The following is a 56523-nucleotide window of genomic DNA, read 5'->3' as shown; positions in this document are numbered from 1 at the left end:
CAACAGCGGTATTAATCGAGGGGCCTTCCGATATGTCCGGATTAATTCCAGACATCGTCAAGGCAAAAACAAGACCGCCGATTGCAATGATGGCTTATACCCAGGAACTTCCGGTTGAGTCGATCCTGTATCCATTGGCTGAATATTCGCCTGAATACCGGGCGATGCTATGGGGTGCAAACCACCGGGCCCACGTTGAATTTATTGATATACCAAGCAGTATTTCGATTAATTTCCGTGAAAAAAGAGCGGTAGGGTCCTCGGAAGCGCCTGTTAATATTTATGAAACCATCGCCAACCTCTCGGGTGAAGCTGATTATGAAACTTACTGGGAAAGAACCTTTGAACAAATTCGTTCTCTTGAGAGCTTTACTAAGGCCATGAATACCTTTGCCTATGAATTGCGGGAATTGGAGGAGGAAAATGATTCAGCACCTGAGCGGGAGTATCATTACCTGAGGGAAGCCTACATGAAGTTGCAAATTGACCGTATCATTCATGAGGGGCATAAGCCGGAAAAAGTGGTCGTGATTACGGGTGCCTATCATGTGCCGGCACTTTTGTCAGACGCGGAATTACGAGTAGATGTTGCTGCCCTGCCCAAAAGAGAGGTTGCATTTACGTTAATGCCCTATTCCAACTATAAATTGTCGTTCCAGTCGGGGTACGGGGCCGGAAACCATGCCCCAGCCTACTTCCACATGCTATGGGAATGTATGAAGGCGGGGGATATCGCCAAACTGCCTTCCTATTACCTTAGTAAAATCGTTTCCGATCTTCGTGAGTCGGGCACCAATCGGTCCACAGCAGAAGTAATCGAAGCGACAAGGCTTGCTGCCGCGCTTGCGTCATTTCGCCAGAGCTCGGCCACGTTGAGGGACCTGCGTGATGCGGCGACCGTTTGTCTTGGTCATGGCCATTTTTCTACACTTGCAGATTCATGCACAAGATCGGAAATTGGATCGGAGATTGGCGAGCTTCCGGATGGGGTTTCCCAAACTCCGATCCAAGATGATTTTCTTCGAAGATTAAAGACTTTGAAGCTAGAAAAATATCGGACCAATATCCAAAACCAGATTGTATTGGATTTGCGGGAAAATCGCCGTGTAAAAAGCAAGGAAGCGGCTTTTCTAGATTTGAATCGTTCGTTCTTTTTCCATCAGCTTGGAGTTCTCGGCATTCAGTTTGCTCTGCCAGTTCATTTTCGCCAGGAGCATGCTTCCTGGGCCGAGCATTGGAATGTGCGCTATCATCCTGAGGTTGAGATTCAACTGGTAGAGTCCACCCTGTTAGGGGAGACGATTGAGCTTGCTGCGGCTTATCAATTGAAGGAAAAACTGAACGCCTGCCAAAATGTTGCCGATGCGGCCCGCGTCGTTCGTCTCAGCCATGCATGCGGCATGATGGAAATGATGGAATCGGCACGGCAGACGGTCGCGATGCTCAGTACTGATGCCGCCGATATTGTCGAGACGGCCGAGGCGATTGGCGAGCTGAGCCGGATTATTCAATTTGGCGATGTCAAACGATTGGATACTACGATGTTAATTCCGCTTGTGGAGCGCCTGTTTTTGCGTGGAACGCTGTTGCTGATTCCTGCTTCCGGCTGTGATGATGAACGGGCTAAAGCAATCATGAAGGCGATTAGCCAAATGAATGAAACGGCCCAGGAGCTTTATGAGCATGTGGATGAAAAATTATGGTTTGAAACGTTGTCAGAACTATATCTGCGTGATGATTTGAACCCGCTGTTATCCGGCTATAGCTGCGGGCTGTTGCTTGAAAAAAGTAAAATCACTTCAGGCGCCCTAGAGGAAGAAGTGTCAAGAAGACTGTCTCCGGGTATTCCCGCAGATATAGGATCGGGCTGGTTTGAGGGGCTATGCATGAGTAATAAGTACGCTTTGCTATCGCGGAGCTATTTGTGGGAGAACATGGATCAATATCTCGTTACCTTGAGTGACGAAGAATTCCGACGCGCTCTCGTATTCCTGCGGCGTTCTTTCTACCATTTTACAGCTGCTGACCGTTCAAAGATAGCAGAAGTGCTGGGGAGTATTTGGGGCTTTGACGAGCTTGAAGTGAGTGAGTTTTTGAACGATGCCTTGACCGAGGCGGAGGAAACCGTCCTCAATGAATTGAATGAATTCGATTTTGGAGATTTCTAGCGATGGATATGAAGGAAAAAATGAAACGTTGGCGTTTGGTTCTTGGAACGGCGGCAGAAGTGCAATTTGCCGGTCGGAATGGTGGCGAATCGCTTTTGTCAGAAGAAGAACGGTTAATGGATGAAGCTCTTTCCGCCATTTACGATCAAGACAAAAGTGCGGGATTAGGGCAATCAGGCGGCTACCATTTAACAAAATGGCTTGGCGATGTGCGCAGCTTTTTTCCGGAGGATGTCGTTTCCGTTATCCAAGGAGATGCGATTGAAAAAAAAGGGCTTACCCAGCTATTGTTCGAACCTGAGACTTTAAGAAATGTCAAACCAAGTATTGAAATGGTGGCAACCCTGATGACATTAAAAGGAAAAATTCCCGAACGGACCAAGGATACTGCCCGTGAATTGGTCAGGGCTGTTATCGAGGAAATTAAACTGCGGCTTGAAAATCAGGTAGAGCAGGCGGTGCGCGGGGCGATTAATCGAAAGAAACGAACGATGCTGCCAAGCGGGGCAAAGAGCATTGATTGGAAATATACGATTCAGCGGAACCTGAAACATTATGATACGAAGCGAAAAATAATCATTCCCGAGCGGTTTTATTTTTTCGACCAAAAACGAAAAAATGGCCAGTGGAACATCATATTGGATATCGACCAAAGCGGCTCAATGGCGTCTTCGGTCATTTATGCTTCGATTATCGGATCCATCTTTGCTAGTATTCCGGCGCTGGAGACTCACGTCATCGCTTTTGATACAGAAGTGGTGGATTTATCGGAAAAATGCAAGGACGACCCGGTTGATATGCTGTTCGGGATCCAACTTGGCGGCGGCACAGATATTAATAAATCGCTTGCTTACTGCGAGCCGTTCATTACCGACCCGGCAAAAACCATCTTTATCTTGATTTCCGATTTATATGAGGGCGGCAATCAGGCAGGGATGCTACGCAGGATGAAAGAGATGCGCGAGTCAGGTGTCCAGGTCATCGCATTGCTGGCACTCTCGGATAAAGGGATCCCGAGTTATGACGAAAATAATGCAAGAAGGCTGGCAGGCATGGGCATTCCCTGCTTTGGCTGTACGCCGGAGCGATTGCCGGAGCTGCTAGAGGAAGCATTGTCGGGGAAAGACTTGAGCAAGTGGGCTAGCAAACAAAAATAATAAAATAACAAAGCAGAATTATGTTTGAATGATTCTGCTTTATTAATTTTAATTGCAAATGTACATCGGTATAAAGGCCCCCATATTTTGGATGCAATCGTGATGTGCACCAAGTTTTTAAAAGGGGATGAACATGATTCCACAAAGGCTTCAAAAATTGAAGATCTGACAATGCAGTTTGGTTTAATAAAATAATTTGCCTTACTTATTCAGCCCCGCCTCCATTAAAGGCGGGGTCAAGATTATGATATATTTCCTTTTTGGTAATACTCCGCTAAAATTTCTTTCGGCACCATACTGCCGCCGGTTGCCCAGACAATGTGTGTGCTGCAATCCATTTTATTCAGTAATTCAGACTTTTCAAGATACCCAGTTCCGTATTGTTTTAGATTTACAGGTCCCAACATCCCGGCTAATGCTGACGGTTCAAGATATATTCTCTCCGAATCTGCCAAATCCTTCAACAGCTTATACATTTGCTCGTCGCTAATGGTATAGATCCCTGATAACAACGGTTCCATGACTTTCCCTACAAATCCAGATGGCCGGCCGACCGCCAGACCATCTGCGTCGGTTACATTATCGATTCCGATATCCCCGACGGAGATTTGGTCGTGCAACCCCGTCATCATACCGAGCAGCATGCAAGGGGAGTGAGTCGGTTCGGCAAAGAAACAGTGTACATGAACCCCAAACACGAGTTTAAGGCCAAATGCCACACCTCCGGGACCGCCGCCGACTCCACAGGGAAGGTAAACGAATAACGGGTGATCTCCATCCACCAACATACCCGAAGACTCCAATTGCTTTTTTAAACGGAAAGCCGCTACCGCATAGCCTAAAAACAAGTCACGTGAATTTTCGTCGTCAACGAAATGACAGTTAGGGTCGGTCTCGGCCTGACGGCGTCCTTCTTCAACCGCTTTGCTATAATCGGCTGCATATTCAATAACGTTAACTCCCTTACTGCGTAGCAAATCCTTTTTCCATTGCTTGGCATCGGCAGACATATGGACCGTAACGTTAAACCCCAATTTTGCGCTGATGATGCCAATACTTAAGCCAAGATTACCCGTGGAACCAACAGCGATGGAATACTGCGAGAAAAAGGAACGAAACCTTTCGCTGTCAAGAATCGAATAATTGTCCTCAAGGGTAAGCATTCGATGCTGCAGCGCCAGTTGTTCCGCCTGCTTGAGAACTTCATAAATCCCGCCTCTCGCTTTAATCGAACCGGAGATTGGTAGATGAGAGTCACATTTTAGCAATAATTGACCCAAGATTTGCTGACCGTAATCCTTCTTCATTAACAACTTCATATTCTGTAGGTCCACTAACGGCGATTCAATCATACCGCCATCAGCAAGAGTTTCCGGAAAAACTTTCAAGATATAGGGAGCAAAGCGCTTTAACCGTTCCTCTGCAGCCTTCACATCAGCGTAAGTTAGCGGGGATTCAGCCATTCCCTCATTAGCATTTTTTATTTGGGAGTTAAACCAAAATACCTCTTGTAATGAGGTGAGTTTTTCTATTAAAGGGAATTGCTGGGTATGTATTTTCATTCCAAATCCTCCCGAACCCAAGTTAATATTCATTTTAACACACAAGGTTCGCAGACAGTTCATCCATGAAAAATAAAAACAGCCATGGTTTGAACCATGACTGTCCATTATGAAATTAAACCAAATCGCGGTTTATTATTTCATAATTTTTCCATTAATACCAATAGCCGCCCATGAAGCTAGCACCTACGATGATCAACAGAATAAATAGAACAACAATTAGAGCAAAACCTGCTCCAGCTCCGTATCCGCCACCGCCGCTCATTCATATCACCTCCATATCTTTATTACAAAATATGATTGGAGGTACAGCGACGTATAGACAAACATGTATTTTCAAGCTATTTTTTTAGTCAGTTAATTGTGATCGTGACTTTCGCTGAAGTGTTGGTCATGACTTTCACTGAAGTCTTCAAATTCAGGCCCAGGCGGCATAAAGCCAAACGGCCCCCGCGGAGCCATTTCCGAGCGATACAAGGCCACTATTTCTTCTTTTCGGATTAAAACCTTGACCGGACGATGAACAGCCCGATTTAATAATACGATGGCATCGGTGCCTACCTTAAGCAGCCTTCCCTCAAAATTCCCATGTGTTGTTACTACATTAACCTCTTCTTTTAAGTGTTCCTTTGCAAATTCATGAAAAATTGTTTCACCCATTTTCCATCCTCCTCTCAGGATAGTAAATGCATATTATAGGAAAATGAGATTGTTTTATTCATTTTTTTTTAACTGGTAAAGAGCTTTACTGAATTAGACCAAAAAGGCAATGTAGGTTCAAATGAATGAATAGTACAAAAAATCGTAACTTCCTGGTACATCATGAAATTGTTCAAAAAGTTTTCACCGCCTCAAATACCGGCATAGGTATATAATGAAGTTATAATTGATGTCATTTTAGATGAGGTGGAGAAATTGAAAAAAACATCAATGGTGTTGGCACTATTAATGCTCCTTATGGTGGGCGCTTGTGGAAACGCCGGATACAAAAATGTTTCCCAGGAAGAGGCAAAAAAATTGATCGATAAAAAAGAAGTTACTGTATTGGATGTTAGGACACCAGAGGAATTCCAACAAGGGCATATTCCTGGTGCTACGTTAATCCCAGTTCAAATTTTAGATGGTTCCCTAGATGAGTTAGATAAGGATACTGCCTATTTGGTGGTATGCCGCAGTGGCAACCGATCGGTTCAAGCCAGTGACATCTTAACTAACAATGGGTTTACCCAGGTCTATAACATGACCGGTGGAATGAATACGTGGACCTATGAATTGGAGCAATAAACATTTTTTCTGAGTTTTGCAATAGTGAATGACAAAATGTAAGAACCTTTACATTTTGTCATTTTTTTTTTGAGAAAAATACCCAGATTGTTCATAATTTGAGAATAAAATGCTTATACTAACAATTCCTATGATTTTACTTGGTAATAGTCGGTGTGTTTGATATAATTTATTTTGAGATAAAATATTGATAGATTATCGAATTGGAATAGTATTGACAGTATACCCTTATGGGTATAATATAAATCGTATCAGTACTGTTTTAAAGGAGGGCGGATGGATATATGGATTATAATGATCAAATAAAAAATAGAGTGAAGCGGATTGAGGGCCAGCTACGGGGAATCTTGAGAATGATGGAAGAGGACAAAGAATGTAAAGATGTCATTACCCAGCTCTCAGCAGCGAGAACTGCCATTGACCGGACGATCGGAGTAATCGTCAGTTCCAATTTGGTTAATTGCGTTCAAAAAGCAGAGGAAAAAGGCGAAAGCATGGAAGATTTAGTAAAAGAGGCCGTTAATTTATTAGTAAAAAGCCGATAAAAAAGGGGCCTGCTTAAGCCCCTTTTTTTTAGTTTTATTGCCCCACTTTTTCAGCTGCATAGTTGATAATATCCGCTGCTGCTTCTCCAAACGGATCGATTTGCTGTGCCTCGATAACTTCCCCTTTATTATCAAGAATTACGAAACCGCGCATTGATTTTGTAGGCTCTTCTGGATCTTTTAGGCCTGCTTTTTCAATCATTTGGAGCGATTCATCCGATAATACCGGAAAATCAAGATTTAATTCCTTTTTTAACTGCTTATGGTTTTCTAAAGTGTCAGCACTAATGGCATATATGTCACCAGGAAAACTTGAAAATAAGTTTGTATTTTTTTGCAGCTCGACCAGCTGTGATTTACAGTAGTCTCAGCCAATTCCAGTGAAGAAAAATAGTAATGTCGGCTGTTCCTTATTATCTAAGAGTACTGTTTTTCCATTTTCATCCTTTAGGGCATTTTCATTCTCATTAGAAGAACATCCGGTTCCTATAATAGAGATGACTATCATTGAAAATATAAGAATTAGAAATTTTCTTTTTAGCATGGGTGCACCTCCTTTCGGTATTTAATTCGTTTTAATTATACCCGATGGTGTATAGGTATTAAATTTGCAAATTTGAATAAAATTCAAACTTTCATGAATATAAGCGAATCTTAACAAGTTCTTGACATTTCCTAAAAAGATTCTGGAAATTCCCCCTGTAAATTAAAAGTGTAAGGTGAACTTACAAATTTTTAAAAGGAGTGGATTTATATGAAATGGAATTACGTTTTGGCGGCAGGTGCTTTTATCGGGTTTTTTTCTCTAGGTGCAATGTTTTCTCCGATTGAGAAAATGTCCGCAACTGAAAATGGTCAAAAGTTTTCCGTAGTCCAAACATCGAATGAGAACAAATCTCCTCAACAAGGACAAGCTGGATATTCTTGCCCGATGAATGGAGGGCAGATGGACCATGGTGCAGGTATGGGTATGATGGGTTCAATGAACGCTGAAATTGCTGAAGCACTTGGCATGACAACAGAAGAATTCCAAGCAGCCCGTCATGAAGGGAAATCTGTTGCAGATCTTGCAAAAGACAAAGAAATCAGCGTGGATCAGCTTTTAGCTGTTATGATTGAGACCAGAAAAGCAAATCTTGAAAAGCTTGTCAAAGATGGAAAGCTTACACAAGAACAAATGGACTCCATGCTGGAAAATATGACAGCCATGATGAAACAAGCAATTGAACGGAATACTACAGGACCAATGCACAGGAGCGGAAAAGGTATGGGCTATGGCGGTCATTGGAACCAACAAACCCAAACCAATAGTGGTTCGGAAATTTAATAGAAATTGTAAAAAAAGCTCTGAGCCAAGGCTTCAGAGTTTTTTCAAGTTTAGGATTTTTTGAAGATTTAACGAAGTCGTCATATTTTTATACCGGGATGAGGTGATTCTTCCACTATAATATGAGCAAGCTAGGAGGTTGAGAAAATGGATCAGATCATTGCTATTGTGGATGATGAAATAAAAATCCGGGATATGGTTAGAACCTTTTTGGAAAATGAAGGGTTCAAAACGGTTGAAGCAGCAGACGGAGTGGAAGCAGTCGATATAATGGACAACGATAAAGTGGATCTTATCCTATTGGATGTTATGATGCCTCGTAAAGACGGTCTTCAGGCATTAAGAGAAATTCGGTTAAAACATAAACATGTGCCTGTCATCATGCTAACGGCAAAAACAGAGGAAATAGACAAATTGCTGGGACTTGAAATGGGAGCGGATGATTATATCACCAAGCCATTCAGTTTGCGGGAGCTGGCCGCCAGAATAAGAGCGGTCTTGAGGAGGAGCAGCTCAAACGCTGATATCCTTGAAGCAGATGAACTTCTGCTAAGGGATGAAATTACAATCAACATATCTACTTATGAAGCAAGGCTAAATGATGAAATATTGAATCTGACTCCAACTGAATATAAAATCCTGGTCACGCTCGCGAGAAAACCAGGCCGCGTCTATAGCCGCCTTCAATTGATGAATAGCGCAATGGGGGAGGAATATGTAAACTATGAACGTTCAATTGATACCCACGTCAGCAATTTACGAAAAAAAATAGAAAAAGACCCGGCGCATCCGAAATACATTCATACGGTATATGGTATTGGATATCGTTTCGGTGATAAGAAATGAAATTGCAAACGAAGTTGATTGCTGCCTTTATTGTGATAATTTTGTTGATGGGGATAAGCCAGTCACTCTTTTTACAAACGAGCATCCGGTCGACGTTCCAAAACTATCTGGATCAGCACACAAACAATTTTATGCTCCGGATGGAACAATCCCTCGAAGCTTATTATGACGAATCAGGGTCTTGGGATGATGTGCAGGAGCTTTTCTTTGAATATAATTCCACAACTGGCCAAGGACATGGGATGATGATGCGAAGAATGATGATGAATATGTCCCTGTCGAGTGACGATCTGCTCCTTCTTGATCTGAATGGAAAGGTGATTGGCGACTCGTCAGGCACAAGAATCGGAACAGACGGAAATGACTTAACCGGTAAGAAAATTTCTTTAAACGTAAACCATGGTAAAATCGGGACTTTGGTCCTTCATCAACGGCAGCTTCAAAATCTAGAAAAAGAATTTATGCAATCATCCAATACGGCAATTTTTATCAGTGGCTTATTTGCAGCAATTGCGGCACTCCTGTCCAGTATTTTCATCGCAAAAAAGATCTCTAAACCATTAAAAGTCCTAATGGGTGGAATTAAACAGATTGGCGACGGACAAAAAGTTCATGAAATCAATATCTCAACCACAGGGGAGTTTTACGAACTTAGCGAAGCATTTAATGACATGATCAAGAAATTGAATCGAAATGAAGAGGTTAGACGGTCTTTAGTGGCAGATGTGGCCCATGAACTGAGGACACCATTGGCCATACTTCAGGGAAAACTGGAATCAATTCAAGAGGGGATCACCGCTCCAACGGAGGAAACTATCCTTGAACTGACTGATGAAGTATATCGATTAAGCCGATTGGTAAAGGATTTGCAACAGTTAAGTCTGGCGGAGGCTGGCAAACTTAAGTTAAATCTGGCACCTGTAAATATTAATGAGCTGATTGATAAAGTGTGCCACCATTTTAAGTGGCTGGCAGAAGAAAAGGGGATTATGCTTCGTCATGATCATATACCCAATAACTGTTCTCCTAGAATAGATACAGACAGAATGACCCAAGTCTTTGTGAATTTGATTGGCAATGCGCTCCGACACACACCATTAGGAGGAATAGTTGAGGTTTCTGCTCAGCAACAGGGAGATTTATTGTTAATTCGAGTTGCTGATACTGGAAAGGGCATACCCGCTGAGAAACTTCCACATATTTTTGACCGTTTTTATAAAGCGGATGCCTCTAGAACGCGGAGTGAAAGCGGCACAGGTCTGGGGTTATCCATTGCAAAGGGATTTATTGAAGCACATGGTGGTGTCATAACTGTTGAGAGTCAAGTAGGCAGGGGGACCTTATTTTTAATTACGATCCCCTGTTAAATAACGATATTCCAGCCTTAATATGTCATGAAATCGCCATAAAAATAAAACAGGTGCATGTTATAATATACTATATAGGGTATATGAAATGGCAGGAATGGAGGTGTTTTTACATTGAAACGTATTTTTGGATTGGTATGTGTTTTTATGCTATTTTCAAGTTCTCTCCATGCTGTTGCAGAAGAAAAGTCCGCTAAACAAAGCTATGACTACACCAATTCGGAATTTAAAGCGACAGTGGACATGCTTTATATGGATGGGCATAGTAATGACGATCTTGCAAGCTGCCAGGTAAAACAGGAATATTATCAAGATGTGGGCGGGATGTTTTTTGATAAAGGAATGTCGAAGGATGAAATCTTGGATTACTACAAAAATGAACTAGGCGTATTTGCGGTAAATGCGCCGCCTGGTAAAGGCTTTAATCTTGTTCTCTGGGTTCTCCCGTTTCTTTTAATCTTTATTATGTTTATCATTATCTATTATGTTGTAAAAAGATGGAAGCGAAATCAATTCGAGGCTCCAGTCGAGGAGCAAACCTACTCAAATGAGTTGGATGATGTTTACGCATCGATGATTGAAGAAGAACGAAAGAAATTTGTATAATTTCTAATCAGTATTCAGTTTCAATATATTGCCTGCTCTCTTGAAAAGCTTTAGAGAGCAGGAATTTTTCGCTTTACAATATACCCTGGTGGGTATATAATAATCACTATAGAAAAGATAAGTAAGAATGTTGAGGGAGGTCTAAACCATGGGTAAAGAATCAAGACAAGTCAAAGATCGCAGTACAACTGGTTCTTGAGGAATCAGCCGGCCAAAAGTTTCTGAGGATGGGAAGCGGGTAAAACAACCGATTCCAATATGACCAGGAACTCTAGTCTGGCTCCTGGGAGGAGCCATTTACCTGATTGTTAAAACATTTAATTAATTATAAAAAGGAGAGGGTTAAATGAATCAAATTACCGTGTATACAACAAATACATGTCCTTATTGTGTCATGATGAAAAACTTTCTAGCTCAACAAGGACTTCCATTTAAAGAAGTGAATGTTCAACAGGATCAGGCTGCCGCTGCTCGTTTAGTAAGAACAACCGGCCAGTTGGGAGTTCCCCAAACTGAAGTAAACGGTCAGTGGGTGTTGGGATATGACCCAGACAAGGTAATGGGATTAGTAAGGTAAAATTTTGTGCTAGAATTACAATTTATGTCCGTCACTTGAAAGGTGTGGCTTAGACTTAAGGCACACTTTTTTTGTGAGCAGAAAACGCGTGAAAAATACCTATATTGGTATAAGTGGACAAGGAGGATTACAATGGATTACTTAAATTATCTTATTATTGCTTTGTTTCTTTATTTTATCATCAAGCGATTATTGCCAACAAAGGGTGTTACTAACATAACAACAACGCAATTAAAATCTATTTTACAAGATAAAAATAAACAGTTTGTTGATGTTCGTACTCCTGCAGAATATAAAGGTAACCATATACGAGGTTTCAAGAACATTCCGCTCCACCAGCTAGAGCAAAAAGCTGAGAAGGAACTTTTAAAGCAAAAAGACGTAGTTGTGATCTGTCAAAGTGGAATGAGAAGCCAAAAAGCAAGTAAGGTATTGAAGAAATTAGGTTACAATGTGACGAACGTAAGAGGCGGTATGAGTGCTTGGAATTAGGGGGCTTTTAGCTCTCTTTTTTTATGAAAATTGAAGATTATGAAGAATTTGTGACAACTATACTATGTTACTTTACATTATCTACAGGTGTTTTATAATACCCATATAGGTATATAACCCATACGGGTATATCTAAAATAACAATGTTTATAAGTGAAATTTATATATAATAATGGAGGGATTGTCATGACTAAGAAAGTTATTATTATCGGTGGAGTAGCCGGTGGTGCAACTGCAGCAGCAAGATTGAGAAGAATCAGTGAAGACGTGGAAATTATCCTGGTCGAACGAGGGGAGCATATTTCATTTGCGAACTGCGGATTGCCTTATTATATCGGTGAAACAATTAAGGACCGCAGCAAATTATTGGTTCAAACCGTCAAGGGTATGTCGGAACGTTTTAATCTTGATATTCGCAACTTAAGTGAAGCAATGAGCATAATCCCAGAAACGAAAACTGTGATAATCAAGAATTTGCAAACAGGTGAAGTATACGAAGAATCCTATGATAAATTGTTGTTATCACCAGGGGCAAGGCCGATTGTCCCGCCAATCCCAGGATTAAATGAAAACCAGTCACTATTTACATTAAGAAATATTCCTGATACAGATAAAATTAAGAGCTATGTTGATTCTAAGCATCCTAAAAAAGCAGTAGTTGTTGGCGGCGGTTTTATCGGCATCGAAATGGCTGAAAACCTAGTTGATAGAGGGGTGGAAGTGACCATCGTTGAAATGGCCGACCAGATCATGGCGCCAATTGATTTCGAAATGGCCAGCATTCTGCATACTCATTTAAAGGAAAAAGGCGTGAAGCTTATTTTGGAAAACGGCGTCCAATCATTTACCGATCAAGGCAAAAAAGTAATCCTATCTGATGGTACGGAAATTGACACCGATATGACCATCCTTTCAATCGGTGTCAGACCTGAAAATGAATTGGCTAAAACAGCAGGATTGGAGTTAGGCGAGCGTGGTGGCATCATCGTCAACGAATACCTGCAGACTTCGAATGAAGATATCTATGCAGTTGGAGATGCCATTGAGGTTGTTGATTATATTAGCGGTTCAAAGGTAATGATTCCGCTGGCAGGACCGGCAAACCGTCAGGGCCGAATTGCTGCCAATAACATGATGGGTAAGCGTGAAAAGTATCAAGGAACATTGGGTACGTCCATTGCCAAAGTATTCGATTTGACTGTTGCGGCGACAGGCAACAACGAGAAAATTTTAAAGCGATTGGGTGTACCATATGAAGTTGTACACATCCACCCTAGTTCACACGCAGGGTACTACCCAGGTGCCGCACCTATCTCGTTAAAATTGATTTTTAATAAAGAAAGCGGAAAAATCTTCGGTGCCCAAGCGGTTGGTTCAGATGGCGCTGATAAGAGAATGGACGTCATTGCTACAGCAATCAAAGGTGGCTTAACCGTTGAAGACTTGACCAATCTGGAATTGTCTTATGCACCGCCATATTCTTCTGCAAAAGACCCAGTGAACATGGCTGGTTATGTTGCTACAAATATTATTGAAGGTGAACTGGAAGCCGTGCAATGGTATGAAATTGATGGAATCGTGGCTGATGGAGGACTTTTAATAGATGTCCGAGAACCTATGGAGCGTGAATTTGGCTTTATCGAAGGCTCAATCAATATTCCACTCAATGATTTGCGGAACATATTGTCAAAACTTCCAAAGGATCAAACCATTTATGTCAGCTGTCAGGTGGGCTTAAGGGGCTACTTGGCAAGCCGCATCTTGAAAAATAATGGCTTCAAAGTGAAAAACGTTGACGGTGGCTGGAAAACCTATTCATCTGTATTCGGCAGCAATATAAACAAAAATGTTGCTACGTCAACAAACGACCTTGGAGAAACGGTTGTAGAAAATACAAGTGAACTGAAGGTCGATTCAGTAGTGGATGTGACCGGATTAACTTGCCCAATGCCAATCATTAAATTAAAAAAAGGCCTTGAATCCTTGGATAGCGGCCAAGTATTAGAGCTGCATGTAACAGATAAGGGTGCATTAAATGACCTGCCGGCATGGTCATTTAATGCGGGTCACTCCATTCTAAATACAGAAGTAGACAAAAGCTTGATAAAATTTTGGATCGAGAAGAAATAAACAGAGCAAATGCTTAGAGCATGACTAAAATAAAAAGTCATGCTCTTCTCATCTTACGATTAGCTATGTCCATTCTGACCGTTAATTTTATGATACGTTGGTGCTTTCAATGTATGTTTCCAACGCAGGATGAAATTCTTTTTGATAATGATTGTCAGGGCAAGTTTTGATGATCGTTGCTTTGAAAAAATTTGAGTTATTTGTCTCCAAGACTTTATTGCAAATCGGACATTTATCAGTAAAAAGGCATTTTATCAGGCTCATTTCTCATGCTCCTTTTCAATAATCTAAAACCTTAAATTCTTATATATATACTAGGAATTATAAATGGATGTTTTATTTTTTTCAATAGAAGGTTACTCTTACATGTGGTTAGGTGTTTACCATAATTTATGAGCGGTATAAACGAGTGGTGAACAGTAGCTTACTTTTGTCGTTAATCTTAATAAAATTTTTATTGACAATATACCTATATGGGTATATTATATAACTTATCGATGACATTAGCTTTAGTTCAAGGAGGAACAAATGACCAGCTTAATGACCATTTTAATATTTTTATATGCAATATTAATATACAAACGTTATGTCCCCGTTTTGGGAATTCCTTTTATCAATTTGGATAATCTTGATTATGATAACAGGGTGATTATTGATCTTAGAGATTTTAACATATCCTACAAGGATCCTGTAAAAGGGGCGGTCAATATTCCGATTGCGTATTTAAACAGAAGCATTGCCGAGATTCCAAACCGTGAGATATATATTATTGCTTCAAGTTCACTTGAAAAAAACTTGGGGATCCGTTCGTTAAGAAAAAAAGGATTTCGTGTAGTTGGATACACTATTTACGATACTGATACCTCTATTAAAGTTAGTAAGTGTGCTTAAGTCAACAATAAAAAAGAGTTGACACCTACAACATTTGCTATTAACATTATACCCATGGGGGTAATAATGTTAAGTATATTTTTTTTTTTTTGGAATTAAAAATACCCATACACGTATTGGTTTAAATAAAACATACAATTCAGGAGGTAACAAAATGACAGAGAAAAAGAAAACAACGATTATCTTATTTAGCGGTGATTACGATAAAGCAATGGCAGCCTACATTATTGCAAACGGCGCTGCTGCTTATGATCATGAGGTCACGATTTTTCATACATTTTGGGGATTGAATGCCCTAAGAAAGGATGAAAATATTCCTGTTCAAAAAGGGTTTATGGAAAAAATGTTTGCAAAAATGATGCCAAAAGGCGCAGATAAAATGGGGCTGTCTAAGATGAATTTCGCTGGGATGGGGCCAAAAATGATTAAGGGTGTCATAAAGAAGCATAATGCGATGACTCTTCCTCAATTAATTGAAATGGCCCAAGAGCAGGACGTTAAATTAGTAGCATGTACCATGACAATGGATTTATTAGGCCTGCAAAAAGAAGAATTATTGGAAAATATTGAGTATGCAGGTGTTGCTGCTTATTTGGCGGATGCGCAAGATGGAAATGTTAACCTATTTATCTAATCACTGACAGGGGGAAGCCCCCTAAATATAAATGGCGGTGGTGATGCCGCCTGGTCATATTTTGAAGGAGGTAAAGTGAACAATGAGAGAAATAAGTGCAAAAGAAGTAGAAACATCATTGGCTGAAGGCAAAGAATTAAATATCATTGATGTGCGTGAAGTAGATGAGGTTAAAACCGGAAAAATTCCAGGTGCAAAGAATATCCGCTTGGGACTGTTAGAGTTCCTTATGCATGAACTGGATAAGGCGAAGGAATATATTATCGTTTGCCGTTCAGGCGCCCGAAGTGCCCGCGCAGTACAATTTCTTGAATATCATGGCTACAATGTCATAAATATGACTGGTGGCATGATGGCTTGGGAAGGTAATGTCGAGTAAAATATTATCAAAAAATATACCCGTATTGGTATATAATTGGAGGTTATACAATGGAAAACATAAAGGCAAATGTGATACTGGATGCAAAAGGGTTGGCATGTCCAATGCCCATTGTTAAAACAAAAAAGGCAATGAAGGATTTGGAAGCTGGTCTTGTGTTAGAGGTGCAAGCAACTGACAAAGGTTCAAAGGCCGATATGAAGGCATGGGCAGAAAGTACGGGGCATCAATATTTAGGCACCTTGGAGGAAGGTCAAGTTTTAAAGCACTATTTACGAAAGTCCTCCCAAAATGAGACATTGGAAAAAAAGCATCCACATGTCATTACTAATGATGAGCTTGAAGCCAAGCTAGAAGCCAATGAAAAGGTCGTTGTTCTTGATGTGAGAGAAGCTGCAGAATATGCGTTTAACCATATTCCAAATGCCATTTGCATTCCTTTGGGGGAATTGGAAAACCGCATGGAGGAATTAAATAACGAAGACAAAATTTTTGTCGTCTGTCGGACAGGGAACCGCAGTGATATGGCTGCACAAAAGTTAGTAGAGAAGGGTTTCGCCAATGTTGTGAATGTCGTCCCAGGTATGAGTGAATGGTCCGGAAAAACCACTGGTATTTAAAGAAATAGCATCTGGCATTCTATCGCTGTTATAATGAGACAAATTTTTTTGAAATAAAATATACTCTAGGGGGTAATTTTAAAAATGACTATGAAAGCTATGAGTTCAAAAGAAGTAACACAAAAGATATTTAATAAACAAGAATTATTTATCCTGGATGTCCGAAATGAAAGTGACTTTAAAGATTGGAAAATTGAAGGGGAAAACGTCGAACATCTGAATATCCCGTATTTTGAATTGCTTGATGGCGTAGATGAGATTCTTGAGAAAATTCCTTCCGATCAGGATGTTCTGGTTGTCTGTGCAAAGGAAGGGTCATCCGTCATGGTGGCGGAGATGCTTTCTGATGTTGGGTTAACCGTTTCCTACCTTGAAGGCGGCATGAAGGCTTGGAGTGAATACTTAGAACCAGTTAAGGTAGGGGATTTAACAGATGGCGGAGAGCTATACCAATTTGTCCGCATTGGTAAAGGATGTCTGTCCTACATGGTTGTTTCAAACGGAGAAGCGGCACTCATTGATGCTACTCGGATGACAGATGTATACTTTGAATTTGCTAACAAGATTGGTGCAAAAATTACCCATGTATTTGATACACATTTACATGCCGACCATATTTCTGGCGGCAGAAGTATTGCTGAAAAAACTGGCGCTGCTTATTGGCTCCCACCAAAGGATGCAACGGAAGTCACATTTTCCTATCAGCCTTTGGAAGATGGCAATGACGTGGAGATTGGTTCAGTGAAAATTAATATTCAAGCACTCTACTCTCCTGGTCATACAATTGGTTCCACTTCATTTATTGTGGATGAGAAGTACTTACTTTCAGGCGATATCCTATTCATTGACTCGATTGGAAGGCCGGATTTAGCTGGTTTGGCACAGGATTGGGTCGGTGATTTGCGCGAAAGTTTATATAAACGCTACAGAGAGCTATCTGAGGAACTGATTGTTCTTCCAGCACACTTTATGATTATTGAAGAGTTGAACGAAGATGGTAGTGTGTCTGAAAAGCTTGGTACACTGTTTACTAAAAACCATGGCTTAAATATTGAAGATGAAAATGAATTCCGTAAGCTTGTGACGGAAAATCTCCCGCCACAGCCAAATGCTTATCAAGAAATCCGTGAAACGAATATGGGGAAAATAAACCCTGATGAAGAAAAACAACGTGAAATGGAAATTGGACCAAATCGCTGTGCAGTTCGATAAATTTAACACTTTAGGAGGAGATTTAAATGGAAGCAAATAAATTCTTGGATGCAAAAGGATTGGCTTGCCCAATGCCAATCGTAAAAACAAGAAAAGCAATGAATGATTTGGAGTCGGGGCAAATACTGGAAATCCATGCAACAGATAAAGGAGCAAAAAACGATCTTACTGCCTGGGCGAAATCAGGCGGACACGAATTAGTGAAACATGAAGAAGAGAACGGCACACTTAAATTTTGGATTAAGAAAGGTTAAATAGTCATAAGGGGACCAAGTACGGTTCCCTTATTTTAAAGGGGTGAAACATCGTGGATTTTGGTTTTATCATTACGATTTTCTTAATTGGTTTTATTGGTTCCTATATTTCGGGAATGCTGGGAATTGGCGGTTCGATCATTAAATACCCAATGCTTTTATATATTCCGCCACTGTTGGGAGTAGCTGCGTTCTCTGCGCATGAGGTATCAGGGATAAGTGCCGTACAGGTGTTTTTCGCCACCATCGGCGGGGTTTGGGCCTATAGGAAAGGGGGTTATTTAAACAAAAGCTTAATTGGTTATATGGGCGCAAGTATCCTCATCGGAAGCTTTGTTGGAGGGTACGGTTCCAGATTAATGTCAGAAAGCAGCATAAATTTAGTTTATGGGATATTAGCCTTGATTGCCGCGGTCATGATGTTTATTCCGAAAAAAGGAATTGATGATATTCCACTTGATCAAGTGAAATTTAATAAATGGCTGGCTGCCTCACTTGCCTTGATTGTTGGGGTCGGTTCAGGTATCGTAGGTGCAGCTGGTGCTTTTTTATTGGTACCAATCATGCTGGTAGTATTAAAAATTCCAACCCGGATGACGATTGCATCATCTTTGGCGATCACATTCATTTCCTCAATCGGTGCAACGGTCGGTAAGATTACAACTGGTCAAGTAGATTTTGAGCCTGCATTGATTATGGTCATTGCCAGCTTAATTGCATCACCGCTGGGAGCGATGGCTGGAAAGAAAATAAACACAAAAATCCTCCAGGTAATCCTCGCTTTTTTGATTTTGGCAACAGCCATAAAAATCTGGATAGATATACTATAAGCAATGCTAATTGGGCCATTTCAAGGCCCTTTTTTATTTTAAGCAGATAAATTTTTATATAATACCTTTTATTTTATGATCTTCCTGCATGGGCTAAATCAGGCGGACACGAATTAGTGAAACATGAAGAAGATAATGGTATATTAAAGTTCTGGATTAAAAAAGGGATAATTGAATTAAGGGAGCCAATCGGGTTCCCTTATTTTAAGGAGTGGAACACCGTGGAATTAGGCTTTATCGTGACGATTTTCATCATTGGATTTATTGGTTCTTTTATTTCTGGGATGCTTGGAATAGGCGGGGCCATTATTAATTTCCCCATGCTTCTATATATACCTGCACTAGTTGGTGTCGCCCATTTTACAGCACATGAAGTTTCCGGTATAACGGCCATCCAAGTGTTCTTTTCAACTATCGGCGGTATTTGGGTGTACCGTAAAGGTGGTTTTTTAAACAAAACGCTCATTGTCTACATGGGTGGCGGCGTGTTGCTTGGTAGTTTTATCGGCGGATATAGCTCCACACATATGCCGGAGAGTGGCATTAATATTGTATATGGGGTATTAGCGTTAATTGCCGCAATTATGATGTTCGTGCCTAAAAAAGGATTGGATGATATCCCTTTGGATCAAGTGAAATTTAATAAATGGCTGGCTGCTACATTATCCTTCGTTGTCGGAATCGGAGCAGGGATTGTCGGGGCTGGCGGGGCATTTCTGTTAATACCGATCATGCTATCGGTGTTAAAAATACCGACAAGAATGACAATTGCCTCTTCCTTGGCCATTACCCTCATTTCATCTATTGGATCTATTAGCGGAAAAATCTCAACCGGCCAGATTCCCCTTCTGCCGTCCATTATTCTGGTTATTGTCAGTTTGATTGCTTCACCACTCGGTGCCTCCTCCGGAAAAAGAATAAATACAAAGCTGCTGCAAGTGGTAATGGGGATTTTAATCGTAACAGTTGCTATTAAGACGTGGCTGGAAATCTTATAAAAGGGGCTTTGTAGGCCCTTTTTTGTTTACAGTCATATCTTTTTTCTTGTTATACCCCTTATAGTATAATGAGAAGAATTAAAACTATTAAGGGGGCGTACATGCAATTCATTCAGATTGGTTCTTTGGCGGTATCGTTAAAATGGCTTTTGCTCGGGATTGCTCTAGTTTTAGGGCTACTTACGATTAAACTGTGGCTTAAACAAACTCAAGAAAACGAAATACATAAAAAGGTCCTTGATTTAATCGCAAATACATTATTTTTAGGGTTTTTTGTTTGGAAAGGGAGCTTGGTTATTCTAGAACCTTCACTGGTAATCAAAAGCCCAATGTCTTTATTATATTTTACCGGTGGAACTCACGGATTAATTATAGCCACTTTAAGTGCAAGTTTTTACTTCGTGTACAAATCACGAAGAATGAACCTCTCCAATTTGTTCATCCTGCAATCGGGAATCATGTTTATTTTTTCTGTCATCGGCGGATATTACTTCATGGCTTTTTGGTTATTTCCTGTTCAAAGCACATTTCACCTTGTTTTTAGCATATGTTCGATTCTTATCGTTGGATTTATTTTATTTAAGCATGATCCAAAGGAGGCAATTGAAGTGGTGAAAAAAATCTTGGCCATCACGGTTTTGGCTGGCCTGATCGGATGGTTGGCATATGATCGATTTGTGGCACCGACTGAAGCTGAGAAAACTGTACAGAAGAGTAATCCTGTTGATCAATCTGTGGAAATAGGCATTCAAGAGGGAAATCGTGCGCCTAATTTTCAATTGAAAAATTTAGAAGGTGATGAAGTAGCCTTAAACGATTTGAAAGGAAAGAAGGTAATTCTGAATCTGTGGGCTACTTGGTGTCCGCCATGTAAGGCTGAAATGCCACATATGCAGGAATTTTACCAGGAACAAAAAGGAAAAGATGTCGAAATCCTGGCTGTGAACTTAACGACTGCAGAGAAGAATCCAAACGGAGTCGGTCAGTTTGTGAAGGATTATGGTCTAACCTTTCCGGTTGTGCTGGATACGGCAGGTGCAGTTGGGGATGCCTATCAAGCGTTCACAATTCCCACGAGTTATTTCATTGATAGAAATGGTATCATCCAAAAACGAATTGTCGGGCCAATGGATAAGGGAATGATGACCGAATTAATCAATAGTATTGATTAATGATGAAAAACCTTCCTTGTTTACGTGAAACATTTTATTACAAACTAAAAAATAATCAGTGTTGGAAAGAGGGATCATTGTGGTTAAAGCAACACATGCAGCAATTTCGAAAATTACCGAAGAAGTACAAGATGTGATTAATGAAGGTAAGAAGCCATTCATCCGCCTCGAAATGGGAATTGGCTGAGGCGGTCCGCAGCTGCGTCTGACTCTGGAGGAGTCAGCTTTAGAAAATGATGAAATCACCGAAATAGAAGGCATTCAGTTTTTGGTGAATGAACGTGACCAAATATATTTTCAAGATGCAAAACTTGATTACGTCCGAAGTATAATGGGTGGGGGACAGTTTAAGGTCCTGCGAGTGTAATTTAGGGGCTGAAGGGCCTCTTTTTTTTGGCAAACTTTCACATACTAAGGGAAAGAGGTGAAAGTAATGACCCTAGTAAGACTCGGCTATGTAGCAATGAGCATGGAACTGAAAAATGCCTCGCCTTCCAAAACCATGACATTTGCCCAATTCCAAAAAATAGATGATCGTGAAGCCGCTCTCCGCAAATTGGAACGCATTGCACAACAAAATTTACATAATACTCTAAGAATCATGCGGCATAATGTCGCCTCGGAGATCCATTTTTACCGGTTGACCTCAAGGCTGATTCCACTGGCCAATCATGAGGAGCTCCTTGATTGGGATTACCTGAAACCGCTGAAACGGGATTTGCAGGAGCTAGGGGAGTACATTAACGAGCATCACGTAAGAGTTGATTTCCATCCGGACCATTTTGTTCTGATCAACTCTCCTCAGCCGGAGAACTTGAAAAATTCCATCCGTACCTTGAAGCTCCATTATAGGCTATTGAGGGGGATGGGCATTAATCCGATCCATCGATGTGTCATGCATGTGGGCGGTAACTACAAAGAAACCGAAACATCACTGGAGCGATTTGTGGAAAATTGGATGGATGTACCTAAAGGAATTCAAAAAATGATCATGCTCGAAAATGATGATACCTCTTTTACCTTGGACGACACCTTGTATTTATGCGAGAAGCTGGAGATTCCGCTGGTATTTGATTATCATCATCACCTGGCCCATCATCAAAACCCAAATTGGGAAGAAAACTGGGAGCGAGTTGTCGGAACATGGAAACACTCGCACCTTCCCATAAAGATGCATATTTCCAGTCCTAAAAGCGAAAAAGAGTTCCGGCACCATTCGGATTATGTGGACATAGACATGTTTTTCAAATTTCTCAGTGTCATTCAAGGAAGCGTCCCGCAAATTGACTGCATGATTGAAGCCAAGAAAAAAGATGAGGCTTTGTTTCATTTGATGGAGGAAATTAAAACGAGAAATGATGTCGAAATCATTGATGGCTCTTCCTTTCATCTAAAATCATAATTCCGGTTAAGAAAGCAAACAATAGAGAAGGATGGTTATTTTCCAATAAAAATGCGGGGGTATGAAGAATGGCAAACCGACAAGCAAACCGAAATCAGCAGCAAAAAGGGAAATACACGGATGGTTCGGGTACACAGTATCATAAAGAGCATGCCGGAAATGTTCCAGGTTATGGCAATAACCCTGCGGAACAAAATCAAAAGTCGTAAAAACAAAGACCGCACTCGGCGGTCTTTATTTTTTGGCTAATAAGAAATTATAAAATTGTCCCAAATTTTATAATTTCTTAACGCATAAATTCAACTACGCCTCTGTCTTCGTCCTTACGGACTCGCCAATCGACGAGTTTCATTAATAATTATAATATCGCAATGTCTCCACTTTCGATGTTGGGACTTCTTCAGTAATATTGCCTTTTTCGTCTTTGTAAACCTCGTATTCCTGATAGGTTTCCACAATATACCCATCCACTTTTTCCCGTTTGACAAGCTTTTCAATCAGTTCGGGCCCCTCATCCTTGGGTTCTACCGCCACAGGCTCCACCGCTACAGGTTGATCGGCGATAAAAACGAAGTCCGAATTTAAAAATGAGAAAGGAGATTCCAGATAAGCCAGTAATCCTAAGGTTAACAGCAGGCAAAACGCATATAATATATTTTTTGATTTCATGGGTCCGATAGCTCCTTTTTGGATGAATCCTCGTAACCCATTTTATGCATGTCCAAGCAACATATGACTTCCACGTTTAAAAGTTGGTTTGTTTTGCCTTGGCACGAAACCCAAGGAAGAGAACGAACGCGACCACGGTGAGCAGCACCCCGGAAATATAGGGAAGTCCAATCGTAATAGAAAATAGCCACCCGCCAAGCACCGGACCGATAATCCGGCCTAATGAATCAAACGATGATAAAAGACCTGTGGAACTGCCGTGTCCAGAGGTCGATATTTTGGTCAACAGTGACGAAACGCTCGGTCGAATGACGCCATTGCCAATCCCGAATATCGTTAGATAAATCGCCGCGGTCGTGAAATTGTTTACGAGTAAAATCAAGCCAAACCCAATTGCCGAAACAATCATGCCGCCTTGAATCACGGCGCTTTCGCCGTATTTCTTTGTCCAGCGGCCAACCAGGCCACCTTGGACCATCGCCCCTGCAAACCCCATAATCATGAAGATGTACCCTAACTGGGTTGACCCTAAACCGGCTCTCTCGGCAGCAAAATAAGCAAAGGTCGCTTCTAGTCCGGACAAGGATAAAGAGATAAACAATTGGACGAAAAAGAGCACGGACACATCAGGGGTGAACGCTTTCCATACGGATTGCCTTTCATCAGCAACTTCGCCCTTGCCCTGTTTTGATTCCTTCAAGAGGATCGCCACAAGAATCAACGTTATCAGCGAAGAAATACCCGCAAGATAAAATGGCAAACTTAAGCTGTTTTTTGAAAAAATCCCGCCGACTGCCGGCCCGAATACGAACCCCAATCCAACTGCAGCGCCGACAATGCCCATACCTTTGCCCCGATTTTCTTCGGTGGTGATGTCAGCAACATAGGCCATCGCAGTCGGCATATTGGCTGAAGACAGGATCCCGCCAATGATACGGGCCGCAAACAGCATCCATAGTTGGGTTGAAATGGCCTGGATAAAGAATGATAACGCCAGTCCGGTAATTCCGATCATCATGACCGGTTTACGGCCGATCCGATCGGACAACCGGCCCCACATCGGCGCGAAAATAAGCTGCATTAAGGAATAGACGGCCATTAACAGCCCGAGTTCGGTTGGACTTGCCCCCATTTCCTCTGCATAGAAGGGCAGCACCGGGATGATAATTCCGAATCCGATCATAACAAGAAACATGACTACAAATAAAATAGGTAAAGCAGATTTTGCCTGCAAGGATGTTCACTCCTTAAATACTACATATAAGTTCATTTTTTAGTCCATGTACAATTATCACCTAGCCTGGCAGGATAATGCAACCTACAAACTCATGAATCTATGGGCAACCTTGCAAAAATGTAAGGTTAAACGTTAAAAACGTAAGGATTCATTATGGAAAAGCATCCTCTAGTTTTCTATGATAAAACTAAGCAAGAAATGGAAATGGGGATGAAACAAATGGAAATGATTTTAGAGGCAAAATCAGTCAGTAAAGTATTCGGCGGAAAACGAAATCAATTTAAGGCACTTCATGATATCGACCTAAATATAGCGAAAGGGGAATTCGTCGGAGTGATGGGGCCATCCGGTGCCGGGAAATCGACATTGCTTAATGTGTTGTCCACAATCGAAAGCCCGTCAGCAGGAAAGATTCAGTTTGACGGGACCGATCTTACCAAAATGAAAGAGAAACAGTTGACCGAGTTCAGACGGGATAAGATGGGGTTTATTTTTCAAGATTATAATCTTTTGGATACCTTAACGGTTGGGGAAAATATTATGTTGCCACTTGCGTTCACAAACATGGCAGCAGAGCAAATCAAACAAAGAGTTACGGAATTAGCCAGGCAGTTTGGAATTGAAGCGATGCTTGAAAAATATCCATATGAAATATCGGGTGGGCAGCAGCAACGGACAGCCGTATGCCGGGCGCTTGCCAGCAATCCAAGACTCCTGTTTGCGGATGAGCCAACCGGGGCCCTGGATTCAAAATCGGCGTTCCAGCTCTTGGAAACCTTATCGAAACTTAATCAGGAGCGGCAGGCGACGATTTTGATGGTAACCCATGACCCCTATGCGGCGAGTTTCTGTTCTCGGGTCATATTCATTAAAGATGGCAGCCTGTATACAGAAATTCGCAGAGGCGAGCAGACAAGGAAACAGCTGTTCCAGCAAATTCTTCATATCCTTTCGACGATTGGGGGCGGACAGTATGACGTTATATAGTTTGGCAAGGAAAAATATTGTCAAAAACATCCGCCAATACATGCTTTACCTGTATTCCATGGTCATTAGCGTTGCGATTTATTTTACCTTTGTTTCACTTCAGTATAATCAGCAATTGCATGATAATACCGTTACACTTGGAAAAATCGAATCAGCCTTTTTTGCGGGATCTGTCATTCTTATTGTTTTTGCGGCGATCTTCATCTGGTATTCCAATTCCTTTTTTACGAGAACTCGAAAAAAGGAAGTTGGTTTATACGCCTTGTTTGGAATGAACAAGAAAAAGATTGGCACCCTGCTATTTTACGAAAATATCATCATTGGAGCCATCGCCTTGATGATTGGAATTGGTCTTGGAATCCTGTTTTCGAAGCTGTTTATGATGGTTATTTTTAAAATAATGGGCTTTTCGCTTGAAGTCAGCTTTAACCTTTCAAGCATGGCTTTCTTGCAGACAATCGTTGTATTCGCGATGATTATTCTGGTCACATCGATACACAGCTATAGGCTAATTTACCGCTTTTCCTTGTCGGAGCTGTTTAAAGCCGAAAGAAAAGGCGAGAGGCTGGCGAAAGGCTCGCCGATCATCGGCATCTTGGCGGTGCTCTTTATCGGGGCTGCTTATATATTGTTTCTAAATCCTGATGGTTTCGAAATTATTGAAAATGACGGGCTGCGAATCTTAACGGCAACAGGCTCATTGATCATCGGTTCCTATTTATTTATGAATTCGCTTGTGACTTTCCTTTTAAAGGCAATACGAAAGGTCCCGCCGATTTTTTTAGCAGGGAAGAATCTGCTTAGCATCACGAACCTTTTATACCGATTGAAGGGTAATGTGCTGATTTTGACGGTCATTTCTTTATTGAGCACTGTCACGCTGTTTGCTTGTACCACGACGTTGGGGTTTTACTCTAATTTGGATCACATTTCCAAATTGAATAATCCATATTCTTATATGTTTAATCTAAAGAATGAGAAGGCGGAAGCGGAGATAAACAGCTTACTGAAACAAGAAGGTGGCAATGAACTTTCGTATTCCTATCAGCTCGAATATTTGACGATGAAGCCAGGTGCGACAGGAATTCCACGGGTTCCTGAATTCTTCCAGAACATGTTGATTTCGGAATCCTCTTTTCAGCAGCTCATGAAGCTTAGAGGAAAGAATGTGTCGGTTGATTTAGGAAGAGGTGAAGCGATTGCCTTTTATGATGGCAATATGGATGTGAAATCCGATCCGTTCACTGGCAAAAAGGTGAAACTGCCCAGCGGCGGGGAATTGACTATTTCCAAATATAAGTCTTATAGCATTCTTAACCAAGGAAATATGCTTTTTCCGCTTGTAGTCGACGAGGAGCTTTATAAGGAATTAAAAACAGAGATCACACCTGAAATATTGAAAATTTATAAAGTTGCTAATGAGAAAGACTTGAGCAAGCTGGATGGAGAAATAACAGAAATCGTCGATCCGCTGACCGGGCGTGATGATGGTGTGATCTATTCAAGCTTTTATGAACAATACCATTACGGGATGGAAACATATGGCCTGATGATTTTTATCGGCGGCTTTCTCGGACTTGTGTTTTTGGCTGCCACCGGGAGCATGATCTATTTTAAGCAGTTGATGGAGGCCGTCTCTGACAAAGGACGTTATCAGATCCTCAGGAAAATCGGGATTCCGGAAAAAGAGGTAAAGAAATCTGTAGCAAGACAGGTGTGGTTTGTCTTTGCCCTTCCGTTGCTGCTGGCTCTTTGCAATAGTGCCTTGATTAGCTATTGTATGGGTGAATTTATCCAAATCTCGATGCTCTTTCCGTTTACGGTTTGTTTGGCAGCTTATCTCTTGATTTATGCCAGCTACTTTATTCTGACCAACTACAGTTATTTGAGAATAATAAAACCAAGCTCATGATGCTGAGCTTGGTTTTTAAAATTGAAGTAGCTGTTCGCTCCGGTCCGGAAAATAGATCGTCGCTGTTGTTCCTTTACCTAGGGTCGACGAGAGAGAAAGACTATGTCCTAATTTATCGGCCGTTTTCTTCGCCAAATAAAGTCCCATTCCGGTTGACCGTTGGTGGGTTCTGCCGTTTCTGCCGGTAAAGCCTTGTTCAAACACGCGGGGCAGGTCCTCAGGCGGAATTCCGATACCAGTATCGCAAATCTGCAATTCTCGTGCTTCAGGGTTGACCGTAATGGTAATTTCTCCTTGATCGCCCGTATACTTCAAAGAGTTGGACAGCAGCTGGCGAATCAAATAGGTTAAACCTTTTTTATCGCTAAAAATCGTTGCCGGATTAAGGTTTAAGGTAAGTTTGATTTTTTTCGCAATAAAGCTTTTCATTTCAGTTTTAACAATCTCTTTCATTAATTTGTCCAAATCAATTTCCTGAATCAAATAATCTTTATTAAATTCATGGAGCCTGGTGAAGTAAAGCGCTTGCTCCACATATCCTTCAATTTTATTGATTTCCTCTGTTAAACTGTTTGAACTGACTTCCGTTTCGAGCAGCAGGCGGCTGACGGAAATTGGTGTTTTGATTTCATGGAACCACTGGGTCATAAATTCAAGCTGCTCTTTGGCGGTTTGGTTCTGTTCTTGGATCGCCTCTAGATAATGATCTTGCCATTTTTTAAAGGCTTGCAAATAGACTTCTTGTTCCTGGGTTAGGGCAACAGGCAGCTCTTCGAACGACTCCCAACTTTTGAGCTGATTTTTTTTGAAAAAATAACCGCCAATGAAAAAGCAGGAAAATATCGTTGTTGTAATGAAAACCAAGTAAATCAGACTGCTGGCGGAAACGGTCAGTTTTGGGTCCACACTAACTAAGATGGCAATAAAGATGAGCACAAATAGGAACGTAACCAGCTGCCATTTTTGGTCCGCGGCATAGTGTTTAAAGGTCATGGGATGATATATCCTTGTCTTTTTTTCGTTTCAATAAACTCAGGAAGACCCAGTTCCTCTAATTTCCGCCGCAAGCGGGCAATATTCACCGTCAGCGTATTATCGTCGATAAAATTCTCGCTTTCCCAGAGAGCCTGCATCAATTCATCGCGGGAAATGATCGTTTCTTTCTTTTTCAACAATAGATAAAGGATTTGAAATTCGTTTTTCGTTAAATCCATTTCTGTGTCATGATAAGAAATGGTAGCTTTGCTGATGTTGAGGATCAACCCTTTATGCTCCAAGAAATCCTGATCTTCCTGCTGATAAGTGTATGACCTCCTTAAGATTGCATTCATTTTGGCAAGCAATACCTCAAGTGAGAACGGTTTTTGGATAAAATCATCTCCGCCCATGTTCATCGCCATCACAATATCCATGTTTTGGTCGCGCGATGAAATAAAAATGATCGGCACATTAGAAAGCTGGCGAAATTTCCCGCACCAATAAAAGCCGTCATAGACTGGAAGGTTGATATCCAAAAGTACCAGATGGGGCTTAATGGCGAGAAATTGAGTTTCGAGATTTTCAAACTCAGTTGTACTGTAGGCTTCAAACTTCCATTTTGTTAGATATTCTGAAATGATAGAACTAATTTTGGCATCATCTTCAATGATCATTACTTTGTACATGAATATCACAACCAGTTTTTGTTATTTGATTCTATTATACTGATTATCAGTAGGAAGATGGGAATTTTTTGAATAATATAAACCCGGCCGCCAATCGTATCCTGGCGGCCGGGTTCCGTAAAAAGTTATTTCACCGCTTTTCGCGTGCTTTCTGATGCAAAGTCGGCAATAATAACGAGAATCATATAACAAAGAATCAATAATGTAATATCCGTATATTGAAAATAGCTCATTGCCAGCTTAAATTCCATTCCCAAACCGCCGGCGCCAACAAAACCAACGACAATCGTGGTTCTCATGATAACTTCCCAGCGATACAGAATATAGGTGAGAAATCGCGGCATCACAATGGGAAGAATGCCATAAAAGAACGTTTCAATTTTTGATGCACCAGCTGAAGCTAGATTCCGTATCGGCCGTGGATCCATGTCTTCAATCACCTCGGCCCACAACTTCCCAAGAATCCCAAAGTTATGGAGTGCCAGGGCAATCGCCCCCGGCAGCAGCCCAGGTTTAAAAATGAAGATAATCATCATCGCCCATACTAATTCCGGCACAGACCGGGAGAATATATAGATGATCCGGACGATTCCATACAGTATCCAGTTATACCACCTTCTAGTCCCCGTCAGGCTGCCGTTGGCAATGTTGCTTGCGGCCGGAAGCACGGTCAAAAACGCCGCAACCGTGGAGAACCCGATTGCCATAATGCTCATTTCCAATGTTTCATAGGTTAGCTCTAAGGCCGAAGCCCATTTAGCCGCATCCAAAAAGGCCGGATTTTGTTCATTTACACCGATGAGGCCGCCGAAGAACTTGCCGGCAAATTCAAGATTGCGTTCTGAGAACAACGAGACAAGATCTGCTTTTTCTCCAATGGTAATGAACATCCATGAACCCGCAGTCAGCAAAAGTGCCCCCAAAACATGGCTCCAACCAGAACCAAGGCCACGCTGCCGCACACGAGCATTCAAACCACGCCGAACCAAGTGACTCCAGCCATCGACAAACACAACCAATCCAATCAGGAAATAGACATATGTCCAAACTTGGTCGTATTTCAAATCCGCCAAGGCAAGCTGAATTTGATACCCTAGTCCGCCTAGCCCGACAAAGCTCATAATCGCTGACGAACGAATCGCACATTCGAAGCGGTACATCGTGTAGCTGATCAAATCTGCCCATACCAACGGCAAATATCCATAAATCAACGTTTGCAGGCGTGATGCCCCAGACGACTTTAACGCGTCAATCGGTGCTGTTGGGGCATCGTTTAACATATCGGCAAAGATTCTCCCAAGGATACCGCCATACGGTATCGCCAGCGCAAAAATGGCGGCATAGGGTGAAAAGCCCATCGCGGCTACAAACAGCCAGGCCCAAACCAGTTCATGAATTGATCTAGTAAAACCCAAAATCCCTCTGAAAAATATCTTTGAAACTAGTCTTGAAGTTCTGCTTGAGGTTAACGTGCCTGAGGCGAGAACACCGACGATAAATGCATAAATAATGGCAAGAGAAATTCCCGCAACAGCATAAGCAAGGGTAATCCAGGCAGCCTGCAGTCCTGCCGACAAAATGTCAGGGGATAAATCCGGATGAACCAAACCTTCAAAAATTTGCAGCATCGTTGGGATTCCGCCAGCATGAACCAATTCGTCGGAATTCCATTTAACCGAAAACAGACTCCACACAAACACTGCTGCCAACAGCAAACTTAACAGAAATCGTTTATGCAGTTTGATTGAAGAAGCCAGTTTATTCATGTTTCGACTGCTCCTTAAGGTGGTAGAGCTCCTCAAGCAGTTCATCTGTGACTTTTTCCGCCGGCAAATCGAAAAAGAGCTCCCCGTTTTTCAAGGCAATGATTCTTGAAAAATATTTGCGGGCATAGTCGACAGAATGGAGGCTGGCAATTAAGGTTTGCTTTTCTTCCGCAACCAGTTTTGTCAGCATCGCCAACACATCATCGGCCCTTGCCGGGTCAAGGGAGGCAACCGGTTCATCGGCCAAGATAATTTCCGGGTTTTGCACTAATAACCTTGCCATTGCCACACGCTGCTGCTCCCCGCCGGAGAGAGTGGAGGTGATTTCATTCGCTTTATCGCCCAGCCCAACCCGATCTAAAGCCTTCAAAGCCGTTTGTTTCTCCTGTGGTACAAGTAAAGAGAGTAACGATTTTACCGTACTCCATTCCACTAATTTTCCGGCGAGAACATTGTGGATGACCGCGAGGGGACCAATTAAATCAAATTGCTGGCGGATAACGCCGATTTTTTTGGCAAACGCTTTTCCTTTTTTATAGGAAGAGAGGGGGCGCTCATCAATGAATAATTCACCGCTTTCAAACGGAACAAGCCCTGCGATTGTGTTCAACAGCGTCGTTTTGCCGGCGCCGCTTGGCCCAATCAGGGCGACCATTTCGCCCTGTTTAATGGTAAAAGAAAGGGAAGATAGGGCTATCTTCCGCTCAAAATGTTTCGATATATTTTTTACGTCAATCATGCTTTTCGATGTCATGGGTGACCCCACCTACTATTTAATAATCTTCAATTCCTTTGCAACCTGTTCAATTTTTCCGTAGTTTTTATTGTTTGTTTCAATAAACTTATTTGTTTGGAACAGGTCGACGATTTCCTGCTGCTCGCCATTGAAGGAAAGGAGGACGTCTTTTACCTTGTCCTTCGTGCCCTTGCCAAACACGTCTTCAACATTACTATTGATTGTCCAGTTATAGTCATAATAATCAGGAGTTGTGTAGAAAACCTTTACTTTATTGGTATCGACTTTTCCTTCTTTCACAGCTGCTTCCCAAACGGAAATATTCAATGCACCTGCCTGGAAAGATCCTGATTCAACTAATTTATAGGTTGTGTCATGTGAGCCGGAAAAATTAGGCTTGCCATTAAAATCTTTGTTCGGATCGATACCTGCTTCAGATAAGAAGTAACGCGGCATCAAGTGACCTGATGTGGAGCTTTCGCTTCCAAAAGTAAAGGATTTGCCTTTTAAATCTTCTAAGGACTTAATGCCTGAGTCTGCTTGGGTGATAAACACCGATTGGAACTCAGCATCGCGCGGACGTTGGACGATGGATTCTGCATCAGGTACCAAATTTCGTGCTTGTACACTAGTCAATCCGCCAAACCAAGCCATATGGATTTCACCGCGCTGGAAGCCGGTAACCAAGGCTGCATAGTCAACAGACGGAACAAACTCCACTTTTAAACCTGTTTTTTCACTTATATATTTTGCAACGCCATCCATTCCTTTTTGAAGCTCGGCAGCATTTTGGTCAGGAATTGCCCCAATTTTGAAAACTTCTTCGGTTTTTGTATCTTTCTTTTCAGCTGTTTCCTTTTCTTTTTCTTGGCCGCAGGCAGCCAATGAAAATACCATTAAAGCTGTAATGATTAAAGTAAGCCATTTTTTCATCTTATAGTCTCCTTGTGTGTAAAAATAGTCAGCAACCTTTATTATAAAAAAATGCTTACCATTAATAAATTCAATTTATCTATTTATTAGTTAGAAACCTATCTATTTTACCGATGTGTTGGTTTTAATAGACCCTCAGCCAATGATTGTCATAAAAAGGGGTACCCAAGTGAATTTTTATTCATTGGGTACCCCTTAATCTTTATTTAAAACACTTTCGTAGTCCAATCCTCACAATTCCAAATATCGGTCGCAATTTCACGATAGAAATCAGGTTCGTGGGATACCATCAAGATACTTCCACGATATGCCTTTAAAGCTCGCTTCAATTCTTCTTTTGCATCCACATCTAAGTGATTGGTAGGCTCGTCTAAAATTAATACATTCGTCTCTGTGTTTAAAATTTTACACAAACGAACTTTGGCTTTTTCTCCACCAGAAAGGACTTCGACTTTACTTTCAATATGTTTCGTCGTTAATCCACATTTTGCAAGAGCAGCACGGACTTCAGCCTGATTCATACTTGGGAACGTGCTCCAAATCTCTTCAATACATGTATTGTAGTTGGCCTGTTTAACTTCCTGCTCGAAGTAACCGATGTACTGATACTCACCACGTTCCACTTTACCAGAAATCGGATCAATTAACCCCAGAATGCTTTTTAAGAGTGTAGACTTACCAATACCGTTTGCACCCACGAATGCGATTTTTTGTCCACGTTCCATTTTTAAATTCAGAGGGCGTGAAAGTGGTTCATCGTAACCAATAACAAGATCTTCAGCCGTGAAAATATAACGACTAGCTGCACGAGCTTCTTTGAAGTTAAACTCTGGTTTCGGCTTCTCTCTTCCCAATTCAATAACTTCCATTTTATCAAGCTTTTTCTGGCGAGACATCGCCATATTACGAGTCGCTACACTCGCTTTGTTACGAGCAACGAAATCCTTCAAATCAGCAATTTCTTGTTGTTGACGCTTGTAAGCAGACTCGAGCTGTTGCTTCTTCATTTCATATATTTTTAAGAAGTTATCATAGTCACCAACATAGCGATTTAACTCTTGGTTTTCCATGTGATAAATCAAGTTTACAACATTGTTCAAAAATGGAATATCATGTGAAATCAAGATAAATGCATTCTCATATTCCTGTAAATAGCGCTTCAACCATTCAATATGTTGTTCATCCAAATAGTTCGTAGGCTCGTCTAGTAATAAGATTTCAGGCTTTTCTAGCAAAAGCTTCGCTAGCAAAACTTTCGTACGTTGCCCACCGCTAAGATCATCTACATCTCGATCAAGTCCAACATCGTCTAATCCCAGGCCACGAGCTACTTCCTCCACTTTTGAATTAATTTGATAGAAATCATTACTATCTAAGGTTTCTTGCAGCTCTCCAACTTCTGCAAGTAATGCATCGATATCAGCGCCTTCATCACCCATTTTGGCATAAAGTTCATTGATTTCTGATTCAACATTAAAAAGATATTGAAAAGCAGTACTCAAAGCGTCACGCATCGTAGTACCTTTTTGAAGGACTGCATGCTGATCTAAATAACCAACACGAACTTTTCGTGACCACTCAACTTTCCCCTCGTCGGGCTGCAACTTTCCAGTCACAATATTCATGAAAGTAGACTTCCCCTCACCATTGGCACCAACTAAACCAACGTGCTCTCCTTTTAATAGTCGAAAAGACACATCATTAAAAATCGCACGATCACCGAAACCGTGACTTAAATTTTTTACGTTTAATACGCTCATTTTTTCTCGTAATCCTCACTTCGTTCAAGATTCAATCATTATTTCATCATACAAGATTTTCACAAATTCGACTAGACTTTTTGTCTGTAAATTAAATGGAAATTTTCTGCTGAAAGGCGTATATCTCGTCCAGTCTGAAGCATTGACGTTTGAAAAAGAGGACATGCACCCAAATCAAATAGTTTTTCCAAAAGTTCAATCAAGTCCTGAACCTTGTACATATTATAGTAGAAACTAATTCTTGCTTGGGGGGAGAGTTATGGCTATCAGTAAGGATGGCATCAATATTGGGACGGTTTCCGGGGGGATTGTAAATTTTGGCGGTGCGGTTTTTATCTCGCCTATCTCGATTACAAAAACTGTTAACGGTTCTGGTGCAGGGACTAGCCGCACTACTACCATAACAAAACTGGACAAAGCCCTATAACGAAGCAACCGATTTGGAAAACAATTTAATGGATATTATCGGACGGAGCACGATAAACAACTCCGTCCATTATTTTTAAGACGCTTTTAATTCTTTTGAGATTGCACTTTGCTTGATTGGCTTTATAACATTAAAAATAATGTTAAGGAAAATGGCAGTCAAACTTCCGGACACGATTCCGCTATTTGTCAGGATTTTCACACTTTCTGGAAGATGAGCGAATAAATCCGGAACGGTAGTCACGCCTAATCCAACCCCAACCGAGCAGGCAATGATGAGCAGATTCTCCTGGGATGAGAAATCAACCTTACTTAGCATTTTGATTCCGGACGCGATCACCATGCCAAACATGGCAACCATCGCCCCGCCTAGAACAGCAGTCGGAATCACGGTTGTAAGGGCAGCGATTTTTGGCACAAATCCAAGAAAAATCAATATTCCGCCCATTGTATAGATGACGCTTTTATCCTTAACGCCGGAAAACTGGACAAGCCCGACGTTTTGAGAATAAGTCGTATAAGGGAATGAATTAAAGAACGCTCCGATGACACTGGCTAAGCCTTCAGCCCGGTAGCCTTTAACCAAATCTTGTTCCGTCAATTTACGACCAGTAATATCACTTAATGCAAAATAAACACCTGATGACTCAACAAGGCTTACAATCGCAACAATGGTCATTGTAATGATTGGCGCCAATTCAAACGAAGGGGTTGCAAAGTGCAGCGGCGTGACCATATGGAACCAAGATGCGTCACCAACAGCAGAAAAGTCAACTTTGCCCATGAATGCGGCCGCCATCGTTCCGGCCATTAATCCTAGTAAAATAGAAATGGCACGCACGAACCCTTTAAAGAAACGATAAAGAATAATAATAAATAATAGCGTTCCAAATGCCAGTGCAATGTTAGAAACAGAGCCAAATTCAGGGCTGCCCTGTCCGCCGGCAACATTATTCATTGCAACGGGAATCAAGGTTGTCCCAATAATCGTTACGACCGAACCGGTTACGACGGGAGGGAAGAAGTGAATCAGTTTTCCAAAGTATTTGGCAATCAACATCACAATGATTCCAGATACAAGGATTGAACCGTAAATTGATGACATGCCATACTGATTACCTATGGCGATAATCGGACCCACGGCTGTAAATGTACAGCCAAGAACAATCGGAAGCCCAATTCCGAAATACCGGTTTTGCCACACCTGCAATAAGGTGGCAATCCCGCTGGTTAGAATATCCAATGAGACTAAATACGCCAATTGTTTGTGGTTTAAGCCTAAAGCACCGCCGATAATCAACGGGACAATGACGGCTCCAGCATACATAGCCAGAACATGTTGAATTCCAAGTGATGCTGTTTTTAATGGATGGTTCTTCATTAGACAAGTTCCTCAGCTTTCTCCGATTTAAATGTAACCTCTCCGTTAGCGAGGGACGCCACCCGGGCTAACGATTCTACTCTAACTCCATGTTCTTGAAGCAGTTTTGCTCCGTCCTGGAACGACTTTTCAATGACAATACCGAGCCCCGCGACATGGGCGCCGCTTTGCTTGACGATTTCAATTAAACCTAGCGCCGCTTGTCCGTTGGCAAGAAAGTCATCAATAACCAGGACCACATCATTTTTTTCTAAGTATTTTTCTGCGATGGACACTTCGTTTGTTTCATTTTTTGTAAACGAATGAACGGAGGCAGTTAACAGGCCGTCGTTTAAGGTAAGCGATTTTCTTTTTCTGGCAAAAACGACTGGAACATTCAGCTGAAATCCGGTCATCACCGCAGGAGCAATACCTGAAGATTCGATAGTGACAATTTTGGTAATCCCTTCATTCTGGAAGCGGCGGGCAAATTCTTGGCCAATTTCTTGCATTAAGTTGGGATCAATTTGATGATTCAAAAATGAATCCACTTTTAAAACTGATTCCGAAAGGACTTTTCCGTCCCTTTGAATTCTTTCTTCCAATAATCTCATGATGTACCCCCATTTTTTTTGTGAAATAAAAAGCCCAAAGGTCATTGCTCACAAACAAGAGTGAGGCAATGTCCTTTGGGCTTATCTTTTAAAGGAATTGGAAGAATTCCGCATTTTAATAAAGCGGAAATCACATTACCCACTCATAGTCGGATTGTTAACGGCAATCCGGTAGAAACTTGCGGGCCTTATCCCCGCGATTATACGAGTGTTGCTATGAATTTATACCCCATTATAGCACGGTCATTTGTCATTTCAAGCATTTTTTTGTAGGAAAGGCGAATGATTTTAAAAATAAAAACATTTTCGTTCGCCTTTGCAACCCCTTTCAATATTTTAATTTGTAGGTTTTCGCTATTTTTGGGGCATTCTATACAATATAAAAATATTTTTTACTTTTGTCCTTCAGGGGTGAACATTCTTGGAATAATATGATATTGTATAGTAAAGGAAATCCTTTCATGGCGCAGTTTTGAGGGGGTTCGCACTGTCCGCCTCAGGAGGACATTTGTATTTTTGTAAACGACAAAAAGCAAGTTTTGAATAGAAAAGGGGGATTTTGATATGTCCAGTCAAACGTTAGAGCAATTTTTAAATGAAAACCTTGAAGATTTAAAAGGCAAGGGTCTATATAATGTCATTGACCCGCTGGAAAGTCCAAATGGCCCGGTCATCACTATAAATGGCCGGGAATTGATCAACCTTTCTTCCAATAATTACTTAGGCTTGGCAACAGATGAGCGCTTGAAACAAGCCGCTAGAGAGGCGCTTGAGAAATATGGTGTTGGAGCAGGTGCTGTTCGAACGATCAATGGCACGATGAAACTTCACGTGGAATTAGAAGAGAAGTTGGCAGAATTTAAACATACCGAAGCCGCGATTGCTTATCAATCAGGGTTTAATTGTAATATGGCTGCGATCTCTGCGGTAATGGATAAAAACGATGCGATTTTATCCGATGAATTAAACCATGCCTCGATTATTGATGGTTGCAGATTATCCAAGGCAAAAATCATCCGTTTTAATCACTCGGACATGGAAGATTTACGTGCTAAAGCGAAGGCTGCGAAAGAGTCTGGTCAATACAATAAATTGATGGTTATTACTGACGGCGTGTTCTCTATGGATGGGGATATTGCGTTATTGCCGGAAATCGTAAAAATTGCTGAAGAATTCGACCTCATTACATATGTGGATGATGCCCATGGCTCCGGCGTGCTGGGTGAAGGTGCAGGAACCGTCAAACATTTTGGACTTTCGGATAAAATCGATTTCCAAATCGGGACACTTTCAAAAGCAATCGGAGTTGTCGGCGGCTATGTGGCCGGCAAGAAAAATCTGATCGACTGGTTGAAGGTACGGAGCCGTCCGTTCTTGTTCTCCACCTCATTGACTCCTGCCGATGTTGCGGCAAGCAAGCGGTCGATTGAAATCCTGATGGAGAGCACGGAACTTAATAAAAAACTTTGGGACAACGGAGACTATTTGAAAAAAGGCTTGAAGGAATTAGGCTTCAATATCGGCAACAGCGAAACGCCAATCACTCCTTGCATTATTGGTGAAGAAACGGTATCGCAGCAGTTCAGTAAGCGTTTGAACGAAGAGGGCGTTTACGCCAAGGCGATAGTGTTCCCAACAGTACCAAAGGGAACAGGGCGGGTCCGCAACATGCCAACTGCAGCACATACAAAGGAAATGCTTGATCAGGCAATTGCCATCTATGAAAAAGTCGGCAAGGAAATGGGTATCATTTAAGGAGGAGATACTATGAAGCGGATTATGATAACCGGCGCTTTAGGGCAGATTGGTTCAGAACTCACCTTAAAGCTTAGAGATATATACGGCTCAGACAATGTTATCGCGACTGACATTAAGAAAAACGACAGCGAGGCGGCGCTTGGCGGCCCTTTTGAAACGGTAGACGTTACCGATTTAAAAAAGATGGTGGAAACGGCTAAAAAATATAATGTGGATACGGTCATGCATTTGGCCGCGCTGTTATCTGCCACAGCCGAAGCAAAGCCGGTGTTTGCCTGGAATTTAAACATGGGCGGCCTGATGAACGCCCTTGAAACTGCACGCGAGCTAAACGCGCAATTTTTCACGCCAAGCTCAATCGGTGCCTTTGGACCGACAACGCCGAAAGACAACACGCCACAGGATACGATTATGCGCCCTACCACGATGTATGGGGTCAATAAGGTGGCCGGCGAACTGTTGGCCGATTATTATTATCATAAATTTGGTGTCGATACTAGGGGCTTGCGTTTCCCTGGGTTAGTTTCTTATGTTGCTCCTCCAGGCGGCGGCACCACCGATTACGCCGTGGAAATTTATTATGAAGCGGTTAAAAACGGCAGATACACTTCTTATATTGATAAAGGCACCTACATGGATATGATGTATATGCCGGATGCATTGAATGCGATTATCGATTTAATGGAGGCGGACCCTGGCAAATTAGCACACCGCAATTCCTTTAATGTGAGTTCAATGAGCTTTGATCCGGAGGAAATCGCGCGGAGCATCGCCAAGCAGATTCCTGGATTTAAGATCAGTTATAACGTGGACCCTGTACGCCAAAAGATTGCAGAAAGCTGGCCGAACTCAATCGATTCTAGCGCTGCAGTAGCAGAGTGGGGCTTCAAATACGAGTATGATTTAGACAAAATGACGAAGGACATGATCGAAAAACTTCGCCAGAAATTTCAATTGAGAATCCCAAGCTAAATAAAACAGCGAAGCGTCAAGCTTCGCTGTTACCTTTTTACATAAATCAATTTTTCTTTTCTTTCAGTCACCCGTCCAACAATCGCAGCCTGCGTCAATCCTCTTGAATGCAGAGCTTCAATGTAGGGACCAGCTTCAGCTTCACTTAGGGACACCAACAATCCGCCGGAAGTGATCGCATCACACAATACGAGTTGTTCCTCAGGTAAAATGTCTTCGTACTGAACGTCATCACTCAGCCATTTATGATTGGATTTAGAGCCGCCTGGTACGACGCCTTCCTTGGCCAATTCAACAGCACCATCCAAAACTGGTACTTGTCCAGCAAATATTTCGAAACTCACATCGCTGCCGCGGGCCATTTCGCTACCGTGGCCTAGTAATCCAAATCCGGTTACATCTGTCACCGAATGCGGGGAGAACGGCATCAAAGCTTCTGCAGCGTCCTTATTCAGAAGCGCCATCGTTTCGGTAACCACAGCCTCTTGTTCTGGAGTCACCACGCCTCTTTTTATCCCGGTTGTCAGAATGCCGACACCGAGCGGCTTTGTTAGAACAAGAACGTCTCCAGGCTTCGCCCCGACATTTTTCCACACCTTATCCGGATGGACAAGTCCCGTAACGGAAAGGCCGAATTTTGGTTCCTGGTCATCGACTGAATGGCCGCCAACCGTTAATGCGCCTGCTTCCTTTACTTTATCGGCTGCGCCGCGTAAAATTTCTGCCAGCATATCGGCGCCCAGCTTTTTAATCGGATAACCGACAATATTCAGTACCGTTTTCGGCTCACCGCCCATGGCATACACATCACTCAGCGAATTGGCGGCAGCAATTTGTCCAAACATATATGGATCATCGACAATCGGAGTAAAGTAATCGACCGTTTGAATTAGAGCGATCGAATCTGTTAATTTATAAACCCCGGCATCATCGCTAGTTTCGTTGCCGACGAGTAACTCCGGAACGGGGTCTTGCTTTGGTAATTGACGCAACACTTGCGCCAGGTCCTCAGGACCAATTTTGCAGCCTCAACCAGCTTTTGTTGACATGGCGGTCAGCCGAATTTTCTCTTGCTCACTCATCAATTTACACCTCCATTTTCTTAGTATACATTTTTCTACAATAAACCGCACTAATGGAAGCAGAACATTTGCGGAATAATAGGCGGTAGGCTACACTGTTTGTACTATTATAATATTGTAAACTCCAGGGGGTACATAATGAAGGACTTTCATGTAATCGTCGAATTTTGCATGCAATGAAACTACGCACCAAAGGCCGCGAGTTTCGCGGAAGAAATCATTACCCATTTTAGACGGGATATCGCAAAAGTAGAATTGATTCCAGCTTCAGGCGGCATTTTTGAAGTAACTGTCAATGGAGAGAAGATCTATTCAAAAAATGAAACAGGCGTGTTCCCTGATACCGCTGAATTAATTCAAAAAATGGAAGAAAAATAAAAGAGAACCTCGTACCAATCGGTGCGAGGTTCTCTTTTATATATAATAATGTTATGTCAACTAAAAAGATAAAAAGACCCTAAGGCAAGGTAATAAAACGATCTTTTCCAAATCCATTCTCTATCTTTTTTGATATGAAGATTTCCAAAACCCCATGCTGAAAAGAGGCGCTTACACAATGATTTATAATAGGAAAAGGGAAGTTAATGGCGCGAACTTTTTTGGGGAAAGGCGAAGGCGAGGAATAATCATGCTTCTGGGCTGAGATAATTAGCTGCGACTTTTCCATTTTCACTGTGATTTCCGAGCTGGCATATTCGTCCAAGGAACCTTCGACAATCCAATTTTCATCGGTTTCGTATATGTCTATTCTGAATTGAGAATGGTCATAATGCGATGTGAGCGGATCTAGAAAGTAGTCTTTTAACCATTGCTCCATTTTCTCCAAATCAACGGTTTGGTCTTGAGGAGACTTTTTATTCTTCACTTCCATTTCCTCCTTGCTCGTATCATACTATTCACTGAGCCGTTAAACGTGAAAAATGTTATAATAGGACGAAAGAAGGAATTGTTAAAGGAGTTTACATAATGAAAGAATCGCTAAGATCAATCCCCCCTGTCCATGAACTGCAAAAACATAATGAATTTTTAAGAATCCTTGAAAAAAGCGGGCTCGATTCGGTTCAATTAACCAATCAATTAAAGGAAGTAATGGAAGAGATTAGACAATGGTTGCTTCAATCAAAATGGTCAGGACCAAAACCGGGAACCACTGGGTTTATCGAAGAGGTTTTCAATTACCTTAACATAAAGGTTTCCAAACAATATTCCTATACAATACAACGGGTCATTAATGCAACGGGCACCATCCTACATACGAATCTTGGCAGGGCACGATTAAGCGAATCTGCGATTAATCATGTTGTGGAAACAGCACGAAGTTATTCGAACCTCGAATATAAGCTAGACGAAGGTGAGCGCGGTTCGCGGCATAGCCATGTGGAAGCTTTAGTAAGAGAAATTACCGGCGCTGAGGCCGCCATGGTTGTCAATAACAATGCAGCGGCTGTTTATCTTGTGCTGCGAGCGCTGGCAGAAAATAAGGAAGTCATCGTATCTAGGGGACAGCTTGTCGAAATTGGCGGGTCATTCCGAATTTCTTCCATTATGGAGGAAAGCGGCGCCAAGTTGGTGGAGGTTGGGACAACCAATAAGACTCATCTTTATGATTATGAAAAAGCCTTAAGTCCGGACACGGCGATTATCATGAAGGTTCATACAAGCAACTTTAAAGTTATCGGATTTACGAAAACAGTCGAAACGGACGAGCTAATCCAGTTAGCCAAAAAGACCGATAATGTCATTTTTTATGAAGATTTGGGCAGCGGTGCCCTGTTTGATTTTAGAAAACACGGAATTGGTGATGAACCTGTTGTCAGAGAGGTAATCGAAATAGGGGCGGATATTGTTACTTTTAGCGGTGACAAGCTTTTGGGCGGCCCTCAGGCAGGAATTATTGCCGGGAAAAAAGAAATTATTGCGAGGTTGAAAAAACATCAATTGGCGCGAGTGGTGAGGGTCGATAAGATGACTCTGGCAGCGCTCGAGGGTACATTATTAGCTTATGCCCGCGGTGAAAAAGCCATGCTTGAGATACCAACGATCCGCGATTTATTAGTTTCCGTTATAGAATTAGACGAAAGGGCTCAAACCTTTGTTTCAAAATTGTTACAACGGTCAAGCCAATATAGAGCACAAATTTTGCCAGACATGAGCCAGGTAGGCGGGGGGACGATGCCCGATGTGGAATTGCCTTCAGTAGTCATTGCTTTGACCCACCAATCATTAACGGCAGAACAGTTGGGCCGTAAACTGCGTACCGAAACAAAACCAGCTATTGTCGGCAGGATTCAAAGGGATGAGTTTATGATTGATTTGCGTACTGTCTCAAAGGAAGAAGAGGAACTTCTGCTTACAGCATTGCTAGAAGTTTAAAAATCGGTCCCGTCTTAGGATGGGACCGATGCTTTTATCTGATCACCTAAACTTACATATCATGACTTGAGTTATGTTTTTGCCGGGTATGGTTGCGATTCTTGACCTTTTTTGAACCGCTTAATGGTTCTGGCTGGCCCGAAGTCTTCGGCTGATTTCGGTGCATATCTTTGCTGTCATTTTTGTTTGTCACTTGTTATCCCTCCTCATTTTTTAGGATGCAGTCAATCCGTCGTTTTATGCTGTATATTTTTTTAGCATCTGTGCAATTTAAAGGGTAAACAAATTTGAGGAGGAAAAACAAAATGCAAAGAAATCCGTACAACAAAAATAAGCAGGAGGCATTTCAGGCGGCCCAGCAAGGATTTGAAAACGCTCAAGGGCTTTATGAAACAATTGTCAGTGACAGCGCAAGCTACGGCCATCAGTTAAAACATTTAAAAAATGAAGTCAATGAGGCTTACCAGCAGATTGAAAATGCTCTAGAGGTGGCTTCCGAGCACCAAAGAGCTCAATTAGAGCGGTTTCAGCAGGATTTAAAGCAGATGGTGACTGAAGTAAATATGGATTAACACATAAAAAGCGGTGGCCACTTAGGTCCCGCTTTTACTACGTTGTTATTGATTCTTTTTTCGTTTTTTATTGTTACGTTTTTCCATTTCCGTTAAGTGCTCAGTTGCCATTTCTTCATTAAAACCGGCACCCATACCCTGTGCTTTTGCCGCATTCATGCCGGGCCTTACATGGTTCGCCTTCCGCTTCGCCATATTCATCACCTCCCCATACTGTTATGATTTCCATTCGAACGAAATAAATGACAAATTAAAGTTTTTTTGCCATAATAAAGGGGGAAGTCCTTCGGCTCACGAACCACAATTCATCATAAGTAATCAACCATGTTTTCGAAATATTTCGAACAAATTACATAAAAAAGATAAGATAAACTTATCAAACACAATAACTTTCTTGTTATTTACTTATGTAATCGCTTGTATTAAGATTAGAATTGTGAGAAAAGTTAAGCCGGATGGGAATTTTCAAACTTTTCGACTTTTCGAATAGGGGGGTTTTTTCATGGTTAAAAAGGATGTATTTAACGCCCGCTCTTCCTTCGATGTTAACGGCAAAAGCTATCGCTATTATCGCTTGGCCGCTCTGGAAGAAGCAGGCATCGGCAATGTATCAAAATTGCCTTACTCCGTAAAAGTATTACTAGAATCAGTGCTTCGCCAATACGATGGCCGTGTAATCACAGAAGAGCACGTTGAAAACCTGGCAAAATGGGGAACGGATGAGCTTAAAGAGGTGGATGTGCCATTCAAGCCATCACGCGTTATTCTTCAAGACTTCACTGGCGTTCCTGCAGTCGTTGACCTTGCTTCTTTAAGAAAAGCAATGGCTGACCTTGGCGGCGACCCAGACAAAATCAACCCAGAAAAAACAGTTGACTTGGTTATTGACCACTCTGTGCAGGTTGATGCATATGGAAACGAAAATGCGTTAAAAGTAAACATGGACTTGGAATTTGAACGTAATGCCGAGCGTTATCAGTTCTTAAGCTGGGCACAAAAAGCGTTTAACAACTATCGTGCTGTTCCGCCTGCAACAGGGATCGTTCACCAAGTTAACCTTGAGTACTTGGCCGATGTCGTTCATGTTGCTGAAGTGGACGGCGAACTAGAAGCATATCCAGATACCCTTGTTGGTACTGACTCCCATACGACGATGATCAACGGTCTTGGTGTTTTAGGCTGGGGCGTTGGCGGTATCGAAGCAGAAGCTGGCATGCTTGGTCAGCCTTCATACTTCCCAGTACCAGAAGTTGTTGGGGTTAAATTAACTGGCGAACTGCCAAACGGCGCTACTGCGACCGACCTTGCGTTAAAAGTAACTCAAGTTCTTCGTAAGCATGGCGTGGTAGGCAAGTTCGTAGAATTCTTCGGACCTGGCGTATCTGTACTGCCACTTGCTGACCGTGCAACAGTTGCCAACATGGCTCCTGAATACGGCGCAACTTGCGGATTCTTCCCAATTGATGATGAGTCTCTAGCCTATATGCGCTTAACAGGCCGAGATGAAGAAGCTATTAAAGTAGTAGAAGCATATTGCAAAGCAAACGGCTTATTCTTTAATCCTGCAGAAGAGCCTGTTTATACTGACGTCATCGAAATCGACCTTGCTGAAATCGAAGCAAATCTTTCCGGCCCTAAGCGTCCGCAAGATTTAATTCCACTTTCAAAAATGAAGGAAGAATTCGTGAAGGCTGTTTCTGCTCCTCAAGGCAACCAAGGTTTCGGCTTAGGTGCAGATGAGCTTGAAAAGTCAGCAATCGTTAAGTTTAATAATGGTGACGAAGTAGAAATGAAGACTGGTGCAGTTGCGATTGCGTCAATCACTAGCTGTACAAACACTTCTAACCCTTATGTGCTGGTTGGTGCAGGACTTGTTGCGAAAAAAGCTGTCGAACTTGGAATGGAAGTTCCTAAGTTTGTCAAAACTTCTTTAGCACCTGGTTCCAAGGTTGTAACTGGTTATCTTCGTGATTCCGGATTGCTTCCATACCTTGAGCAAATCGGCTTCAACCTTGTAGGGTACGGCTGTACAACATGTATCGGTAACTCCGGTCCATTAAAAGAAGAAATCGAGAAAACTGTAGCGGAAAACGACCTATTAGTTACATCAGTTCTTTCCGGTAACCGTAACTTCGAAGGACGTATTCACCCGCTTGTAAAAGCTAACTACCTGGCTTCACCGCCGTTAGTAGTCACTTATGCATTAGCAGGTACTGTCAATGTTGACTTTGAAACAGACCCAATCGGTAAAGACAAAGACGGCAACGACGTTTTCTTCAGGGACATTTGGCCAACAACTGCTGAAGTTAATGATGTTGTGAAGCGCACTGTAACTCCTGAGCTATTCCGTAGAGAATACGAGAATGTCTTTGGTGACAATGAGCGCTGGAACGAAATCAAGACTAGCAATGAGCCATTATATACTTGGGATGAAGATTCCACTTACATTGCTAACCCGCCATTCTTTGAAGGCTTATCAAAAGATCCAGGCGAAGTTGAGCCATTAACTGGTCTTCGTATCGTTGGTAAGTTCGGCGACTCTGTCACAACTGACCATATTTCTCCTGCAGGAGCAATCGGCAAGAATACTCCAGCTGGAAAGTATCTATTAGAAAAAGGCGTTCAGCCTCGTGACTTTAACTCTTACGGTTCTCGCCGTGGTAACCACGAAGTCATGATGCGCGGTACGTTTGCAAACATCCGTATCCGTAACCAAATCGCTCCTGGTACAGAAGGCGGCTTCACTACTTACTGGCCAACAGGCGAAGTTATGTCGATTTATGATGCTTGCATGAAGTACAAAGACCAAGGCACTGGCTTAATGGTTCTTGCCGGCAAAGACTACGGTATGGGATCTTCCCGTGACTGGGCTGCCAAAGGTACAAACCTATTAGGCATCAAAACTGTACTTGCTGAAAGCTTTGAGCGTATCCACCGTTCTAACCTTGTGTTAATGGGCGTTCTTCCGCTTCAATTTAAAGATGGCGACAGCGCTGAATCACTTGGTTTAACTGGTAAGGAAACATTCGAAGTTCAAGTGGACGAAAATGTTAAACCACGTGATCTTGTAAAAGTAACAGCAACTGCTGAAGACGGCAGCAAGAAAGAATTTGAAGTGGTTGTCCGCTTCGATTCCGAAGTTGAAATTGACTACTACCGTCACGGCGGTATCCTGCAAATGGTATTGCGTGAAAGATTACAAGGGTAATTTAAAGGCACCATGCGATCTCGCATGGTGTTTTTTACATTAATCATTGACATTTTCAGCTTTTTTTAAATAAAATGGAACTATCAAACGAAAAGGAATGAAACAAAGGCCGATGAAGTTTTAATCTTATTTTTCAGCACATGATTCGAATAAACGAAAAATGTTGAACCTGAAGAATGGGATTCGTCTGCCCTTTTTTATGTCCTGATTATACGTACGCTTCCTCAAACCTAATTTAAGGTTTATTTTGTGTGCCATTATTATGACATTTAACTCTCTTCAGGTTCGTTCGAAGGGGGTTTTTTTATGAACAAATATACAGTGATTCTAAACGTGAAGGGTCTAGAGAAAAGCTATAATTCACGTAAAATTTTGGACCAAATCCAGTTTGATCTTAAATACGGCGAAAGAATCGGGCTTGTTGGCTATAACGGGTCGGGCAAAACCACTTTGGCCAACCTAGTATTGGGAAAGGAAACACCTGACAAAGGTTGGATTGAAAAAACAGCCCAATTAAAAATCGGCTATCTTTCACAATCGATCGATTATGAAGTGAATGATTTTCAAGAAGCATTAAAAATAAAAGAGGTCTATCAGCTTGCCAGCGAACTTGGTCTCAAAAAGGTTTATGATTGGCAAGAAGACAGGCTGGCTAACTTGAGTGGCGGGGAGAAATTGAAGCTTGCCCTGTCAAGCATTTGGGCTTCCAATCCAGATTTATTGATTCTCGATGAACCAACTAACCATTTGGATTATAAAGGAGTCAATTGGTTAGTTTCTGAAATTGAAAAATTTCAGGGGGCTGTGCTCATTATTTCCCATGATCGGCATTTTCTTGATCAGACTGTCAAACGGATATTTGAACTGCAAGCGGGAAAACTCCATCATTTCAATGGAAATTACACCGCTTACCGTCAGGAAAAAGACCGGCAAAGGGCTAATCAGCAGCATCAATATGAAGTCCAGCAGCGCCAGGTAGAAAGAATTGAATCGCAAATGGAACAGTTAAAGAATTGGTCTGATAAAGCGCATCGAGCCTCTACAAAAGAAGAAGGCTTTAAAGAATATCACCGAGTAAAGGCAAAAAAGGTTGATAATCAGGTAAAATCAAAAAGAAAGCGATTGGAGAAAGAACTTGCAAAAAATAAGGCAGCAAAACCGATTGAGGATGCAAAGGTTCGTTTCCAGTTTGACGGCTATGGCAAACGGGGGAAACGAATCATTGAAGCCCGAAACTTGGGGATCTCCTACGAGGATCGGAAGCTGTTCCAAAACTCGCAGTTTTATATCAATCACGGCGAACGGATTGGGCTTTTAGGAGAAAATGGCTGCGGTAAAACAACCCTAATCAAGATGATTATGGGTTTGGTGGAAGGCACCACAGGCGAATTGTGGAGAAGTGAGTCGCTAAAAATAGCTTATCTTAGCCAGGATGTTTCCGATTTGCCCGCTAAAAAGACAGCGTTGGAGGCTATGGGGTTTACGGATAAAGAAAGCATTTTTAAAGCTAGGACCATGCTAGCCAATATTGGCTTAACAGAGCAGTTGATCACAAAACCAATCGGTACTTTAAGTCTCGGCGAACGGACACGGGTAAAGCTGGTTGATATGTTGATGAAAGAATACGATGTGTTAATTTTGGATGAGCCAACCAATCATCTTGATCTGCCTAGCAGGGAGCAGCTCGAAAAAACGTTGAGTGAGTTTGCTGGAACAATTATAACGGTCTCCCATGATTATTATTTTTTAAACAAGCTTTGTGACATTGTGCTTGCTTTTGACAATAAACAAATTAGCCGTTTAGAAATGACTCCGGAACAATATTTTAATAAAGGCAACCATGATGTAGATGATAAACAAGAAACCCTGTTGGTCATTGAAACGAAAATGGCTGCTGTACTAGGAAAATTATCGACTATCGACCAAAAGGATCCTCATTATCGGCATTTAGAACAGGAGTTTCAAACGCTTGTAAAGCAAAAACAACAATTGTCACAGAATTAACACATCCGATTTTGTTTCCACAGGGTTTATAGTGTAAAATCAACATTAGTGAGTACTGAAACGAAGGAGAGATTCGGGATGTGGAAAAAAGTCATTGCTGCCGTGTTGTTAATTTCGTTATTAACCGTAGCAATTGTCCAAGCAGTTAATAAACAGACAGATGAACGCGAACCAGCGAGTCAAACCGCTGCAAGCCAGAAAGGCCCTGCAGTAGGCTCAAAGGCCCCGGATTTTGAATTGAAAACATTGACTGGCGAAACTGTGAAGCTTTCCGATTTAAAAGGGAAAAAAGTAATGCTCAATTTCTGGGCAACCTGGTGTCCGCCATGTAAAGCGGAAATGCCGGATATGGAAAAGTTTCATCAGGAAGTAGGCGATGAAGTGACCATTTTGGCAGTAAACATTGACCCGCAATTGGATGTTCAAGCATTTATAGATGAATATAAAATTACGTTCCCAATCCCGTTAGATACCGAAGATGCGGTGAACGAGGAGTACAAGGTCCTGTCGATTCCAACCACTTACTTTATAGACAGTAAAGGAATTATTCAGCATAAATTTGTTGGATCCATGAAGTATAAGGACATGAAAGAACAGGTTGGCAAATTAAAATAGTGAAATCAGGCATTGGTTCAAAGCCAATGTCTTTTTTTATTCGAAAAAAGAAAAAAACGAATAAATTTTCAAAAAGTTGTAATAATTGCAACCGTTTCCGGGCATAATTACTGTTACAATAGTAAGTAAGGAAGGTGATACAAATGAGAAAACCAAGAAAACGTTCATTTGCAGAACTAGTATCTGAAAATAAATCACAACTTTTGAAAGACCGTGCTGCAATGGAAAAAATCGAACAGCGTATTGAAGCAAAACGTCTCGGCAAAGCTGAGTAACCCAAAAGTTTACCATTCATCGTTTAGCGCCCTTTGGACAAAATGTACATAAGGGGGGATAGTGAATGGGTAAAGGGTATCAAACAAAACGTTTCCGACCTTCACATGTAGGGACACAACCTAGAAGATCGACTGCAAATAAAGGAAATCAAATGCAAGACACCTCAGGCAAACACGCTCAGGTAATGCAAACAAAAGGCGAATAAACATCAATTATAGACCCAAGCCAAATCGGCTAAGGGTCTTTTTGTTGTGTTGAAAATAACGAAATTTTTAGTCATTAAGGCAAACATTGCCGTGATATTTTTTCGCTGTCGATACAAACTATATCTGTAGTGAGTACATTTTAAGGAGGAACAGCGAATGACCTATAACAACAAACCAAACCCAGATGACCGCAGCGATAACGTTGAAAAGCTGCAAAACATGATTGAAAACACGATCCAAAACATGGAAGCGGCTGAAGAGTCAATGGCGTTAACAGACAGCGATACACAGCGCCGACAAATCCAGGAAAAAAATGAGCGTAGACGTGAAAGCATTGAATCCTTCCGTTCTGAAATCAAAGATGAGGTCAGAGATCAAAAATAAACCACACAAAGGACCTGTTCCAGCTAAACGGGTCCTTTTCTAATGCCGTTTGTTTCGCCGGAGAGCTGACTTTGTGGTAAGATAGGGAAAGAAATTTTTATAGTGATGTGATAATGAATGAATCAAGATAAACAAGAACAAATCCATACGTGGGAGAACGAGCTAAATGAAGCAGGGGTGCTTAAAGAGGAAAGCCATGTCCTCGAAGCCTATAGCGAGGAACAGGATGTTAGAACCTCCTCAAAGTTGCTAACATTATTAGCACTGTCAAGACTTGGCCGCGATCACCAAGATCCATTGGCTCCTACTTTGCTTGAAAAAGCGATCACTCTTAGCCCCGAAAACAAACAAGCGAAGGAGGTCCTTGTACGAACCGATTGGCATGACTTTAAAGATATGTTGGACTCACTTGCCTTTCCGGCCATCAGGGAAACAGATAACCGCACGGCAAAAAAGAAAGTATCACAGCATTACATAAGTGTATGCCAGAGGTTTTTGCAAACGGGTGAGGAGCAGCTTCCGGCCCTAGAGGCGAAGCTTGATCTTGCCTCGACCATGATGGATAAAAATATTTTTCAAACTTACCGCAAGCTCTATGAATTGCTGACTTCTGCGATAAGTGAAACAAGCAGCTTGTTGAAAGCCGCAGAGGAATATGACCAATCGATCACAGGTGTATTTCATACCGCCACCTACTACGATGCTTTAAAATTTCATTTAGCCAATGTAGAAGAAATCAAAACGAACTGGCAGCAGCTTTTTATAACGGATGAAGTGGAGCCAGCCAGTACTGAAAAAACTGCTTTGGACCAATTGCACGGCTTAATCGGCATGGAATCCGTCAAAAAACGCGTCAATGATTACTACCGGTTTTTAAAATACCAGCAGCAACGAAAAAAGCTTGGTTTTGCCAGTAAAGACGAAATGAGCCTTAATATGGTCCTAACTGGGAATCCCGGTACTGGGAAAACCACTCTCGCGAGACTGTTGGCGAAAATTTATCACGAGCTTGGGGTTCTGCCACGCGAGAAGGTAATCGAAACCAATCGGTCGCAGCTAGTTGGCTCATTTGTCGGCCAGACAGAAGAAAACGTCAGAATGGTTGTCGAACGGGCTGTCGGCGGTGTTTTATTTATTGATGAAGCCTATAGCTTGAAACGTGAAGGTCAATCAGGCAATGACTACGGACAGGCTGCGGTTGATACGCTCGTTTCCTTGATGACGTCACATGAATATGGCGGTAAATTCGCAGTCATCCTGGCAGGCTATCCAGAAGAAATGCGGACGTTTTTACACGCCAATCCCGGCCTGCGCAGCCGGTTTCCACAATCAAACTTTATCCATTTGCCGAATTACTCCAATGATGAATTAATTCAAATTGCCGAATCAACTGCCATGGATAATGATTATTACCTAACTGCTGACGCGAAGCTTGAGATCAGTCATCGCCTTGACCAGGAGCGTGTGGACGATACATTTGGCAATGCCAGAACGGTCCGCAATATTGTGATGGATGCGATCTTTAAAAAAGGGGCGGATACATCCGGGGACGACCTGCTCCAATTTATGCTTTTAACCAAAGCGGACTTTACCGTCGATCGTGAGGATCAAGCGGAATCACCGAATGATAAGCTCAACAATCTAATCGGTCTTGAATCGTTAAAAGCAGAAATTCGTACATTGGTATCGTTTGTAAAAATGCAGCAATTTCGCCGAAATAATGGTCTGCCTACAGTGCCAGTCCAACTGCATTCCGTGTTTACGGGAAACCCTGGGACCGGTAAAACCACTGTGGCCAAGATTTATTCCGAGCTGTTAAAGGAATGCGGGCTATTAAAGCGCGGGCATTTAATTGTAACCAGCAGGGCCGACTTTGTTGCAGGGTATGTGGGGCAAACGGCTGAAAAAACGAAGCGAAAAATCAGAGAAGCACTTGGCGGAGTACTTTTTATTGATGAAGCATACTCGCTGCTGAGCCAAACCTCAGGAGACTTTGGGAAAGAAGTCATTGATACGCTGGTTGATGAAATGACCAAGCAGAACGAGAACTTGGTTGTGATTTTAGCAGGTTACCCAACAGAAATGAATGTTCTGCTTGAAAGCAATCCAGGCCTGCGTTCGCGGTTTAAAAAATTCTTCTTCTTTCCTGACCATTCTCCAGAAGAATTATTGGAAATTATCGTTTCATATGCGGGGAGCTTTCAATACAGCGTGACAGACAAGGCAAAACAAATGCTAATAGATACCCTTGAAACAGAAACAACTCGAGGAAATGGCCGGTTTGCAACCAATTTGGTCGATGAAATGATTCAGGCTCAGGCGGCCAGATTGATGAATGACGATCCCGGTGAAAATCTGTTGGAGAAATCGCTGATTCTCGAAACTGAGGATGTGCAAAGGGCAATTGAAAAAATAGTGGGAGTGGAGCTGTAATGGATCATTATTTTGTTTCAACTAGGGAAATTCAGCTTTATTATGCTGATACAGACATGATGGGCGTGATTTATCATGCCAACTATTTAAAGTTCTTCGAGCTCGGCCGGACAGGCTTAATCGAAGACCTTGGCTACAATTATTTATCGATGGAAGAGGCTGGCTATTATGCTCCGGTGTATGATATTGGAATCACCTACAAAAAACCACTTCGTTACGGCGACAAGGCCTTTGTGAAAACCTGGGTTGAGCTTAATGACGGCATTAAAACCATTTATGGCTACTCCATTATGAACGGCAATGATGAAGTATGTGCCGAGGGAACTTCGACTCATATTATTGTGAAGAAGAATAATTTTCGACCGACCTCGTTTAAAAAGGCATTCCCTGAATGGTTTTTAAAGTACGAGGAAATTAAAAAGAAGTAAGAGGTGAGGCATGGGTGGCGTTTGGGATTAAGAGACGTGACGTGATCGAATGGAAAGAGAAAATCGACCGTGGCGAAATTGCTTTTCTCACCCATTATTGGCTCGATGACCGTTTCCCTGGGTATAATACCGTAACAAAGGTTGGCTGTGGTGACCTTGATCGGCTAGTACAATGGGGGAAGAAATACGGACTGAAAAAAGAGTGGATTGACCATCGGAAGGACGGCTATTCCCACTTTGATTTAATAGGACCGAAACAGAAGGAAATCCTGCTTCAGGAAGGGCAGTATCAACATATTTGGGATAAAAACGAGGGCATACACAAGAACTGATGTGTGCCCTCGTTTTATATTGGCAGAAATACCATGCCACTTAACAATATAATGACCGTAATCAAAGTATGGACGACGAACGCAGAAAGAACACTGTTTGTCTTAACGGTTAAAAACGTCAATAGTAAGCCTAAGCCGATGAAGATGAAGCTAATTTGCACTGATATACCAAACATCGTCGAACTCAAACCGAAAGCGATACTTGAAATGATCATAGCCCAGCTTTTACCTATTGTTTTGATGAACTGGGGGAGCAGCAATCCACGCCATAAAACTTCATCTACTAAAGCGTGAATAATTGAAACCAGTAAAATGAATGAAACAGCTCTGAAACTTATGTTTACTTTTTGAGAGAAAAGCAGCCCCAAAATAACGAAAAGTAATAAGCCAGTAAAAAACAAAAACCCTTTCAAATTCAATAGTGCCACTCTTTGTTTCCCGCCGTCATACCATAGTTTCTGCTTGAATTGCGCTAAAATATAAATGACCAACACGACTGGAATCAGACCAAGCAATTGACTAATTATAACATTAGACGCGGGCGAAAAATGATAGCTTTCCAGGAATTGATCGCCATAGGCTGTCGTTAAATGTCCAACGAAAAAGGCGAGCAGAATCCAGGTGAAAATTCGATTATGTTCTTTTAAAAAGAGGATGGTCAGGAATAAACAAACTAGTAACGCAAAGAAGGGTGTGTAGATGCCTCTTGATAAAAGAAAAATCATAATCGTAAACTGAATACTTATCAAAACCCCGATATTGTTCCGATTTTCCATCCGGCCTTCCCCCGTGAATCCATGTTTTTTCTATTGGTTCATCGGAGCCATTGTACCATATGTTCCTGAATTTCGTTATTTTTTGCAACCGCATTAGGAAGCCCAATTGTGGTTGCTTCCTCCAACGGCACTACCCGGTAATGATTATTTACTTTTGTAACATATGTCGGATAAAAGACTGGATTTGTCAGCTCCACCATCGTTGCCGCCGCGGATTTATCGAGAGTGATATCAACGCTTGCGATCCCGCCAATATCTTTATACTGGCCAGTCTGGGCTGAAAGGAAGTTCCCCAATGAATAGACGACAAAGGTCTTTCTCCCATCTTCTCTTTGAATCCATTCCATTGGTTGCAGAACATGTGGATGAGAACCAAAAATGATGTCAACACCCTTATTTGCTAAAAAGTTTGCCAGCTCTTTTTGCTGGTTGGTCGGATTCCGTTGGTATTCAATTCCCCAATGAATGCTCATAATGACAACATCTACCTCGGCTTTAGCCCGGTCTATTTCTTGTGCCATCCGTTCGCGGTCGATGATATTGACTAAGTAATCTTTTCCCTTTGGGACAGAAATTCCGTTCGTTCCGTAAGTATAGGAAAGAAACGCTAGCCTGATCCCGTTTTTTTCGATAATCCTTAGGGTTTTCTGGTCAGCAGCATCGATAAAGCTGCCAACGTACGGCAATCCTATGCTGTTGAAATAGGCCGATTCCGACCGGATTCCTTTCTCGCCACGATCCAATGTATGGTTATTCGCTGTTGAAACGATGTCAACTCCATTTTCCTGGAGAGCATCGGCCACTTGGTGCGGGCTGTTGAATTTAGGGTAACCGGATAAACCTAGTTCAACTCCGCCTAGCATGCTTTCCTGGTTGGCTGTAAGAATATCCGGATTTTGCAGCAACGGTTTAACCTGTTCAAACATCGGGTTAAAATCGTAATTGGCCCCATTAAAAGCATCTCGATAAAGCGGGCTGTGAATCAGGATATCGCCAATGGCAGCGACCGTAATTTTTGGGGTATAGGCGTGCTGAATATTTTCGAATAAACGCGGCTTATGGCTGGCTGAAGCTTTTGCGACGACAGGTTGTTGTGAAAGCTCTTGTTGTTGCACGATGAGAAAGGAGGCCAAGAAGCTACATCCTATTATGATCAGAAAAGATGGGATAACGGCACTTTTTTTCATACATCCTCCGATAGTACTATTTTTATATAGTTCTTTAATACTACTATAGTGGATTATTCGGAATTTTGGAATAATTTTTTATGCAAAAACAGAGTCCCGATATAAAGGACTCTGTTTCTCAGTTTAATTCTCTAATTCATTTAAAAAATCGAGTAGTTCATCAAAATTTTTAGTAATCTTTATAGGAGATTCATCGGCGGCGTTTTCATAAAATTCAATGATAAATTCATTCACATCCGTGCTGTCGGAAACAAGGGTAGAAAATATAAAATTTTGTTTACACGTTTCCATCTAACGTCCCTCCCGGTATGAAGCAGTTTGGTAACTTAAGTTTACTCTAATTACTACTCCACAGCCGGAAGAAAAATGAAAGTTTCATGAAAATTAAAAGGACCTTGAGGGGTCCTTTTTTCCTGTTTACAACCAACTTATTTTTGGCTCCGTTTTATTCTTAATTCTTTTAATATTAGCCCTGTGCCGGTAAACCACGAAGGAGGCCAATAAGAATACCGCGACTAAAAGGGGGATGTCCAATTTTTGAATCACGCCGGTCGTCAACACATAAAGAACGGCAATCACGCCGGCGATCATTGAAGACAAGGACACATACTTCGTTATGTATAGACTGATAAAAAAGGACAACAGCAGGGTTATAAACAAAAATGGTGCATAAAACAGTAGAACTCCTCCGGAGGTTGCTACGGCTTTCCCGCCGCGGAATCCGGCAAAGATTGGATAGGTATGCCCGAAAACAGCCAACAAACCAGGTATTAATGGATTCATATCAATGGAAAGCAAACCAGGCAGTGCTGCGGCCAAAGTCCCTTTTAAAATATCAGCAATGGTTACGATTAAACCTGCTTTCACACCAAGTGTCCGGAATGTATTAGTTCCGCCCAAATTACCGCTGCCATGCTGGCGGATATCGGTTTTATAAAAGGTCTTTCCAATGATTAACCCTGAGGGAATCGACCCAAGCAAATAGGCGAGGATGATTACGAGAATAATTTGAATCATTTAATGATAGCTCCTTCAATTAAAAATTCGGGTTCTTTTATTTTACCATGTATTATTCAAAAAACACTATAGTCTATGTATTGTCGCTAAACTTACTATTTAATTAAGAAATTTCTTTTCATTTCATCCTTCTTACCGTACGATTATATACGGGAGTGAGATATATGGCACAGATTGAAATTCATAAAACAAAAAAACAATCAAAAAAATGGCTGATTACGGGCATTGTCTGCTGTTTATTGCTGGTTTTTTCTTCGATTATTCTATTATTATATCCGTTTGCTTCGGAAGAAAAAAAGACTTATTTTAACGGCCAGTTTCCAATCCTTTTTAAGGGACAGCAACAGGCCAATGCCCTTGTTGAGGGAAATTCCCTTTTTGTC

61 protein-coding genes, 2 pseudogenes and 1 riboswitch (2 of these 64 running past the window's edge) are annotated in these 56523 nt (G+C 41.7%); of the genes and pseudogenes, 40 read left to right on the top strand and 23 right to left on the bottom strand.

Annotation, left to right across the window (positions count from 1 at the left end; translation table 11 throughout):
- Positions 1-2168: the 3' portion of a DUF5682 family protein gene (locus tag AR334_RS03480; RefSeq protein WP_066304942.1), read on the top strand. It extends 82 nt beyond the left edge of the window; 2168 of the gene's 2250 nt are visible here — the last part of the coding sequence; the start codon falls outside the window, past its left edge; its stop codon occupies positions 2166-2168.
- A gap of 2 nt (positions 2169-2170) precedes the next feature.
- Positions 2171-3325 carry a VWA domain-containing protein gene (locus AR334_RS03475; protein ID WP_066304939.1) on the top strand — a complete coding sequence of 385 codons (1155 nt, stop codon included), beginning with the start codon at positions 2171-2173 and terminating at the stop codon, positions 3323-3325.
- A 242-nt stretch (positions 3326-3567) separates the two neighbouring features.
- Here the strand turns inward: AR334_RS03475 and AR334_RS03470 are convergent, their stop codons facing one another.
- From AR334_RS03470 to AR334_RS03465, 3 genes are all read right to left on the bottom strand, one after another.
- On the bottom strand, positions 3568-4887 hold the full coding sequence (locus tag AR334_RS03470) for a D-serine ammonia-lyase (protein WP_066304935.1): 1320 nt from the start codon (positions 4885-4887) through the stop codon (positions 3568-3570).
- A gap of 154 nt (positions 4888-5041) precedes the next feature.
- On the bottom strand, positions 5042-5152 hold the full coding sequence (locus AR334_RS28680) for a YjcZ family sporulation protein (RefSeq protein WP_082692766.1): 111 nt from the start codon (positions 5150-5152) through the stop codon (positions 5042-5044).
- A 92-nt stretch (positions 5153-5244) separates the two neighbouring features.
- A complete protein-coding gene (locus tag AR334_RS03465) occupies positions 5245-5547 on the bottom strand; it encodes a hypothetical protein (protein WP_066304934.1) in 303 nt (100 codons plus the stop codon).
- Positions 5548-5802: 255 nt separating this feature from the next.
- Here AR334_RS03465 and AR334_RS03460 point away from each other — a divergent pair, with 255 nt between their 5' ends.
- Both AR334_RS03460 and AR334_RS03455 read left to right on the top strand, forming a co-directional pair.
- Positions 5803-6171, top strand: coding sequence for a rhodanese-like domain-containing protein (locus AR334_RS03460; protein WP_066304932.1), 369 nt, complete (start codon positions 5803-5805; stop codon positions 6169-6171).
- A gap of 284 nt (positions 6172-6455) precedes the next feature.
- The gene (locus tag AR334_RS03455; RefSeq protein ID WP_066304931.1) at positions 6456-6716 is read left to right on the top strand and encodes a metal-sensitive transcriptional regulator; all 261 of its coding nucleotides are present in this window, start codon (positions 6456-6458) and stop codon (positions 6714-6716) included.
- Between the two features lie 34 nt (positions 6717-6750).
- Here the strand turns inward: AR334_RS03455 and AR334_RS28675 are convergent.
- Positions 6751-7068, bottom strand: a pseudogene (locus AR334_RS28675) (redoxin domain-containing protein); the annotation flags it as partial.
- 15 nt (positions 7069-7083) lie between these two features.
- Positions 7084-7260 (bottom strand): hypothetical protein, encoded by a 177-nt coding sequence (locus tag AR334_RS29345; RefSeq protein ID WP_156431159.1) that lies wholly within the window; start codon positions 7258-7260, stop codon positions 7084-7086.
- Between the two features lie 210 nt (positions 7261-7470).
- Here AR334_RS29345 and AR334_RS03450 point away from each other — a divergent pair, with 210 nt between their 5' ends.
- The 18 genes from AR334_RS03450 (at position 7471) to AR334_RS29340 (ending at position 22662) form a co-directional block, all read left to right on the top strand.
- The gene (locus tag AR334_RS03450; RefSeq protein WP_066304928.1) at positions 7471-8043 is read left to right on the top strand and encodes a DUF2680 domain-containing protein; all 573 of its coding nucleotides are present in this window, start codon (positions 7471-7473) and stop codon (positions 8041-8043) included.
- 147 nt (positions 8044-8190) lie between these two features.
- Positions 8191-8889, top strand: coding sequence for a response regulator transcription factor (locus AR334_RS03445; protein WP_066304924.1), 699 nt, complete (start codon positions 8191-8193; stop codon positions 8887-8889).
- Positions 8886-10256 (top strand): ATP-binding protein, encoded by a 1371-nt coding sequence (locus AR334_RS03440; RefSeq protein ID WP_066304923.1) that lies wholly within the window; start codon positions 8886-8888, stop codon positions 10254-10256. Before AR334_RS03445 ends, AR334_RS03440 begins: the two co-directional genes overlap by 4 nt.
- Positions 10257-10370: 114 nt before the next feature.
- Positions 10371-10862: a cytochrome c-type biogenesis protein CcmH gene (locus AR334_RS03435; protein ID WP_066304922.1), complete on the top strand. Its 492-nt coding sequence runs from the start codon at positions 10371-10373 to the stop codon at positions 10860-10862.
- A gap of 346 nt (positions 10863-11208) precedes the next feature.
- Complete coding sequence (locus AR334_RS03430; RefSeq protein WP_066304917.1) at positions 11209-11439, top strand: glutaredoxin family protein; 231 nt, start codon at positions 11209-11211, stop codon at positions 11437-11439.
- Between the two features lie 132 nt (positions 11440-11571).
- The gene (locus tag AR334_RS03425; RefSeq protein WP_066304916.1) at positions 11572-11931 is read left to right on the top strand and encodes a rhodanese-like domain-containing protein; all 360 of its coding nucleotides are present in this window, start codon (positions 11572-11574) and stop codon (positions 11929-11931) included.
- A 186-nt stretch (positions 11932-12117) separates the two neighbouring features.
- Positions 12118-14061 (top strand): FAD-dependent oxidoreductase, encoded by a 1944-nt coding sequence (locus AR334_RS03420; protein ID WP_066304915.1) that lies wholly within the window; start codon positions 12118-12120, stop codon positions 14059-14061.
- 528 nt (positions 14062-14589) lie between these two features.
- Positions 14590-14952: a hypothetical protein gene (locus tag AR334_RS03415; RefSeq protein WP_253701171.1), complete on the top strand. Its 363-nt coding sequence runs from the start codon at positions 14590-14592 to the stop codon at positions 14950-14952.
- Positions 14953-15106: 154 nt separating this feature from the next.
- Positions 15107-15586: a DsrE/DsrF/DrsH-like family protein gene (locus AR334_RS03410; protein WP_066304913.1), complete on the top strand. Its 480-nt coding sequence runs from the start codon at positions 15107-15109 to the stop codon at positions 15584-15586.
- 82 nt (positions 15587-15668) lie between these two features.
- Complete coding sequence (locus AR334_RS03405; RefSeq protein ID WP_066304908.1) at positions 15669-15965, top strand: rhodanese-like domain-containing protein; 297 nt, start codon at positions 15669-15671, stop codon at positions 15963-15965.
- Positions 15966-16015: 50 nt separating this feature from the next.
- Positions 16016-16585 (top strand): sulfurtransferase TusA family protein, encoded by a 570-nt coding sequence (locus tag AR334_RS03400; RefSeq protein ID WP_066304906.1) that lies wholly within the window; start codon positions 16016-16018, stop codon positions 16583-16585.
- 84 nt (positions 16586-16669) lie between these two features.
- Positions 16670-17797: an MBL fold metallo-hydrolase gene (locus AR334_RS03395; protein ID WP_066304903.1), complete on the top strand. Its 1128-nt coding sequence runs from the start codon at positions 16670-16672 to the stop codon at positions 17795-17797.
- Between the two features lie 26 nt (positions 17798-17823).
- Positions 17824-18051 (top strand): sulfurtransferase TusA family protein, encoded by a 228-nt coding sequence (locus tag AR334_RS03390; protein WP_066304901.1) that lies wholly within the window; start codon positions 17824-17826, stop codon positions 18049-18051.
- Positions 18052-18104: 53 nt separating this feature from the next.
- Positions 18105-18881: a sulfite exporter TauE/SafE family protein gene (locus tag AR334_RS03385; RefSeq protein WP_066304900.1), complete on the top strand. Its 777-nt coding sequence runs from the start codon at positions 18105-18107 to the stop codon at positions 18879-18881.
- Positions 18882-19102: 221 nt separating this feature from the next.
- Positions 19103-19879, top strand: coding sequence for a sulfite exporter TauE/SafE family protein (locus AR334_RS03380; protein ID WP_066305243.1), 777 nt, complete (start codon positions 19103-19105; stop codon positions 19877-19879).
- Positions 19880-19980: 101 nt separating this feature from the next.
- A complete protein-coding gene (locus AR334_RS30260) occupies positions 19981-21051 on the top strand; it encodes a redoxin domain-containing protein (RefSeq protein WP_253701170.1) in 1071 nt (356 codons plus the stop codon).
- Positions 21052-21484: 433 nt separating this feature from the next.
- Positions 21485-22453 (top strand): UV DNA damage repair endonuclease UvsE, encoded by a 969-nt coding sequence (gene uvsE, locus AR334_RS03370; protein ID WP_066304899.1) that lies wholly within the window; start codon positions 21485-21487, stop codon positions 22451-22453.
- 68 nt (positions 22454-22521) lie between these two features.
- Complete coding sequence (locus AR334_RS29340; protein WP_156431158.1) at positions 22522-22662, top strand: hypothetical protein; 141 nt, start codon at positions 22522-22524, stop codon at positions 22660-22662.
- Between the two features lie 142 nt (positions 22663-22804).
- Here the strand turns inward: AR334_RS29340 and AR334_RS03365 are convergent, their stop codons facing one another.
- Entirely contained in the window at positions 22805-23122 is a 318-nt protein-coding gene (locus AR334_RS03365) for a hypothetical protein (RefSeq protein WP_066304898.1), read from the bottom strand.
- 76 nt (positions 23123-23198) lie between these two features.
- Complete coding sequence (locus AR334_RS03360; protein ID WP_082692764.1) at positions 23199-24356, bottom strand: MFS transporter; 1158 nt, start codon at positions 24354-24356, stop codon at positions 23199-23201.
- 222 nt (positions 24357-24578) lie between these two features.
- On the opposite strand from AR334_RS03360, the gene AR334_RS03355 reads away from it, so the two are divergent.
- On the top strand, positions 24579-25346 hold the full coding sequence (locus AR334_RS03355; protein WP_066305237.1) for an ABC transporter ATP-binding protein: 768 nt from the start codon (positions 24579-24581) through the stop codon (positions 25344-25346).
- A complete protein-coding gene (locus tag AR334_RS03350) occupies positions 25333-27258 on the top strand; it encodes an FtsX-like permease family protein (RefSeq protein ID WP_066304896.1) in 1926 nt (641 codons plus the stop codon). The genes AR334_RS03355 and AR334_RS03350 overlap by 14 nt, the downstream gene beginning before the upstream one ends.
- A 15-nt stretch (positions 27259-27273) precedes the next feature.
- On the opposite strand, the gene AR334_RS03345 is transcribed toward AR334_RS03350, so the two are convergent.
- The 6 genes from AR334_RS03345 to AR334_RS03320 all read right to left on the bottom strand — a co-directional run bounded on the left by AR334_RS03345 (position 27274) and on the right by AR334_RS03320 (position 34117).
- The gene (locus AR334_RS03345; protein WP_066304893.1) at positions 27274-28251 is read right to left on the bottom strand and encodes a HAMP domain-containing sensor histidine kinase; all 978 of its coding nucleotides are present in this window, start codon (positions 28249-28251) and stop codon (positions 27274-27276) included.
- Entirely contained in the window at positions 28248-28922 is a 675-nt protein-coding gene (locus tag AR334_RS03340) for a response regulator transcription factor (protein ID WP_066304891.1), read from the bottom strand. The genes AR334_RS03345 and AR334_RS03340 overlap by 4 nt, the downstream gene beginning before the upstream one ends.
- A gap of 125 nt (positions 28923-29047) precedes the next feature.
- A complete protein-coding gene (locus AR334_RS03335; RefSeq protein ID WP_066304889.1) occupies positions 29048-30688 on the bottom strand; it encodes an ABC transporter permease in 1641 nt (546 codons plus the stop codon).
- Complete coding sequence (locus tag AR334_RS03330) at positions 30681-31442, bottom strand: phosphonate ABC transporter ATP-binding protein (RefSeq protein WP_066304887.1); 762 nt, start codon at positions 31440-31442, stop codon at positions 30681-30683. The genes AR334_RS03335 and AR334_RS03330 overlap by 8 nt, the downstream gene beginning before the upstream one ends.
- Positions 31443-31457: 15 nt before the next feature.
- Positions 31458-32357: a putative selenate ABC transporter substrate-binding protein gene (locus tag AR334_RS03325; protein WP_066304886.1), complete on the bottom strand. Its 900-nt coding sequence runs from the start codon at positions 32355-32357 to the stop codon at positions 31458-31460.
- Between the two features lie 206 nt (positions 32358-32563).
- The gene (locus tag AR334_RS03320) at positions 32564-34117 is read right to left on the bottom strand and encodes an ABC-F family ATP-binding cassette domain-containing protein (RefSeq protein ID WP_066304884.1); all 1554 of its coding nucleotides are present in this window, start codon (positions 34115-34117) and stop codon (positions 32564-32566) included.
- A 259-nt stretch (positions 34118-34376) separates the two neighbouring features.
- Here AR334_RS03320 and AR334_RS28670 point away from each other — a divergent pair, with 259 nt between their 5' ends.
- Complete coding sequence (locus tag AR334_RS28670; protein ID WP_082692762.1) at positions 34377-34544, top strand: spore germination protein; 168 nt, start codon at positions 34377-34379, stop codon at positions 34542-34544.
- A 75-nt stretch (positions 34545-34619) separates the two neighbouring features.
- Here AR334_RS28670 and AR334_RS03315 read toward each other — a convergent pair whose 3' ends face one another.
- Both AR334_RS03315 and AR334_RS03310 read right to left on the bottom strand, forming a co-directional pair.
- Positions 34620-35924, bottom strand: coding sequence for a nucleobase:cation symporter-2 family protein (locus tag AR334_RS03315; protein WP_066304881.1), 1305 nt, complete (start codon positions 35922-35924; stop codon positions 34620-34622).
- Positions 35924-36517 carry a xanthine phosphoribosyltransferase gene (locus AR334_RS03310; protein ID WP_066304878.1) on the bottom strand — a complete coding sequence of 198 codons (594 nt, stop codon included), beginning with the start codon at positions 36515-36517 and terminating at the stop codon, positions 35924-35926. Before AR334_RS03310 ends, AR334_RS03315 begins: the two co-directional genes overlap by 1 nt.
- A gap of 126 nt (positions 36518-36643) precedes the next feature.
- Positions 36644-36745: riboswitch (purine riboswitch) on the bottom strand.
- 336 nt (positions 36746-37081) lie between these two features.
- Between AR334_RS03310 and AR334_RS03305 the strand changes: the two genes are divergently transcribed.
- A complete protein-coding gene (locus AR334_RS03305; protein WP_066304876.1) occupies positions 37082-38272 on the top strand; it encodes a glycine C-acetyltransferase in 1191 nt (396 codons plus the stop codon).
- Positions 38273-38284: 12 nt separating this feature from the next.
- Positions 38285-39247 (top strand): L-threonine 3-dehydrogenase, encoded by a 963-nt coding sequence (locus tag AR334_RS03300; protein ID WP_066304875.1) that lies wholly within the window; start codon positions 38285-38287, stop codon positions 39245-39247.
- A gap of 29 nt (positions 39248-39276) precedes the next feature.
- Here AR334_RS03300 and selD read toward each other — a convergent pair whose 3' ends face one another.
- The gene (gene selD, locus AR334_RS03295; protein WP_082692761.1) at positions 39277-40329 is read right to left on the bottom strand and encodes a selenide, water dikinase SelD; all 1053 of its coding nucleotides are present in this window, start codon (positions 40327-40329) and stop codon (positions 39277-39279) included.
- Between the two features lie 192 nt (positions 40330-40521).
- Between selD and AR334_RS30560 the strand changes: the two are divergent.
- Positions 40522-40707, top strand: a pseudogene (locus AR334_RS30560) (Rdx family protein); the annotation flags it as partial.
- 79 nt (positions 40708-40786) lie between these two features.
- On the opposite strand, the gene AR334_RS03290 reads toward AR334_RS30560, so the two are convergent.
- Positions 40787-41200, bottom strand: coding sequence for an Hsp20/alpha crystallin family protein (locus tag AR334_RS03290; protein WP_253701169.1), 414 nt, complete (start codon positions 41198-41200; stop codon positions 40787-40789).
- Between the two features lie 95 nt (positions 41201-41295).
- Between AR334_RS03290 and selA the strand changes: the two genes are divergently transcribed.
- Positions 41296-42702 (top strand): L-seryl-tRNA(Sec) selenium transferase, encoded by a 1407-nt coding sequence (gene selA, locus AR334_RS03285; RefSeq protein ID WP_066304865.1) that lies wholly within the window; start codon positions 41296-41298, stop codon positions 42700-42702.
- A gap of 52 nt (positions 42703-42754) precedes the next feature.
- On the opposite strand, the gene AR334_RS03280 is transcribed toward selA, so the two are convergent.
- Positions 42755-42895, bottom strand: a complete 141-nt coding sequence (locus AR334_RS03280) for a small acid-soluble spore protein P (RefSeq protein ID WP_066304863.1) — start codon at positions 42893-42895, stop codon at positions 42755-42757.
- Between the two features lie 112 nt (positions 42896-43007).
- Between AR334_RS03280 and AR334_RS03275 the strand changes: the two genes are divergently transcribed.
- A complete protein-coding gene (locus AR334_RS03275; protein ID WP_066304858.1) occupies positions 43008-43274 on the top strand; it encodes a hypothetical protein in 267 nt (88 codons plus the stop codon).
- 45 nt (positions 43275-43319) lie between these two features.
- Here the strand turns inward: AR334_RS03275 and sspO are convergent, their stop codons facing one another.
- Complete coding sequence (sspO, locus tag AR334_RS03270) at positions 43320-43469, bottom strand: small acid-soluble spore protein O (protein ID WP_066304856.1); 150 nt, start codon at positions 43467-43469, stop codon at positions 43320-43322.
- Between the two features lie 307 nt (positions 43470-43776).
- Between sspO and acnA the strand changes: the two genes are divergently transcribed.
- The 9 genes from acnA to AR334_RS03225 all read left to right on the top strand — a co-directional run bounded on the left by acnA (position 43777) and on the right by AR334_RS03225 (position 53160).
- Positions 43777-46482 carry an aconitate hydratase AcnA gene (gene acnA / locus AR334_RS03265; protein WP_066304855.1) on the top strand — a complete coding sequence of 902 codons (2706 nt, stop codon included), beginning with the start codon at positions 43777-43779 and terminating at the stop codon, positions 46480-46482.
- A 306-nt stretch (positions 46483-46788) separates the two neighbouring features.
- On the top strand, positions 46789-48486 hold the full coding sequence (gene abc-f, locus AR334_RS03260; RefSeq protein ID WP_066304850.1) for a ribosomal protection-like ABC-F family protein: 1698 nt from the start codon (positions 46789-46791) through the stop codon (positions 48484-48486).
- 78 nt (positions 48487-48564) lie between these two features.
- Entirely contained in the window at positions 48565-49101 is a 537-nt protein-coding gene (locus AR334_RS03255; RefSeq protein WP_066304849.1) for a peroxiredoxin, read from the top strand.
- Between the two features lie 143 nt (positions 49102-49244).
- On the top strand, positions 49245-49376 hold the full coding sequence (locus tag AR334_RS03250) for an FbpB family small basic protein (RefSeq protein ID WP_066304847.1): 132 nt from the start codon (positions 49245-49247) through the stop codon (positions 49374-49376).
- A gap of 65 nt (positions 49377-49441) precedes the next feature.
- Entirely contained in the window at positions 49442-49582 is a 141-nt protein-coding gene (locus AR334_RS03245; RefSeq protein ID WP_066304845.1) for an acid-soluble spore protein N, read from the top strand.
- 157 nt (positions 49583-49739) lie between these two features.
- Entirely contained in the window at positions 49740-49967 is a 228-nt protein-coding gene (tlp, locus tag AR334_RS03240) for a small acid-soluble spore protein Tlp (protein ID WP_066304841.1), read from the top strand.
- A gap of 117 nt (positions 49968-50084) precedes the next feature.
- Positions 50085-52400, top strand: a complete 2316-nt coding sequence (locus tag AR334_RS03235; protein WP_066304839.1) for an AAA family ATPase — start codon at positions 50085-50087, stop codon at positions 52398-52400.
- A complete protein-coding gene (locus tag AR334_RS03230; RefSeq protein WP_066304838.1) occupies positions 52400-52828 on the top strand; it encodes a thioesterase family protein in 429 nt (142 codons plus the stop codon). Before AR334_RS03235 ends, AR334_RS03230 begins: the two co-directional genes overlap by 1 nt.
- Positions 52829-52842: 14 nt before the next feature.
- Positions 52843-53160, top strand: a complete 318-nt coding sequence (locus AR334_RS03225; protein WP_066304837.1) for a hypothetical protein — start codon at positions 52843-52845, stop codon at positions 53158-53160.
- Positions 53161-53174: 14 nt separating this feature from the next.
- Here the strand turns inward: AR334_RS03225 and AR334_RS03220 are convergent, their stop codons facing one another.
- The 4 genes from AR334_RS03220 to plsY form a co-directional block, all read right to left on the bottom strand.
- Entirely contained in the window at positions 53175-53936 is a 762-nt protein-coding gene (locus AR334_RS03220) for a CPBP family intramembrane glutamic endopeptidase (protein WP_066304835.1), read from the bottom strand.
- Between the two features lie 38 nt (positions 53937-53974).
- A complete protein-coding gene (locus tag AR334_RS03215; protein WP_066304833.1) occupies positions 53975-55123 on the bottom strand; it encodes a CapA family protein in 1149 nt (382 codons plus the stop codon).
- 123 nt (positions 55124-55246) lie between these two features.
- Positions 55247-55414 (bottom strand): hypothetical protein, encoded by a 168-nt coding sequence (locus AR334_RS29335; protein ID WP_156431157.1) that lies wholly within the window; start codon positions 55412-55414, stop codon positions 55247-55249.
- A 126-nt stretch (positions 55415-55540) separates the two neighbouring features.
- Positions 55541-56140, bottom strand: coding sequence for a glycerol-3-phosphate 1-O-acyltransferase PlsY (gene plsY / locus AR334_RS03210; protein ID WP_066304830.1), 600 nt, complete (start codon positions 56138-56140; stop codon positions 55541-55543).
- 164 nt (positions 56141-56304) lie between these two features.
- On the opposite strand from plsY, the gene AR334_RS03205 reads away from it, so the two are divergent.
- Positions 56305-56523, top strand: the 5' portion of a protein-coding gene (locus tag AR334_RS03205; protein WP_066304828.1) for a glycosyl hydrolase family 18 protein. It continues 1521 nt past the right edge of the window; the window shows 219 of its 1740 coding nt (coding positions 1-219); it begins with the start codon at positions 56305-56307; its stop codon lies off the right edge, out of view.

This window comes from Bacillus sp. FJAT-29814 (genome assembly GCF_001510715.1).
Classification (GTDB): domain Bacteria; phylum Bacillota; class Bacilli; order Bacillales; family Cytobacillaceae; genus Neobacillus.
This window is presented reverse-complemented; position numbering and strand designations above follow the sequence as displayed.

What these genes read in the sequence shown, in the direction of transcription:
- AR334_RS03475 (WP_066304939.1), top strand. Translation starts at nt 2,171, where the DNA reads ATGGATATGAAGGAAAAAATGAAACGTTGGCGTTTGGTTCTTGGAACG.
- AR334_RS03470 (WP_066304935.1), bottom strand. Translation starts at nt 4,887, where the DNA reads ATGAAAATACATACCCAGCAATTCCCTTTAATAGAAAAACTCACCTCA.
- AR334_RS28680 (WP_082692766.1), bottom strand. Translation starts at nt 5,152, where the DNA reads ATGAGCGGCGGTGGCGGATACGGAGCTGGAGCAGGTTTTGCTCTAATT.
- AR334_RS03465 (WP_066304934.1), bottom strand. Translation starts at nt 5,547, where the DNA reads ATGGGTGAAACAATTTTTCATGAATTTGCAAAGGAACACTTAAAAGAA.
- AR334_RS03455 (WP_066304931.1), top strand. Translation starts at nt 6,456, where the DNA reads ATGGATTATAATGATCAAATAAAAAATAGAGTGAAGCGGATTGAGGGC.
- AR334_RS29345 (WP_156431159.1), bottom strand. Translation starts at nt 7,260, where the DNA reads ATGCTAAAAAGAAAATTTCTAATTCTTATATTTTCAATGATAGTCATC.
- AR334_RS03450 (WP_066304928.1), top strand. Translation starts at nt 7,471, where the DNA reads ATGAAATGGAATTACGTTTTGGCGGCAGGTGCTTTTATCGGGTTTTTT.
- AR334_RS03445 (WP_066304924.1), top strand. Translation starts at nt 8,191, where the DNA reads ATGGATCAGATCATTGCTATTGTGGATGATGAAATAAAAATCCGGGAT.
- AR334_RS03440 (WP_066304923.1), top strand. Translation starts at nt 8,886, where the DNA reads ATGAAATTGCAAACGAAGTTGATTGCTGCCTTTATTGTGATAATTTTG.
- AR334_RS03430 (WP_066304917.1), top strand. Translation starts at nt 11,209, where the DNA reads ATGAATCAAATTACCGTGTATACAACAAATACATGTCCTTATTGTGTC.
- AR334_RS03425 (WP_066304916.1), top strand. Translation starts at nt 11,572, where the DNA reads ATGGATTACTTAAATTATCTTATTATTGCTTTGTTTCTTTATTTTATC.
- AR334_RS03420 (WP_066304915.1), top strand. Translation starts at nt 12,118, where the DNA reads ATGACTAAGAAAGTTATTATTATCGGTGGAGTAGCCGGTGGTGCAACT.
- AR334_RS03415 (WP_253701171.1), top strand. Translation starts at nt 14,590, where the DNA reads ATGACCAGCTTAATGACCATTTTAATATTTTTATATGCAATATTAATA.
- AR334_RS03410 (WP_066304913.1), top strand. Translation starts at nt 15,107, where the DNA reads ATGACAGAGAAAAAGAAAACAACGATTATCTTATTTAGCGGTGATTAC.
- AR334_RS03405 (WP_066304908.1), top strand. Translation starts at nt 15,669, where the DNA reads ATGAGAGAAATAAGTGCAAAAGAAGTAGAAACATCATTGGCTGAAGGC.
- AR334_RS03400 (WP_066304906.1), top strand. Translation starts at nt 16,016, where the DNA reads ATGGAAAACATAAAGGCAAATGTGATACTGGATGCAAAAGGGTTGGCA.
- AR334_RS03395 (WP_066304903.1), top strand. Translation starts at nt 16,670, where the DNA reads ATGACTATGAAAGCTATGAGTTCAAAAGAAGTAACACAAAAGATATTT.
- AR334_RS03390 (WP_066304901.1), top strand. Translation starts at nt 17,824, where the DNA reads ATGGAAGCAAATAAATTCTTGGATGCAAAAGGATTGGCTTGCCCAATG.
- AR334_RS30260 (WP_253701170.1), top strand. Translation starts at nt 19,981, where the DNA reads ATGCAATTCATTCAGATTGGTTCTTTGGCGGTATCGTTAAAATGGCTT.
- uvsE (WP_066304899.1), top strand. Translation starts at nt 21,485, where the DNA reads ATGACCCTAGTAAGACTCGGCTATGTAGCAATGAGCATGGAACTGAAA.
- AR334_RS29340 (WP_156431158.1), top strand. Translation starts at nt 22,522, where the DNA reads ATGGCAAACCGACAAGCAAACCGAAATCAGCAGCAAAAAGGGAAATAC.
- AR334_RS03365 (WP_066304898.1), bottom strand. Translation starts at nt 23,122, where the DNA reads ATGAAATCAAAAAATATATTATATGCGTTTTGCCTGCTGTTAACCTTA.
- AR334_RS03355 (WP_066305237.1), top strand. Translation starts at nt 24,579, where the DNA reads ATGGAAATGATTTTAGAGGCAAAATCAGTCAGTAAAGTATTCGGCGGA.
- AR334_RS03350 (WP_066304896.1), top strand. Translation starts at nt 25,333, where the DNA reads ATGACGTTATATAGTTTGGCAAGGAAAAATATTGTCAAAAACATCCGC.
- AR334_RS03345 (WP_066304893.1), bottom strand. Translation starts at nt 28,251, where the DNA reads ATGACCTTTAAACACTATGCCGCGGACCAAAAATGGCAGCTGGTTACG.
- AR334_RS03340 (WP_066304891.1), bottom strand. Translation starts at nt 28,922, where the DNA reads ATGTACAAAGTAATGATCATTGAAGATGATGCCAAAATTAGTTCTATC.
- AR334_RS03335 (WP_066304889.1), bottom strand. Translation starts at nt 30,688, where the DNA reads ATGAATAAACTGGCTTCTTCAATCAAACTGCATAAACGATTTCTGTTA.
- AR334_RS03330 (WP_066304887.1), bottom strand. Translation starts at nt 31,442, where the DNA reads ATGACATCGAAAAGCATGATTGACGTAAAAAATATATCGAAACATTTT.
- AR334_RS03325 (WP_066304886.1), bottom strand. Translation starts at nt 32,357, where the DNA reads ATGAAAAAATGGCTTACTTTAATCATTACAGCTTTAATGGTATTTTCA.
- AR334_RS03320 (WP_066304884.1), bottom strand. Translation starts at nt 34,117, where the DNA reads ATGAGCGTATTAAACGTAAAAAATTTAAGTCACGGTTTCGGTGATCGT.
- AR334_RS28670 (WP_082692762.1), top strand. Translation starts at nt 34,377, where the DNA reads ATGGCTATCAGTAAGGATGGCATCAATATTGGGACGGTTTCCGGGGGG.
- AR334_RS03315 (WP_066304881.1), bottom strand. Translation starts at nt 35,924, where the DNA reads ATGAAGAACCATCCATTAAAAACAGCATCACTTGGAATTCAACATGTT.
- AR334_RS03310 (WP_066304878.1), bottom strand. Translation starts at nt 36,517, where the DNA reads ATGAGATTATTGGAAGAAAGAATTCAAAGGGACGGAAAAGTCCTTTCG.
- AR334_RS03305 (WP_066304876.1), top strand. Translation starts at nt 37,082, where the DNA reads ATGTCCAGTCAAACGTTAGAGCAATTTTTAAATGAAAACCTTGAAGAT.
- AR334_RS03300 (WP_066304875.1), top strand. Translation starts at nt 38,285, where the DNA reads ATGAAGCGGATTATGATAACCGGCGCTTTAGGGCAGATTGGTTCAGAA.
- AR334_RS03290 (WP_253701169.1), bottom strand. Translation starts at nt 41,200, where the DNA reads ATGGAAGTGAAGAATAAAAAGTCTCCTCAAGACCAAACCGTTGATTTG.
- selA (WP_066304865.1), top strand. Translation starts at nt 41,296, where the DNA reads ATGAAAGAATCGCTAAGATCAATCCCCCCTGTCCATGAACTGCAAAAA.
- AR334_RS03275 (WP_066304858.1), top strand. Translation starts at nt 43,008, where the DNA reads ATGCAAAGAAATCCGTACAACAAAAATAAGCAGGAGGCATTTCAGGCG.
- sspO (WP_066304856.1), bottom strand. Translation starts at nt 43,469, where the DNA reads ATGGCGAAGCGGAAGGCGAACCATGTAAGGCCCGGCATGAATGCGGCA.
- acnA (WP_066304855.1), top strand. Translation starts at nt 43,777, where the DNA reads ATGGTTAAAAAGGATGTATTTAACGCCCGCTCTTCCTTCGATGTTAAC.
- abc-f (WP_066304850.1), top strand. Translation starts at nt 46,789, where the DNA reads ATGAACAAATATACAGTGATTCTAAACGTGAAGGGTCTAGAGAAAAGC.
- AR334_RS03255 (WP_066304849.1), top strand. Translation starts at nt 48,565, where the DNA reads ATGTGGAAAAAAGTCATTGCTGCCGTGTTGTTAATTTCGTTATTAACC.
- AR334_RS03250 (WP_066304847.1), top strand. Translation starts at nt 49,245, where the DNA reads ATGAGAAAACCAAGAAAACGTTCATTTGCAGAACTAGTATCTGAAAAT.
- AR334_RS03245 (WP_066304845.1), top strand. Translation starts at nt 49,442, where the DNA reads ATGGGTAAAGGGTATCAAACAAAACGTTTCCGACCTTCACATGTAGGG.
- tlp (WP_066304841.1), top strand. Translation starts at nt 49,740, where the DNA reads ATGACCTATAACAACAAACCAAACCCAGATGACCGCAGCGATAACGTT.
- AR334_RS03235 (WP_066304839.1), top strand. Translation starts at nt 50,085, where the DNA reads ATGAATCAAGATAAACAAGAACAAATCCATACGTGGGAGAACGAGCTA.
- AR334_RS03230 (WP_066304838.1), top strand. Translation starts at nt 52,400, where the DNA reads ATGGATCATTATTTTGTTTCAACTAGGGAAATTCAGCTTTATTATGCT.
- AR334_RS03220 (WP_066304835.1), bottom strand. Translation starts at nt 53,936, where the DNA reads ATGGAAAATCGGAACAATATCGGGGTTTTGATAAGTATTCAGTTTACG.
- AR334_RS03215 (WP_066304833.1), bottom strand. Translation starts at nt 55,123, where the DNA reads ATGAAAAAAAGTGCCGTTATCCCATCTTTTCTGATCATAATAGGATGT.
- AR334_RS29335 (WP_156431157.1), bottom strand. Translation starts at nt 55,414, where the DNA reads ATGGAAACGTGTAAACAAAATTTTATATTTTCTACCCTTGTTTCCGAC.
- plsY (WP_066304830.1), bottom strand. Translation starts at nt 56,140, where the DNA reads ATGATTCAAATTATTCTCGTAATCATCCTCGCCTATTTGCTTGGGTCG.